The 57,671-nt window shown below is 66.2% G+C and carries 43 protein-coding genes (2 of these 43 cut by a window edge); 21 read left to right on the top strand and 22 right to left on the bottom strand.

The features are described 5' to 3' along the window. From ACZK1G_RS10415 to ACZK1G_RS10380, 8 genes are all read left to right on the top strand, one after another. On the top strand, positions 1 to 531 hold the 3' portion of the coding sequence (locus ACZK1G_RS10415) for a methyl-accepting chemotaxis protein (protein ID WP_101765399.1). 1,848 nt of this gene lie to the left of the window's left edge; only the last 531 of its 2,379 coding nucleotides appear in the window; its start codon lies off the left edge, out of view; its stop codon occupies positions 529 to 531. 827 nt (positions 532 to 1,358) lie between these two features. Next, on the top strand, positions 1,359 to 3,629 hold the full coding sequence (locus tag ACZK1G_RS10410) for a methyl-accepting chemotaxis protein (protein ID WP_101765398.1): 2,271 nt from the start codon (positions 1,359 to 1,361) through the stop codon (positions 3,627 to 3,629). 37 nt (positions 3,630 to 3,666) lie between these two features. Beyond that, on the top strand, positions 3,667 to 4,536 hold the full coding sequence (locus ACZK1G_RS10405; RefSeq protein WP_014037084.1) for a CheR family methyltransferase: 870 nt from the start codon (positions 3,667 to 3,669) through the stop codon (positions 4,534 to 4,536). Next, positions 4,533 to 5,129: a chemoreceptor glutamine deamidase CheD gene (gene cheD / locus ACZK1G_RS10400; RefSeq protein ID WP_008264676.1), complete on the top strand. Its 597-nt coding sequence runs from the start codon at positions 4,533 to 4,535 to the stop codon at positions 5,127 to 5,129. Before ACZK1G_RS10405 ends, cheD begins: the two co-directional genes overlap by 4 nt. Beyond that, positions 5,126 to 6,199 (top strand): protein-glutamate methylesterase/protein-glutamine glutaminase, encoded by a 1,074-nt coding sequence (locus ACZK1G_RS10395; RefSeq protein WP_101765397.1) that lies wholly within the window; start codon positions 5,126 to 5,128, stop codon positions 6,197 to 6,199. The genes cheD and ACZK1G_RS10395 overlap by 4 nt, the downstream gene beginning before the upstream one ends. A gap of 245 nt (positions 6,200 to 6,444) precedes the next feature. After that, on the top strand, positions 6,445 to 7,248 hold the full coding sequence (locus tag ACZK1G_RS10390; protein WP_101765396.1) for an alpha/beta fold hydrolase: 804 nt from the start codon (positions 6,445 to 6,447) through the stop codon (positions 7,246 to 7,248). 273 nt (positions 7,249 to 7,521) lie between these two features. Beyond that, positions 7,522 to 8,160: a hypothetical protein gene (locus ACZK1G_RS10385; RefSeq protein ID WP_101765395.1), complete on the top strand. Its 639-nt coding sequence runs from the start codon at positions 7,522 to 7,524 to the stop codon at positions 8,158 to 8,160. Next, the gene (locus tag ACZK1G_RS10380) at positions 8,157 to 9,644 is read left to right on the top strand and encodes an XVIPCD domain-containing protein (protein WP_101765394.1); all 1,488 of its coding nucleotides are present in this window, start codon (positions 8,157 to 8,159) and stop codon (positions 9,642 to 9,644) included. The genes ACZK1G_RS10385 and ACZK1G_RS10380 overlap by 4 nt, the downstream gene beginning before the upstream one ends. A gap of 92 nt (positions 9,645 to 9,736) precedes the next feature. On the opposite strand, the gene acnB is transcribed toward ACZK1G_RS10380, so the two are convergent. The 3 genes from acnB to ACZK1G_RS10365 are packed head-to-tail and all read right to left on the bottom strand — an operon-like array spanning position 9,737 to position 12,998. Further along, entirely contained in the window at positions 9,737 to 12,328 is a 2,592-nt protein-coding gene (gene acnB / locus ACZK1G_RS10375) for a bifunctional aconitate hydratase 2/2-methylisocitrate dehydratase (RefSeq protein ID WP_101765393.1), read from the bottom strand. 40 nt (positions 12,329 to 12,368) lie between these two features. Continuing rightward, the gene (locus ACZK1G_RS10370; RefSeq protein WP_008267153.1) at positions 12,369 to 12,767 is read right to left on the bottom strand and encodes a type II toxin-antitoxin system VapC family toxin; all 399 of its coding nucleotides are present in this window, start codon (positions 12,765 to 12,767) and stop codon (positions 12,369 to 12,371) included. A gap of 6 nt (positions 12,768 to 12,773) precedes the next feature. Then, positions 12,774 to 12,998, bottom strand: a complete 225-nt coding sequence (locus ACZK1G_RS10365) for an AbrB/MazE/SpoVT family DNA-binding domain-containing protein (protein WP_005409505.1) — start codon at positions 12,996 to 12,998, stop codon at positions 12,774 to 12,776. Positions 12,999 to 13,300: 302 nt separating this feature from the next. Between ACZK1G_RS10365 and acnA the strand changes: the two genes are divergently transcribed. Further along, a complete protein-coding gene (acnA, locus tag ACZK1G_RS10360) occupies positions 13,301 to 16,054 on the top strand; it encodes an aconitate hydratase AcnA (RefSeq protein ID WP_101765392.1) in 2,754 nt (917 codons plus the stop codon). 277 nt (positions 16,055 to 16,331) lie between these two features. Here the strand turns inward: acnA and ACZK1G_RS10355 are convergent, their stop codons facing one another. Further along, complete coding sequence (locus tag ACZK1G_RS10355; RefSeq protein WP_478448344.1) at positions 16,332 to 16,733, bottom strand: hypothetical protein; 402 nt, start codon at positions 16,731 to 16,733, stop codon at positions 16,332 to 16,334. A gap of 230 nt (positions 16,734 to 16,963) precedes the next feature. Next, a complete protein-coding gene (locus tag ACZK1G_RS10350) occupies positions 16,964 to 18,514 on the bottom strand; it encodes a BCCT family transporter (protein WP_029379823.1) in 1,551 nt (516 codons plus the stop codon). A 170-nt stretch (positions 18,515 to 18,684) separates the two neighbouring features. On the opposite strand from ACZK1G_RS10350, the gene betI reads away from it, so the two are divergent. From betI to ACZK1G_RS10320, 6 genes are all read left to right on the top strand, one after another. After that, positions 18,685 to 19,275 (top strand): transcriptional regulator BetI, encoded by a 591-nt coding sequence (gene betI / locus ACZK1G_RS10345; RefSeq protein WP_014037076.1) that lies wholly within the window; start codon positions 18,685 to 18,687, stop codon positions 19,273 to 19,275. 38 nt (positions 19,276 to 19,313) lie between these two features. Continuing rightward, complete coding sequence (betB, locus tag ACZK1G_RS10340) at positions 19,314 to 20,786, top strand: betaine-aldehyde dehydrogenase (RefSeq protein WP_101765391.1); 1,473 nt, start codon at positions 19,314 to 19,316, stop codon at positions 20,784 to 20,786. A gap of 101 nt (positions 20,787 to 20,887) precedes the next feature. Next, positions 20,888 to 22,570 (top strand): choline dehydrogenase, encoded by a 1,683-nt coding sequence (gene betA / locus ACZK1G_RS10335; RefSeq protein ID WP_049443467.1) that lies wholly within the window; start codon positions 20,888 to 20,890, stop codon positions 22,568 to 22,570. Positions 22,571 to 22,791: 221 nt separating this feature from the next. Beyond that, positions 22,792 to 24,468 carry a long-chain fatty acid--CoA ligase gene (locus ACZK1G_RS10330; RefSeq protein ID WP_049443466.1) on the top strand — a complete coding sequence of 559 codons (1,677 nt, stop codon included), beginning with the start codon at positions 22,792 to 22,794 and terminating at the stop codon, positions 24,466 to 24,468. 161 nt (positions 24,469 to 24,629) lie between these two features. Continuing rightward, positions 24,630 to 25,502 carry a crotonase/enoyl-CoA hydratase family protein gene (locus tag ACZK1G_RS10325; protein ID WP_014037072.1) on the top strand — a complete coding sequence of 291 codons (873 nt, stop codon included), beginning with the start codon at positions 24,630 to 24,632 and terminating at the stop codon, positions 25,500 to 25,502. Positions 25,503 to 25,682: 180 nt separating this feature from the next. Then, positions 25,683 to 27,437 carry a hypothetical protein gene (locus ACZK1G_RS10320; protein WP_101765390.1) on the top strand — a complete coding sequence of 585 codons (1,755 nt, stop codon included), beginning with the start codon at positions 25,683 to 25,685 and terminating at the stop codon, positions 27,435 to 27,437. On the opposite strand, the gene ACZK1G_RS10315 is transcribed toward ACZK1G_RS10320, so the two are convergent. From ACZK1G_RS10315 to ACZK1G_RS10280, 8 genes are all read right to left on the bottom strand, one after another. After that, positions 27,434 to 29,608 carry a response regulator gene (locus ACZK1G_RS10315; RefSeq protein WP_014037070.1) on the bottom strand — a complete coding sequence of 725 codons (2,175 nt, stop codon included), beginning with the start codon at positions 29,606 to 29,608 and terminating at the stop codon, positions 27,434 to 27,436. The two genes, ACZK1G_RS10320 and ACZK1G_RS10315, sit on opposite strands and share 4 nt — an antisense overlap. Further along, positions 29,605 to 30,750 (bottom strand): cyclic di-GMP phosphodiesterase response regulator RpfG, encoded by a 1,146-nt coding sequence (gene rpfG, locus ACZK1G_RS10310; protein ID WP_014037069.1) that lies wholly within the window; start codon positions 30,748 to 30,750, stop codon positions 29,605 to 29,607. The genes ACZK1G_RS10315 and rpfG overlap by 4 nt, the downstream gene beginning before the upstream one ends. Positions 30,751 to 30,955: 205 nt before the next feature. Continuing rightward, positions 30,956 to 32,467: a lysine--tRNA ligase gene (gene lysS / locus ACZK1G_RS10305; RefSeq protein WP_049443463.1), complete on the bottom strand. Its 1,512-nt coding sequence runs from the start codon at positions 32,465 to 32,467 to the stop codon at positions 30,956 to 30,958. Between the two features lie 183 nt (positions 32,468 to 32,650). Further along, the gene (locus tag ACZK1G_RS10300; RefSeq protein ID WP_101765389.1) at positions 32,651 to 34,291 is read right to left on the bottom strand and encodes an acetolactate synthase large subunit; all 1,641 of its coding nucleotides are present in this window, start codon (positions 34,289 to 34,291) and stop codon (positions 32,651 to 32,653) included. Positions 34,292 to 34,354: 63 nt separating this feature from the next. Continuing rightward, positions 34,355 to 35,740, bottom strand: coding sequence for an NAD-dependent succinate-semialdehyde dehydrogenase (locus ACZK1G_RS10295; protein WP_101765388.1), 1,386 nt, complete (start codon positions 35,738 to 35,740; stop codon positions 34,355 to 34,357). Positions 35,741 to 36,403: 663 nt separating this feature from the next. Continuing rightward, entirely contained in the window at positions 36,404 to 37,186 is a 783-nt protein-coding gene (locus ACZK1G_RS10290; protein WP_042358681.1) for a helix-turn-helix transcriptional regulator, read from the bottom strand. A gap of 45 nt (positions 37,187 to 37,231) precedes the next feature. Next, positions 37,232 to 38,357, bottom strand: a protein-coding gene (gene prfB, locus ACZK1G_RS10285; protein ID WP_014037064.1) for a peptide chain release factor 2 whose coding sequence is annotated in 2 segments (ribosomal slippage) — positions 37,232 to 38,281 and positions 38,283 to 38,357 — 1,125 coding nt in all. Because the reading frame shifts where the segments join, the coding sequence is not laid out codon by codon here. A 70-nt stretch (positions 38,358 to 38,427) separates the two neighbouring features. Further along, positions 38,428 to 39,288: a LytTR family DNA-binding domain-containing protein gene (locus ACZK1G_RS10280; RefSeq protein ID WP_049443460.1), complete on the bottom strand. Its 861-nt coding sequence runs from the start codon at positions 39,286 to 39,288 to the stop codon at positions 38,428 to 38,430. Between the two features lie 175 nt (positions 39,289 to 39,463). Here ACZK1G_RS10280 and ACZK1G_RS10275 point away from each other — a divergent pair, with 175 nt between their 5' ends. After that, positions 39,464 to 40,663: an acyltransferase family protein gene (locus ACZK1G_RS10275; protein ID WP_049443459.1), complete on the top strand. Its 1,200-nt coding sequence runs from the start codon at positions 39,464 to 39,466 to the stop codon at positions 40,661 to 40,663. A gap of 102 nt (positions 40,664 to 40,765) precedes the next feature. Here the strand turns inward: ACZK1G_RS10275 and ACZK1G_RS10270 are convergent, their stop codons facing one another. Continuing rightward, positions 40,766 to 43,678: a VIT domain-containing protein gene (locus tag ACZK1G_RS10270; protein ID WP_101765386.1), complete on the bottom strand. Its 2,913-nt coding sequence runs from the start codon at positions 43,676 to 43,678 to the stop codon at positions 40,766 to 40,768. A gap of 130 nt (positions 43,679 to 43,808) precedes the next feature. Between ACZK1G_RS10270 and ACZK1G_RS10265 the strand changes: the two genes are divergently transcribed. Continuing rightward, complete coding sequence (locus ACZK1G_RS10265) at positions 43,809 to 44,858, top strand: DUF1176 domain-containing protein (protein WP_101765385.1); 1,050 nt, start codon at positions 43,809 to 43,811, stop codon at positions 44,856 to 44,858. Positions 44,859 to 44,940: 82 nt separating this feature from the next. Here ACZK1G_RS10265 and recJ read toward each other — a convergent pair whose 3' ends face one another. From recJ to dapB, 6 genes are all read right to left on the bottom strand, one after another. Beyond that, entirely contained in the window at positions 44,941 to 46,698 is a 1,758-nt protein-coding gene (gene recJ / locus ACZK1G_RS10260; RefSeq protein WP_101765384.1) for a single-stranded-DNA-specific exonuclease RecJ, read from the bottom strand. 160 nt (positions 46,699 to 46,858) lie between these two features. Beyond that, on the bottom strand, positions 46,859 to 47,776 hold the full coding sequence (locus tag ACZK1G_RS10255; RefSeq protein ID WP_014037058.1) for a 2,3-bisphosphoglycerate-independent phosphoglycerate mutase: 918 nt from the start codon (positions 47,774 to 47,776) through the stop codon (positions 46,859 to 46,861). Positions 47,777 to 47,780: 4 nt separating this feature from the next. Further along, positions 47,781 to 48,245 (bottom strand): transcription elongation factor GreA, encoded by a 465-nt coding sequence (greA, locus tag ACZK1G_RS10250; protein ID WP_026347191.1) that lies wholly within the window; start codon positions 48,243 to 48,245, stop codon positions 47,781 to 47,783. Between the two features lie 8 nt (positions 48,246 to 48,253). Then, positions 48,254 to 51,496, bottom strand: coding sequence for a carbamoyl-phosphate synthase large subunit (carB, locus tag ACZK1G_RS10245; RefSeq protein WP_049444856.1), 3,243 nt, complete (start codon positions 51,494 to 51,496; stop codon positions 48,254 to 48,256). Positions 51,497 to 51,644: 148 nt separating this feature from the next. Continuing rightward, on the bottom strand, positions 51,645 to 52,772 hold the full coding sequence (gene carA, locus ACZK1G_RS10240; RefSeq protein WP_042358678.1) for a glutamine-hydrolyzing carbamoyl-phosphate synthase small subunit: 1,128 nt from the start codon (positions 52,770 to 52,772) through the stop codon (positions 51,645 to 51,647). Between the two features lie 335 nt (positions 52,773 to 53,107). Beyond that, positions 53,108 to 53,827: a 4-hydroxy-tetrahydrodipicolinate reductase gene (gene dapB, locus ACZK1G_RS10235; RefSeq protein ID WP_101765383.1), complete on the bottom strand. Its 720-nt coding sequence runs from the start codon at positions 53,825 to 53,827 to the stop codon at positions 53,108 to 53,110. 90 nt (positions 53,828 to 53,917) lie between these two features. Between dapB and ACZK1G_RS10230 the strand changes: the two genes are divergently transcribed. The 4 genes from ACZK1G_RS10230 to ACZK1G_RS10215 all read left to right on the top strand — a co-directional run bounded on the left by ACZK1G_RS10230 (position 53,918) and on the right by ACZK1G_RS10215 (position 56,293). Next, positions 53,918 to 54,679, top strand: coding sequence for a 3-oxoacyl-ACP reductase (locus ACZK1G_RS10230; RefSeq protein ID WP_424143774.1), 762 nt, complete (start codon positions 53,918 to 53,920; stop codon positions 54,677 to 54,679). A 4-nt stretch (positions 54,680 to 54,683) separates the two neighbouring features. Next, positions 54,684 to 55,079, top strand: coding sequence for a MerR family transcriptional regulator (locus ACZK1G_RS10225; RefSeq protein ID WP_197622217.1), 396 nt, complete (start codon positions 54,684 to 54,686; stop codon positions 55,077 to 55,079). Between the two features lie 55 nt (positions 55,080 to 55,134). Continuing rightward, positions 55,135 to 55,716, top strand: coding sequence for an NAD(P)H-dependent oxidoreductase (locus ACZK1G_RS10220; RefSeq protein WP_049444870.1), 582 nt, complete (start codon positions 55,135 to 55,137; stop codon positions 55,714 to 55,716). A 115-nt stretch (positions 55,717 to 55,831) separates the two neighbouring features. Next, entirely contained in the window at positions 55,832 to 56,293 is a 462-nt protein-coding gene (locus ACZK1G_RS10215) for a DUF4304 domain-containing protein (protein WP_049444848.1), read from the top strand. A 64-nt stretch (positions 56,294 to 56,357) separates the two neighbouring features. On the opposite strand, the gene ACZK1G_RS10210 is transcribed toward ACZK1G_RS10215, so the two are convergent. Beyond that, positions 56,358 to 56,612 carry a DUF6587 family protein gene (locus tag ACZK1G_RS10210; protein ID WP_101765381.1) on the bottom strand — a complete coding sequence of 85 codons (255 nt, stop codon included), beginning with the start codon at positions 56,610 to 56,612 and terminating at the stop codon, positions 56,358 to 56,360. Beyond that, positions 56,612 to 57,671, bottom strand: partial view of a ferrous iron transporter B gene (gene feoB, locus ACZK1G_RS10205; RefSeq protein WP_201016791.1) — the 3' portion only. It continues 806 nt past the right edge of the window; the window shows 1,060 of its 1,866 coding nt (coding positions 807–1,866); its start codon lies beyond the right edge, outside the window; its stop codon occupies positions 56,612 to 56,614. The genes ACZK1G_RS10210 and feoB overlap by 1 nt, the downstream gene beginning before the upstream one ends.

The raw sequence follows: 57,671 nt of genomic DNA, 5'->3' as shown, positions 1-57,671 counted from the left end.
GGCTTCGCCGTGGTCGCCAGCGAAGTACGCACCCTCGCCCAGCGCTCGGCCGCGGCCGCAAAGGAGATCAAGGGCCTGATCGACGACTCGGTCGGCAAGGTCAACGACGGCTCGGCGCTGGTGCACAAGGCCGGCGCCACCATGGGCGAGATCGTCGCCTCGGTGCAGCGCGTGACCGACATCATGGCCGAGATCTCCGCGGCCTCGCAGGAACAGTCGGCCGGCATCGAGCAGGTCAACCAGACCGTGGTGCAGATGGACGAAACCACCCAGCAGAACGCCGCGCTGGTGGAAGAAGCCACTGCCGCCGCACGTGCAATGGAAGAACAGGCCGGTCACCTCAGCGAGGCCGTGTCGATCTTCGTAGTGGACGAAGCCGAGACCGTGGTTGCCCCGCGCATCGCCGCTGCCCCGGCCCCGCGTGCTGCTGCACCTGCCGCACCGGCCCCGGTCGCCCCGCCGGCCCGCCGCACCGCCGGTGGTCGTCCGATGGCCACCGAACTGGCCGACGGAGACTGGCAGGAGTTCTGATGCCTGCCTGACCTGACGTACGAGAACGCCCTGGCCCTGCGCCGGGGCGTTTTCGTTTACGGGGTATCTGGATATCCAGCCAACGGCGATGCCCCTCGGGGTGGTCGCGGAAGGCGGCGGATTTCCTTCGCTTGGGCCGGGAGGGTGGGTTGCGCAGGGGACGCTGCAAGTACGTCCATGTAAGCTCGGTCGCCGCATCCATGCGGCTCACGCCCCTGCGCAACCCACCCTCCCGGCCACGGACACTTTCCGTGCGCGTCCACCCCGGATCGAAGAAAGAAGAGCAAGAGCAACAGCAACAGCCGCACCGCGTCCGGGGTCAGATCCGTTTTCCGCAGGAAAACGGATCTGACCCCTCTTTCCACTTGGAAACCCAACGCTCTTGCCGTCCGCCGAAGTGAAGCCCTGGCGGGCCGGGTCGGGGTGGGCAGGCAGGACCGTTGGCGCCATGGATGGCGCCATCGAGCCCCCATGGGTGAGGGCGCTTTGCTTGCGAAGCACTGCTTCGCAAGCGCCCGAACGCACAGCCGCCAGCGGCTGGGCCGGACCCCGGAGGGGGGTTCACGGCGTGTCCTGCCTGCCCACCCCGATCCGGCCAACCCGTAGCAACCCATCGCCATGACCTGCCGTTGCCGTTGCCGTTGCCGTTGCTGTTGCTCCAAAAGCCTGCCGCAGGCAGCGCCGCAGCCGCCGCTGCAAGGAAACCTGAATACGTTCGGACACCGCACCTCAATCCCCCGCCCGCGCGGCCGATAACGGGGTTGTCACCGCTTGTCCCGCTGTGACCGGCACGGCGCCGCCCGCCCGCTTCGACCTGGTCCTGCTCGATGAATCTCCTGCATCGCTGGCAACACTACTTCAGCAATCTTTCCGTCCGGCGCAAGCTCAACCTGCTGACGCTGCTCATCGCGCTCGGCGTGATCGCGCTCTCGGTGATCGCCGCCCGCATGCAGTACCTGGACCTGACCGAGACCCGCAAGACCGCGCTGAAGACCCAGGTTGAACTGAGCTACGGCATCCTGCAGCACTACCACCGCCTGGCCGGTACCGGCGAACTCAGCGAAGAGGCTGCCAAGAGCGCCGCGCTGCAGGCGCTGGAAGTGATGCGTGCCGAGAACGATACCTACTACTTCAACGTCTACGACACCGGCTACCAGCTGCTGATGCACCCGTTCCGCAAGGACCTGGTCGGCAAGGACATGAAGGACTTCCGCACCGACGACGGCGTGCGGATCTACTACGACCAGGTCGAAGCGGCCCGCGCCGGCGGCGGCTTCGTCAACTACCGCTGGGCCAAGCCAGGCAGCAAGGGCGACGTCGAGAAGGTCGCCTATGCCGGCCTGTTCGCGCCCTGGAACTGGGTGGTCAGCAGCGGCGTCTACATGGACGACGTGCAGAAGCAGGCGCTGGTGTTCACCGCCATCATGGCGATCTCCGGTGGCGTGCTGGTACTGATCGTGCTGGCCCTGAGCTGGGTCATCGGCAACCGCATCGCCGTGCCGCTGAAACAGGCCACTGCTGTCGCCGAAGGCATCGCCGGCGGCAAGCTGGACAGCCACATCGGCCCGCAGCCGCATGACGAAACCGGCCGCCTGCTGGACGCCATGGCCGGCATGCAGCAGCAGCTGCATGCGGTCATCACCGGCCAGCGTGAGATGGCCCGCCGCCACGACGGTGGCGAACTCAGCTACCGCATCGACGCCAGCGCCTTCCCCGGCGAGTACGGGCTGATGGTGCAGGAAACCAACGCGCTGGTCGGCGGCCACGTACAGACCCTGCACGATGTGCTGGACGTGGTGCAGCAGTACGCAATCGGTGATCTCAGCCGCGACATCGCGCGCTATCCCGGCGAAAAGGCCGCGATGACCACCACCGTCGACACGGTCAAGGCCAACCTCGGCCGCATCAACGCCGAGATCAAGCAGCTGGCCAGCGCCGCCGCTGCGGGTGACTTCAGCCGCCGTGGCGACGCCCAGCGTTTCGATCACGATTTCCGCCTGATGCTGGAAAACCTCAACGCGATGATGGCGGTCAGCGATGACAACCTCGGCAAGCTCTCGCAGCTGCTGTCGGCCATCGCCGAGGGTGACCTGACTGCACGCATGCACGGCGACTACCAGGGCGTGTTCGCACGCATGCGTGACGATGCCAACACCACCGTTGCACAGCTGACCCAGATCGTCGGCCAGATCCAGGCCAGTGCCTCCAGCATCACCCTGGCCGCCGGCGAGATCGCCTCCGGCAACAGCGACCTGTCGCGCCGCACCGAGCAGCAGGCCGCCAACCTGGAAGAAACCGCTGCTTCGATGGAGGAACTGACCTCCACCGTGCGCCAGAACGCCGAGCATGCCCGCCAGGCCAACCAGCTCGCCATCGGCGCGCACGGCGTTGCCTCGCAGGGCGGCAGCGTGGTCGGCCAGGTGGTCACCACCATGTCCGCCATTGAAGCCTCGTCGAAGAAGATCGCCGAGATCATCTCCGTCATCGACGGCATCGCGTTCCAGACCAACATCCTGGCGCTGAACGCCGCCGTGGAAGCCGCCCGTGCCGGTGAACAGGGCCGTGGCTTCGCCGTGGTCGCCAGCGAAGTACGCACCCTCGCCCAGCGCTCGGCCGCGGCCGCCAAGGAGATCAAGGGCCTGATCGACGACTCGGTCGGTAAGGTCGCCGAAGGTTCCAGCCTGGTCCACCGGGCCGGCAGCACCATGGGCGAGATCGTCGCCTCGGTGCAGCGCGTGACCGACATCATGGCCGAGATTTCCGCTGCCTCGCAGGAACAGTCGGCGGGCATCGAGCAGGTCAACCAGACCGTGGTGCAGATGGACGAAACCACCCAGCAGAATGCCGCGCTGGTGGAAGAAGCCACCGCCGCCGCACGCGCGATGGAAGACCAGGCCGGCCAGCTGGCCGACGCCGTGGCGATCTTCCGCCTCGACAACCAGGTGTCCGCCGCAGTGAAGGCCGTGGCCGCGCGTGTCGAGCCGGCCCGTGTCACCACCGTGGCACGTCCGCAGCCGGCCAGCACGCCCGCTCCGGTCCGCCGCAGCAGCAACGCCAGCACCTTCGTCGCCAGCGACAGCGACTGGCAGGAATTCTGAGACCCACCCGCGGCGGCTGCGGCCGCCGCCTCTGCCGATGGACACGTCCCCCGTGCAAAGTCCTACTCCCATCGTTACCGGCCCGCGCGAATTCGAGTTCGCCGACCGTGATTTCCGCCGCGTCTGCGACCTGATCTACCAGCGCGTGGGCATCGCCCTCGCCCCGGCAAAGCGCGACATGGTCTATGGCCGCTTGTCGCGCCGCCTGCGCACGCTGGGCATGCGCAGCTTCCAGCAGTACCTGGACCATCTGGAACAGGAGGACGGTGACGAGTGGCAGGCGTTCACCAACGCCCTGACCACCAACCTGACCTCCTTCTTCCGCGAACCGCACCACTTCGACAAGCTGCGCGAGGAGCTGCAGCAGCGCTCCAGCCGCACGCCGCTGCTGCTGTGGTCGTGCGCGGCATCCACCGGCGAAGAGCCGTACTCGATGGCGATCACTGCCTGCGAGGCCTTCGGCACGCTGAAGCCTCCGGTGCGCATCATCGCCACCGACGTCGATACCCAGGTGCTGGCCACCGCCGGCCGCGGCGTCTACAACATCGATCGCGTCACCAGCCTCGATCCGGACCTGCGCCGCCGCTACTTCCAGCGCGGCAGCGGCCCCAACGAGGGCCAGTGCCGCGTGTTGCCGGCGTTGCGCGAGTTGATCGAGTTCCGCCCGCTGAACCTGCTCGCCCCGCGCTACGACGTCGGCGGCCCGTTCGACGCGCTGTTCTGCCGCAACGTGATGATCTACTTCGACAAGCCGACCCAGCGCGCCATCCTCGGTCGCCTGGTGCAGCACCTGGCCGACGACGGCCTGCTCTACACCGGCCACTCGGAGAACTATCTGCACGCCGCCGACCTGATCCAGCCCTGCGGCCGCACCCTGTACCGCCGTGCGGCAAAGGCCGGCGCATGAACGCCTCGCTGCGTACCGACGATGTGATGCGCTATCAGGACGCACGCTTCAAGACCATCGCCGCCAAGCTGTTGCCGACCCAATACCTGGTGGTCGATGACACTACGGCCCTGACCACCACGCTGGGCTCCTGCGTGGCGGCCTGCCTGCGCGACCCGGTGCTGAAGATCGGCGGCATGAACCATTTCCTGCTGCCCGAGGGCAACGCCGGTGACGGCGCGCCTGCGCGCTATGGCAGCTATGCGATGGAACTGCTGATCAACGACATGCTCAAGCGCGGCGCACATCGCAAGCGCATCGAGGCCAAGGTGTTCGGTGGTGCCAACGTGCTGAAGGGCTTCACCAGCAATCCGGTCGGCACCCGCAACGCCGAATTCGTGCGCCAGTACCTGCAGGCCGAGCACATCCCGATCATTGCCGAGGACCTGTGCGGCATCCATCCGCGCAAGATCTGGTTCTTCGCCGATACCGGCCGCGTGGTGGTGCAGCGCCTGCCGCATGCCCATGAGGCCGAAGTGGCCGCGACCGAATCGGCAGTGCGTGCGCGCCTGTCCAAGGCCCCGGTCACCGGCGGCGTGGAGCTGTTCGAATGACCCTGACCGGCAACGCCCCCTGCCGGGTCCTGATCGTCGACGACTCCGCCGTCGTGCGCCAGATGCTCACCGAAATCCTGTCCAGCGATCCGTCCATCGACGTGGTCGGCACCGCCGCCGACCCGCTGCTGGCGCGCGAGAAGATCAAGCGTCTGGCCCCGGACGTGATCACCCTGGACGTGGAAATGCCGCGCATGGACGGGCTGGCGTTCCTGGAAAACCTGATGCGCCTGCACCCGCTGCCGGTGGTGATGATCTCCTCGCTGACCGAACGCGGCGCCGACACCACCCTGCAGGCGCTGGCGCTGGGCGCGGTGGACTTCGTGTCCAAGCCGAAGCTGGACGTGGCGCGCGGCCTGCAGGCCTACGCCGACGAGATCATCGCCAAGGTCAAGATGGCGGCGCGCTCACGCGTCCGCCCGCTGGTACGTGCCGCCGCACCGAAACTCCTGCTGGACGCCGCGCCTGCGATGCGCCCCGCCGCTCCGCAGTTCCGCACCACCGACCGCCTGATCGCGATCGGCTCGTCGGCCGGCGGCACCGAAGCGTTGCGCGTGGTGCTGGAAGGCATGCCGGCCGACGCGCCCGCCGTGGTGATGACCCAGCACCTGCCCGCCAGCTTCAGCAGTGCCTTCGCCGAGCGCCTGGACCGCCACTCGGCCATGGCCGTGCGCGAGGCCAGCGACGGCGAAGCGGTACTGCCCGGCCATGCCTACCTGCCACCAGGCGGCAAGCACCTGCGGATCATCCGTGACGGTGCGCGCTGGCGCTGCCGTGTCGATGATGGCCCGGCAGTGAACCGGCACAAGCCAGCGGTCGATGTGCTGTTCCGCTCGGTTGCGCAGAACGCCGGCGGCAATGCCATCGGCGCCATCCTCACCGGCATGGGCGACGACGGCGCACGCGGCCTGCTGGAAATGCGCCAGGCCGGCGCGCCGACACTGGTGCAGGACGAGGCCACCAGCGTGGTCTGGGGCATGCCGGGTGCAGCGTTCAAGCTCGGCGCCGCCGAAGAGCAGGTGCCGCTGGAGCGAATTGCCGAGCGGTTGCTGGCCCTGGCCCGCGGCTGATGGGGCGCTGTAGAGCCTAGCCGATGCTCGGCTCCGCATCGGCCAGACACACCGGCCAGACGTCGCATTCAACCCGTTTGCGCTTGCAGCAACGTCGGACAGCGGTGTTCAACCAGTGCGACTTACGCACACTGGCGTCGCAATCACCTCACTTGCCTCCAGGGATGGTGCCTCGTCGATCCGCCGCATTGGACGTGCATCCCCTACCCCACGCAGCGTGAGGCTCCCTTCCATTGAGCCTCCCCTTGCCCCTTCTCACCCATCACGATATCGGCACCGGCTTTCCCATCGTTCTTGGCGGCAGCTATCTCTGGGGCCGCGACATGTGGGCGCCACAGATCGAGGTGTTGTCGCGGCACTACCGCCTGATCCTTCCGGAGCTGCCCGGCCACGACAACGATCTGCCCCTGTCCGCCGCCTTCACCACACCGGCCTGCCTCGCACGCGAAGTCGGCCGTTTGCTGGATGCGCTGGACATCCGCCAGTACGCGGTGGCTGGCTTGTCGGTCGGCGGCATGTGGGCAGCGGAACTGGCGCTGCAGCGCCCCGAGCAGGTCCGCTCGCTGATCCTGATGGACACCTACCTCGGTGCGGAACCGGAGGCCTCACGGCAGCGCTACTTCGGCATGCTCGACAGGATCGAACAGCTGGGCTGCATCCCCGAAGCCATGGCCGAACAGATCGTGCCGCTGTTCTTCCGCCCAGGCATCGCCATCGACGATCCGATCCGGTTGCTGTTCCGGCAACGGCTGCTGTCCTGGCCTCGCGAGCGCCTGCTGAACGCGGTGGTTCCACTGGGTCGCCTGATATTCGGTCGCCCGGACCGGCTGGGCGCCTTGAAGGATCTGGAGCGGGAAACGACGCTGATCCTGAACGGCGAACAGGACCTGCCACGGCCCCTGAGCGAAGCGCAGCAGATGGCCAGGGTGATCGGTTGCCGCCTGCAATCGATACCCGGCTCGGGGCATATCTCGACCCTGGAGAATCCCGCCTTCACCAGCGTGCAGCTCGATGCATGGTTGCGGCAGTCGCTGCACGTCGCCTGCTAGCAAGCGGCCCGATGCTGGGCGGCGTCCCACGGGACGCCTCCGGCGCTGCACCTCGGTCTTGGAGCACAGCTGCACCGGGTCGTATAGTCAGACGTCGCAGAGCAATGGAACGCCGATGAACGATACGCCGCAACGCCCCGAGGCACCGGCATACAAGGATGAAGTGCCGGCGTGCCCCCAGCATGAAATGCGCAATCCGTCGCATTTGCCCCGAGGTGCCCTTCATGGTGTCGCCGCACCCCGCAAAACCTTGATCAGCGACGTGGACCGCTCATGCTGAAATCCGTCTCCTGCCTTGCTCATGTTGCGTTGATCGCATTGATCACACTGGCCATTCCAGGCTGCAACAAGGAACGCTCATATCCGGTCTACCGCGAGAATCCTGCGCCCAAGGATGCGCTGCCGATTGTGATTCGGGTCCACGATGCACCCGTGGATGTCCCCGTTCCTTCGGTCTTCGTCACGTATGAGATAGACCCACTCTGTCTCCCTCCGGTCAACAATTGGGAGGGGGTGCAGTACGAGCCGAATCAGCACAAGGTTGAGCTTCAGGCACAGCGCCTCAGTGCTACTGAATTCAGCAGTGCTGTTTTCAACGACGGTATGGACGTTGCCGACTATTACGGTCGTGGCCCATGCACTTGGACACCCGTGCTCGTGGAAGCTTCATTCGCCTTCATCATCGATGATCGCCCAATCCAAGCAACCGCATGGACTTCATTCACAAAGCTTGAAACCGAGAAACTCTCTACTACCTACGTACATCGCGCCTTACGCCCCATGACTTCAGGGGGATCGCCAGAGTGGACGCCTACCGAGCCTTCGACTTGGTACGAGAAGATGTCTCCAGATAAGCGAAAGAATTACTTCCCAATCGAAATCTCCACGCGGACTGAAGGAACAGCCCAATGAATCCTGGAGCAAATGCAGCCCTCTCAGATCATGTCTACAAGGATCCGCTCCCTGAGCCCAAGGCCATTGTTACCATTGCCGGGACGGAATATCGTGTACTGGCCAGCTTAAACTCCGCCACCGGCTACCAAGGCGTCATTTACCATAATCTCGAATCCAAAGAAGTAATCGTCACCCATCGCGGTACCGAGTTTGATCGCCAGCCTCTGATTGACGGCGGCATCGACGCCGCGATGGTCACCGCCAGGGTCAACGCACAACTCGGTGATGCCCTTGCCCTGACCAAGCAGGCCATCAAGCTGGCTGAAGAAAATGGGTATGGTCCGGTACACGTCACCGGCCACTCCCTCGGCGGCGCGCTCGCGCAGATCACCGCCCATCACTACAACCTCCCCGGCGACGCCTTCAATCCTTACGGTGCCGCCGGGCTGGCGTATCGCCTCCCTGAAGGCCAGCCGGCCAATGCGGCGCCCTTCACCAACCATGTGATGGCAGGCGACCTGGTCAGTGCGGGCGGCCCTCATTACGGCAAGGTCGAGATGTATGCGCTGCCCAGGGAACTGGAGGTTCTGCGCAACGCCGAGCAGGGCCAGCGCATCGCCTCGCTCGGAACGCTCGGGATGAAAAGCGGCCATGTCATGTCCGCCGCCGTCGCGGTCCAGTTGGGTGACTCTCATCGATTGGTTCATTTCCTTGATCGCATGACCGACAAGGGTCCCGTGCAGTCTGTACTGGACAATCCCCAGGCCCGGATCACGGATCCTGAAGACCTGCGCCGGATTGCCGATTACCGCAGTGATGTTCATCAGCTGCGCGCCGGAGCGACCGTGCTGGTCGGCGGCGGACCTGGCCTGCTGCGCGACGGGGTCAATTACCTGCGTGGTATTGAGGAGGCCGGTGCGTACGCCCGCCACGAAGCAGAAGCGGAGCAGCGGGCCCGCACTGCGCTCAAGCCTGGGAAGCACCTGATCCAGGATGCAACCGACCAGGGCTCGCCCTCTCTCGGCAATCCCGGCTTCTCTCCCAGGAACCCAGTGCAGGAGAGCATCGAATCCACCCTGGACAAGGCAGGCCTGGATCCCAGGAAGGAAGGCCACCCAGATCAACCTCTCTACCGGCAGATTCGCGACGGTGTATCCGCTGTGGATGCCAGGCACGGGCGCAGTTTCGATGAAACCAGCGAGCGGATGACGGCCAGCCTGCTTGCCGCGGCCAAGAGCAGCGGCCTGGAACGCGTCGATCATGTGGTCCTGGGCAACCCACCCAGCGATGGCACCGGCCCTCGCATGTTCGTTGTGCAGGGAGCGCTCGACAATCCGGCACACCTGCGGTCGTCGGTCGCGATCAGCGACGCCGTCAATACGCCCGTGGAGCAGTCGCTCGCGAAGGTTGAACAGATGTCGCAGGTACAGCAGGTTGCCCAGCAAGACCACGCCGTGGAGCAGACCCAGGAGCAGACCCGGACGGCGATGCGCATGGGCTAGGCCACCTGGCCCGGCGCACACAAAAAACCCCCGGCTTTCACCGGGGGTTCTTCGTTTCAACGGGCTACCGACCAGTGGCCGGCGTTACCGCATCAGGCAGCAACCGTCTTGGCCACGTCCTGGTATTCCTCGATCTGGTCGAAGTTCATGTAGCGGTAGATCTCCGCACCATTGGCGTTGATCACGCCGATGTCCGCCATGTACTCCTCCTTGGTCGGGATGCGGCCCAGGCGCGAGCAGATCGCGGCCAGTTCGGCCGAACCCAGGTACACGTTGGTGTTGCGGCCCAGGCGGTTCGGGAAGTTGCGGGTCGAGGTCGACATCGCGGTGGAGCCTTCGCGGATCTGCGCCTGGTTGCCCATGCACAGCGAGCAGCCCGGCATTTCCATGCGGGCGCCGGTGGCGCCGAAGGTGCCGTACACGCCTTCCTTGGTCAGCTCCGAGGCGTCCATCTTGGTCGGCGGGGCCACCCACAGACGGGTCGGCAGGTCACGCTTGCCTTCCAGCAGCTTGGCAGCCGCACGGAAGTGACCGATGTTGGTCATGCACGAACCGATGAACACTTCGTCGATCTTGGCGCCGGCGACTTCGGACAGGGTCTTCACGTCGTCCGGGTCGTTCGGGCAGGCCACGATCGGTTCGTGGATATCGGCCAGGTCGATCTCGATGACAGCCGCGTACTCGGCGTCGGCATCCGGCTCCAGCAGCTCCGGGTTGGCCAGCCACGCTTCCATCTTCTCGATACGGCGCTGCAGCGAGCGCGGATCCTGGTAACCCTCGGCAATCATCCACTTCAGCAGAGTGATGTTGCTGTTGAGGTACTCGATGATCGGCTCCTTGTTCAGGCGCACCGAGCAGCCGGCCGCCGAACGCTCGGCCGAGGCGTCGGACAGTTCGAACGCCTGTTCGACCTTCAGTTCCGGCAGGCCTTCGATTTCCAGGATGCGACCGGAGAAGATGTTCTTCTTGCCAGCCTTGGCCACGGTCAGCAGGCCCGACTTGATCGCGTACAGCGGGATCGCGTTGACCAGGTCACGCAGGGTCACGCCCGGCTGCATCTTGCCCTTGAAGCGCACCAGCACCGACTCCGGCATGTCCAGCGGCATGACGCCGGTGGCAGCAGCGAAGGCGACCAGGCCCGAACCGGCCGGGAACGAAATGCCCACCGGGAAACGGGTGTGCGAGTCACCACCGGTACCGACGGTGTCTGGCAGCAGCATGCGGTTGAGCCAGCTGTGGATCACGCCGTCGCCCGGGCGCAGCGAGACGCCGCCACGGGTGGAGATGAACTCCGGCAGGGTGTGGTGGGTCTTCACGTCCACCGGCTTCGGGTAGGCGGCGGTGTGGCAGAACGACTGCATCACCAGGTCGGCCGAGAAGCCCAGGCAGGCCAGGTCCTTCAGCTCGTCACGGGTCATCGGGCCGGTGGTGTCCTGCGAGCCGACCGAGGTCATCTTCGGTTCGCAGTAGGTGCCCGGGCGCATGCCCTGGCCTTCCGGCAGGCCACAGGCGCGGCCAACCATCTTCTGCGCCAGCGAGAAGCCCTTGCCGGTATCGACCGGCTGCACCGGCAGGCGGAACAGATCGGTCGGAGCCAGGCCCAGCGCTTCGCGCGCCTTGCCGGTCAGGCCACGGCCGATGATCAGCGGAATGCGGCCACCGGCGCGCACTTCGTCGAACAGCACTTCGGACTTGACCTGGAACTCGGCGATCACTTCACCGTTCTTCAGCGCCTTGCCTTCGTACGGACGCAGCTCGACCACATCGCCGTGCTCCATCTTCGACACGTCCAGCTCGATCGGCAGTGCGCCGGCATCTTCCATGGTGTTGTAGAAGATCGGGGCGATCTTCGAACCCAGGCAGACGCCACCGGCGCGCTTGTTCGGGATGAACGGAATGTCATCGCCGGTCCACCACAGCACGCTGTTGGTGGCCGACTTGCGCGAGGAACCGGTGCCGACCACGTCGCCGACGTAGGCGACCAGGTGGCCCTTGTCCTTCAGGTCGAGGATCTGCTGGATCGGGCCGCGCTTGCCGTCTTCTTCCGGGGTGAACGGCGCGTCGTCGCGCTTGTTCTTCAGCATCGCCAGCGCGTGCATCGGGATGTCCGGGCGGGTGGTCGCGTCCGGCGCCGGCGACAGGTCGTCGGTGTTGGTCTCGCCCGGCACCTTGAACACGGTGACGGTCAGGCTCTGCGGCACTTCCGGGTTGGTGGTGAACCACTCGGCGTCGGCCCAGCTCTGCAGCACGGCCTGGGCGTTGGCGTTGCCCGCCTTGGCCTTTTCCTGCACATCGTGGAAGGCATCGAACACCAGCAGGGTCTTCTTCAGACCGTTGGCGGCGATGGTGCCAACGCTGGCGTCGTCCAGCAGCTGCACCAGCGGAGCGACGTTGTAGCCGCCGAGCATGGTGCCCAGCAGTTCGGTGGCGCGCTCACGGCTGATCAGCGGGTTCTGCTCGCTGCCCAGGGCGATCGCCGCCAGGTACGAGGCCTTGACCTTGGCTGCGTCATCGACGCCGGCCGGCACGCGGTGGGTCAGCAGGTCGAGCAGGAACTCGGCCTCGCCCTGCGGCGGGTTCTTCAGCAGTTCGATGACATCGGCCGTCTGCTGCGCGCTCAGCGGCAGCGGCGGGATGCCAAGCGCAGCGCGCTCGGCGACGTGGTGGCGGTAGGCTTCCAACATGACAACTCCCGGGTAATGCGTAGGTTGAAAAAAAGTGGGCTCAGGCTTGCGGCACGATCAGCTTCAGGCCCTTGAAGTAGTCGCGGTAAAACGTGTCGTTCCAGGTGATCAGGCCGTCGCACTGCAACAGTGCGTGGGCGCCGACCATGAATTCGTCCAGGCTGCGGCGACTGCCGCTGCGCTGGCGGTGGCGGCGGTGCATCTCGCCGGCGCGCAGCGCCGACTTGGCTTCCATCGGGTTGAAGTGCACGCCCATTTCTTCCAGCGCTTCGAGCACCTCGGCGCCGCCGCGCAGCGATGCGCAGACCTCGGCCAGGGTCGCGCCGCAGACCACTACGCGGCCACCGACCAGGCTCTGCCGGAGGATGGCTTCCACGGCATCGGCCTGCGGACCATTGCTGAGCAGCTCGACCAGCACCGGTGAATCGACGGCGATCATCACGGCTTATTCCTCGTCACGCACCGCGCGTACGGCCGCGTCGGACGATTCGAAGCCGTCCAGCGCGAACTTGCCGCGCGCCCGTGAAATGGCATCGTCAACACTCTTGCGCAGGATGATGCGGCTGCCGTCCAGCTCGACCTTCAGCAGCGTGCCCTTGGTCAGGCCGAGGGCATCACGCACCGCTTTGGGCAGGGTGATCTGTCCGCGTTCTGCAACAGTGGCTTCCATCAGTAGGCCCTCCAGAGTATGCACAAATTATACATACTTCCCCGGGCATACTTCCACCCTGAGCAGGACCGGCAACCCGCCAGCCCTTGCCTCGCAAAGGATCGGCCACAAACGTGACATACGCCATACACCTTCCCCTGTAGTCTGGAACCGATGCCGCAGGCCGGAACCCGGCCCGGATGAATCCATTCAGTCTGGGGTTCATACTGGGACCACCGGGGCCGCCAGGCCCGCGGCGACCGCAAGCAGGCCCGCCCATGCGCGAGCCACTGCAAGCCATCCGCAAGAAGGAGTTACCCCGCATGAGCGATTCGTTCTCCACCCGCAGCCAGCTGAACGTCGGCGGCAAGACCTACGACTACTTCAGCCTGCCCACGCTGGGCCAGCGCTTCGATATCTCCCACCTGCCCTACTCGATGAAGATCCTGCTGGAGAACCTGCTCCGGCACGAGGATGGCGGCGTCACCGTCGGCAAGGACCACATCGAAGCCGTGGCCCGCTGGAACCCGGCGGCCGAGCCGGACACCGAGATCGCCTTCATGCCGGCGCGCGTGGTCCTGCAGGACTTCACCGGCGTGCCCTGCGTGGTCGACCTGGCCGCGATGCGCGACGCCGTGGTCAAGCTCGGCGGTTCGCCGGAGCAGATCAATCCGCAGATTCCCTCCGAACTGGTCATCGACCACTCGGTGCAGGTCGATGTGTTCGGCAAGCCGGACGCGCTGGACCTCAACGGCAAGATCGAATTCCAGCGCAACCAGGAACGCTACGGCTTCCTGCGCTGGGGCCAGAAGGCCTTCGACAACTTCAAGGTGGTGCCGCCGAACACCGGCATCGTCCACCAGGTGAACCTGGAGAACCTGGCCCGCGTGGTGATGACCGCGGACAAGGACGGCAAGCCCGTTGCCTACCCCGATACCGTGTTCGGTACCGACAGCCACACCACCATGATCAACGGCATCGGTGTGCTCGGCTGGGGCGTGGGTGGCATCGAAGCGGAGGCGGCCATGCTCGGCCAGCCGTCCTCGATGCTGATCCCGCAGGTGGTCGGCTTCAAGCTGACCGGCAAGCTGCCCGAGGGTGCCACCGCCACCGACCTGGTGCTGACCGTCACCCAGATGCTGCGCAAGCTGGGCGTGGTCGGCAAGTTCGTCGAGTTCTACGGTGACGGCCTGCAGCACCTGCCGCTGGCCGACCGTGCCACCATCGGCAACATGGCCCCGGAATACGGCGCCACCTGCGGCATCTTCCCGATCGACGCCGAGTCGCTGAACTACCTGCGCCTGTCCGGCCGCAGCGAAGAGCAGATCGACCTGGTCGAAGCCTATGCCAAGGCACAGGGCCTGTGGCACGAACCGGGCAGCCCGCATGCCCAGTACAGCACCACGCTGGAACTGGACATGGGCACAGTGAAGCCCTCGCTGGCCGGTCCGAAGCGTCCGCAGGACCGCGTGCTGCTGGAAGACGTGCAGAAGAACTACCGCGAAGCGTTGGTCGGCATGACCGCCAACCGTGACAAGCGCAGCGACGACGTCTCCTCGTTCGTCAATGAGGGCGGCGGTGCCGCAGTCGGCAACGAACAGCTGGCCAAGGGCTTCGCCGACATCGAGATCGAGAACCGCAAGGTGCGGCTGAAGGACGGTGCGGTAGTCATCGCCGCCATCACCTCGTGCACCAACACCTCCAACCCGGCGGTGATGATCGGCGCCGGCCTGCTGGCCCGCAACGCGGCCGCCAAGGGCCTGAACCGCCAGCCGTGGGTGAAGACCTCGCTTGGCCCAGGCTCGCGCGTGGTCACCGACTACCTTGAAAAGGCCGGCGTGCTGAAGGAGCTGGAGAAGATCGGCTTCTACGTGGTCGGCTACGGCTGCACCACCTGCATCGGCAACTCCGGTCCACTGCCGACCGAAGTCAGCGCCGGCATCGCCACCGGCGACCTGGTCGTCACCTCGGTACTGTCGGGCAACCGCAACTTCGAGGGCCGCGTGCACCCCGAAGTGAAAATGAACTACCTGGCCAGCCCGCCGCTGGTGGTGGCCTACGCCATCGCCGGCACCACCGACATCGACCTGACCACCCAGCCGCTGGGCACCGGCAGCGATGGCCAGCCGGTGTTCCTGCGCGACATCTGGCCGAGCAACAAGGAAATCGGCGATGTCATCGCCGCGACCATCGGCCCGGAGATGTTCAAGCAGAACTACGCCGACGTGTTCAAGGGTGATACCCGCTGGAACACCATCGCCTCGCCGGACGGCAACCTGTACGAATGGAGCGATGCCTCCACGTACATCAAGAACCCGCCGTACTTCGATGGCATGACCATGCAGACCGGCAGCATAGACGACGTGCACGGCGCACGCGTGATGGGCCTGTTCGGCGATTCGATCACCACCGACCACATCTCCCCGGCCGGCAACATCAAGAAGGACTCGCCGGCAGGCCGCTTCCTGCAGGAGCGCGGCGTGCAGCCGGCCGACTTCAACAGCTACGGCAGCCGCCGCGGCAATGATGACGTCATGGTCCGCGGCACCTTCGCCAACATCCGCATCAAGAACCTGATGTTCGGTGGGGAGGAAGGCGGCAACACCCTGTACTACCCGGCCGGCGGTGGCCAGCCGGAGAAACTGGCGATCTACGATGCGGCCATGAAGTACAAGGCCGACAAGGTGCCGCTGGTGGTGCTGGCCGGCAAGGAATACGGCACTGGCTCGTCGCGTGACTGGGCGGCCAAGGGCACCCTGCTGCTGGGGGTGAAGGCCGTCATCGCCGAAAGCTTCGAGCGCATCCACCGCTCCAACCTGGTTGGCATGGGCGTGCTGCCGCTGCAGTTCCGCAACGGCGAGAACGCGCAGAGCCTGGGCCTGGACGGTTCGGAAACGATCGACATCACCGGCCTGCAGGACGGTGCCAGCAAGCGTGCCACGGTCACCGCGACCAAAGCCGATGGCACGAAGAAGACCTTCGAGGTGTCGGTGATGCTGCTGACCCCGAAGGAAGTCGAGTACTTCCGCCACGGCGGCCTGCTGCAGTACGTGCTGCGCCAGCTGGCAGGTCGCTGAACCGTCCTGCGGTACCAACGAGCGGAAGCCCGGCCCCCGCGCCAGCGCGGGGGCGCTACGGAGACGCGCGAACCAGTGGTTCGCAAGCGCGCCTCCTCGCCCACCACGGTGGCCTGCTGCAGTACGTGCTGCGCCAGCTGGCAGGCAAGTAATGCGCCACCTGTAGAGCCGAGCCCGCGCTCGGCTCTACAAGAAAAAGGGCCGGGTCCTCATGGATCCGGCCTTTTTTGTCTGCAAGCCTGCCCGCTCGCATCAGGTCGCACATCGACCCTCAAGATCAGGGCCGCACGCCAAACAGATGCCACGACGTTTTCACTGCAGGGCCACTGGTATCCAACGACCATAGCCCTTCCTCCCACTCAAGATGCCCATCCGGCGCATCCTCGTTGAACACTGTCACCGACATCTCGCCGGCCGGATGCGGCGTGTCCTCGATGCGATAGCACACCGCACCGGCGTTTCCCTGGTAGACGTTTGAGAGGAAGCCCGGCGGGCAGCGCACATCCAATACCCGGTAGCCACTGCTCTCCTCGCTGGCATAGACATTGGTGTGGATCGAATAGGTCACCAGCCCACCAGGATGCGGTGCCAGCTGCAGGTTCAGTTCTGCCGTTTCACCCAGCGCGATCACTGGAAAGTTCGATTGCACCATCGCGTTCGGCACCGCATGGGCACTCATCGAAAGCGAGACCATCAACGCACAGCTCAGGATTCGGACCATGGCTCAACTCCGGAAAAGGAACGTTGAACGATGATTGCCGCGAACGGCCCTGCATGTCTTTCAGAGCACTACGAAATTGAGTAGGGCCGGATCCCTCGCGGATCCGGCCCTTCTGGTTTCTTCGCAGCCAGGCATGGCCTGGCTCTACTGCGTTACCGACGGCATCGGGATAGATGCCGGGTGCCCGATCACCGGCGCGGTGCGTCCGGGTCGGTGCGCAGCGCCTTCAGCAGGCCCCACATGTAGAACGCCAGGGTGAACGAGAACGGCAGGCCGCACAGCACCACCGCCGTCTGCATCGCGCTGAAATTACCAGCCAGCAACAGGCCGACGCTGGCCACGGTGATGCCGGCCGCCCAGAACACGCGCAGCCAGATCGGCGCGTCATGGCCATCTTCCACGCCATCGTCAACGCGACGAGTGCACAGGTTGGCGATCATCAGCGTGCCCGAATCGACCGGGGTCAGGAACAGCACGAAGCCGATCACCACCGCGGCACCGGCCACGTACGGCGCGCCGGGCAGGTATTCCAGCAGCTTGAACAGCGTCATCGCCGCATCGTGCTGGGCCACGTCACCCAGGATCGCCTGGCCATGGTTGAGCACCAGGTCGATGGCGGTGTTGCCGAAGATCGACAACCACGCCAGGGTGAAGCCGAGCGGGATCAGCAGCACGCCCATGATCACTTCGCGGATGGTGCGGCCACGCGAGATGCGCGCCACGAAAAGACCGACGAACGGCGCCCAGGCGATCCACCAGGCCCAGTAGAACAGCGTCCACGAGCCCATCCACTCACGGCCCTTCGGGTCGTTGAGGTACATGTCGAAGCTCTTGCGCACGAACGCGCCGAGGTAATCGCCAGTGTTCTGGATCAGGCCGTCGAACAGGTGCAGCGTCGGGCCGGTGACCAGCACGAACAGCAGCAGGCCACACAACAGGCGCACATTGAGGTTGGACAGCCAGGCAATGCCCTTCTCGACACCGGCGACCACGCCGATGGTGGCCACCACCATCATCACCAGCACGATCGCCACCAGCACCTGCGGCGTATCCGGGATGTGGAACAGGTAGACCAGGCCGGACTGCACAACCAGCGCGCCGATGCCGAGGTTGGTCACCATCGAGATCAGCGTGGCCAGGATGCCGAAGCCATCCACCATGTCGCCGATGCGGCCGTGGATGCGCTCACCGAAGATCGGGTACAGCGCCGAGCGCAGCGCCAGCGGCAGGTCGCGGCGGTAGGCGAAGTAGCCCAGGGCCACGCCGACCAGCGCGTACAGCGCCCAGCCGTGCAGGCCCCAGTGCAGGAAGGTCAGCACCATCGCTTCGCGGCCGGCGGCCACGGTCCCGCCGGGCTGCCCGGGCGGATTGAGGAAGTGATCCAGCGGCTCGTAGGCGCCGTAGTACAGCAGCGCGATGCCGATGCCGGCCGAGAACAGCATCGAGACCCAGGCGACGTAGCCGAAGGCCGGTGATTCCTCGTTGTGGCCAAGGCGGATGCGGCCATACGGCGAGAACGCCAGCCACAGCACGAAGCCCAGGCACAGCACGATCAGCAGCATGTACCACCAGCCGAACGCAGCCGACACCTCGGCCTGCGCCCATTGCAGCCAGTGCTCGCTGCCTTCGGGATAGAGAACGGTGAGCAGCCCGAGGATGCCGATCGACACCGAGGAGCTGAAGAAGACAAAACGGTTCAAGCGCAGGGGCGAACGCTTGGGATGAGCCAGGGAAGACATGGGGTCGTCTCATCAAGTCCGAGGGAGCACATGGGCGGGGCCGGACCGGTAAACCGGGCCCATGGCGTGGGGCGCGAGCGCATCCTAGGGTTTATTGATTGAACGTTCAATCAATAAAAAGCATAATGGCCGGCAGCCCGATCCTTCGGGTCGCAATCCGTGGAGAGACAATGCCGAAGAAAGGCGTGGAACCGGTACGGCGCGAACAGCTGATCCGGGCCACTTTCCAGACCATCGACGAGATCGGCATGGCCGATGCGACCGTCGCCACCATCGCGAAGAAGGCAGGGCTGTCCAGCGGCATCGTCGCCCACTACTTCGGCGACAAGGACGGCCTGCTCAATGCTGCAATGCGGCAGATCCTGCGCGAGTTGAAGGACGCCGTTGCCCGCTACCGCGCCGAGGTCGGCGACGACCCGCGCGACCAATTGCGCGCCATCGTCGATGGCAACTTCGACGACAGCCAGATCAACGGCACCGCGATGCGCGTCTGGCTCACCTTCTGGGCCGCGAGCATGCACCAGCCGGAACTGGCCCGGCTGCAGCGCGCCAACGACCAGCGCCTGTTCTCCAACCTGTGCCACCAGTTCAACCGCCTGCTGCCCCATCCGCAGGCCCGCCTGGCCGCCCGCGGCCTGGCCGCGATGATCGACGGCCTGTGGCTGCGCGGCAGCCTGGTTGGCGGCCAGTTCAACGCCGAGAAGTCCCGGCGCATCGCTTACGGCTACATCGACTTCCAGTTGCAGGCTGTCGCGCTATAAGCGCTTCAGCACCCGCCCCCTTCCAAGGAGTACGCCCCATGACCACCCTGCCCGTCCAACAGCTCTACATCCACGGCCAGCGGGTCGATGCCACAAGCGGCAAGACCTTCAAATCCGTCAACCCGGCCACCGGTGAAGTGATCGCTGAAGTGCAGGTCGCCAGCCAGGCCGACGTCGAACGCGCCGTGCAGAGCGCGGCCGAAGGCCAGAAGGTGTGGGCCGCGATGACCGCCATGGAGCGTTCGCGCATCCTGCGCCGCGCCGTCGAGATCCTGCGCGAGCGCAACGACGAACTGGCACAACTGGAAACGCTGGACACCGGCAAGGCACTGGCCGAAACCACCACCGTGGACATCGTCACCGGTGCCGACGTGGTCGAGTACTACGCCGGCCTGGCCACCGCCATTGAAGGCATCCAGCTGCCACTGCGCGAATCGAGCTTCTTCTACACCCGCCGCGAGCCGCTGGGCGTGGTCGCCGGCATCGGCGCCTGGAACTACCCGATCCAGATCGCCATGTGGAAGTCGGCCCCGGCCCTGGCCGCCGGCAACGCGATGGTGTTCAAGCCGTCCGAAGTGACCCCGCTGACCGCGATCCGGCTGGCCGAGATCTACACCGAAGCGGGCGTGCCGGCCGGCGTGTTCAACGTCGTGCAGGGCCCGGGCCGCGAGATCGGCCAGTGGCTGACCGAGCACCCGGTGATCGAGAAGATCTCCTTCACCGGCGGCGTCGCCACCGGCAAGAAGGTGATGGCCAGCGCCGCGTCCTCGTCGCTGAAGGAAGTGACCATGGAGCTGGGCGGCAAGTCGCCGCTGGTGATCTGCGATGACGCCGACCTCGACCGTGCCGCCGACATCGCGGTGATGGCCAACTTCTTCAGCTCCGGCCAGGTCTGCACCAACGGCACCCGCGTGTTCGTGCCGCGCAGCATGCTGGCCGCGTTCGAAGCCGCCGTTGTCGAGCGCGTCAAGCGCATCCGCATCGGCGACCCCATGGCCGCCGAGACCAACTTCGGCCCGCTGACCAGCTTCCCGCACATGGAAAACGTGCTGCGCTACATCGAAAGCGGCAAGGCCGAAGGCGCCCGCCTGCTGACCGGCGGCGGCCGTGCCACCGAAGGCGCGCTGGCCAACGGCGCCTACGTGCTGCCGACCGTGTTCTCCGACTGCCGCGATGACATGACCATCGTCAAGGAAGAGATCTTCGGGCCGGTGATGAGCATCCTCGCCTACGACGACGAAGACGAAGTGGTGCGCCGCGCCAACGACACCACCTTCGGCCTCGCCGCCGGTGTGGTCAGCAAGGACGTCAGCCGCGCCCATCGCATCATCCACCGCCTGGAAGCCGGCATCTGCTGGATCAACACCTGGGGTGAATCGCCGGCCGAAATGCCGGTCGGTGGCTACAAGGAATCCGGCGTTGGCCGCGAGAACGGTATCTCCACCCTCGGCCACTACACCCGCATCAAGTCGGTGCAGGTCGAGCTGGGCGACTACGCCAGCGTGTTCTGACCGGCGCGCCGCGAGCACGCCCCATCGTCCGGCCACCGCGCCGATCCGACATCCCGCCGGGACGCCTGCATGCAGCGCGCCCCGGCCTGCAGGAGACACCCATGAGCACCCATAACGAGTACGACTACATCATCATCGGCGCCGGTTCGGCCGGCAACGTGCTGGCCACCCGCCTCACCGAAGATGCCGATGTCAGCGTGCTGCTGCTGGAAGCCGGTGGCCCGGACTACCGGCTCGACTTCCGTACCCAGATGCCGGCGGCACTGGCCTTCCCGCTGCAGGGCAAGCGCTACAACTGGGCGTACAAGACCGATCCCGAGCCCTTCATGAACAACCGCCGCATGGACTGCGGCCGCGGCAAGGGCCTGGGCGGCTCGTCGCTGATCAACGGCATGTGCTACATCCGCGGCAACGCGATGGACTATGACAACTGGGCCAGCATGCCGGGCCTGGAAGACTGGACCTACCTGGACTGCCTGCCGTACTTCCGCAAAGCCGAAACCCGCGACATCGGCCCCAATGACTACCACGGTGGCGACGGCCCTCTGCGCGTGACCACGCCGAAGGCCGGCAACAACGAGCTGTTCGCTGCAATGGTCGAAGCCGGCGTGCAGGCCGGCTACCCGCGCACCGACGACCTCAACGGCTACCAGCAGGAAGGTTTCGGCCCGATGGACCGCACGGTGACCCCCAAGGGCCGTCGCTCCAGCACCGCCCGCGGCTACCTGGACCTGGCCAAGCCGCGCCCGAACCTGACCATCGTCACCCACGCGCTGACCGACCGCATCCTGTTCTCGGGCAAGCGCGCGGTGGGCGTGCAGTGGCTGCACAACGAGCAGCCGCAGCGTGCCACCGCCCGCCGCGAAGTGCTGCTGTGCGGCGGCGCCATCGCCTCGCCGCAGATCCTGCAGCGCTCGGGCGTCGGCCCGGCCGACCTGCTGCGCAGCCTGGACATCGACCTGGTGCACCACCTGCCCGGCGTCGGCGCCAACCTGCAGGATCACCTCGAAATGTACCTGCAGTACGAATGCAAGAAGCCGGTGTCGCTGGCACCGGCACTGAAGCTGTACAACCAGCCGGCAATCGGTGCCGAGTGGCTGTTCCTGGGCACCGGCATCGGCGCCAGCAACCAGTTCGAGGCCGGTGGCTTCATCCGCAGCGACGCCGAGTTCGACTGGCCGAACCTGCAGTACCACTTCCTGCCGGTGGCGATCAATTACAACGGCTCCAACCCGATCAAGGCGCACAGCTTCCAGATGCACGTCGGTTCCATGCGCTCGCCCAGCCGCGGCCGCATCCATGTGCGTTCGAAGGACCCGCGCGAACATCCGAGCATCCTGTTCAACTACATGTCGCACGACCAGGACTGGCGCGAGTTCCGTGCGGCGATCCGCATCACCCGCGAGATCTTCGCGCAGCCGGCACTGGCGCCGTACAGCGGCCGCGAGATCTCGCCGGGCAGCGCGCTGCAGACCGATGCGCAGATCGATGCGTTCGTCCGCGAGCACGCCGAGACCGCCTACCATCCGTCGTGCTCGAACAAGATGGGCCATGCCGATGACCCGATGGCCGTGGTCGACGGCCAGGGCCGCGTGCACGGGCTGGAAGGCCTGCGCATCGTCGATGCCTCGATCATGCCGCAGGTGGTGACCGGCAACCTCAACGCGCCGACCATCATGATGGCCGAGAAGCTGGCCGACGTGATCCGCGGTCGCACCCCGCTGGCCCGCAGCACCGCGGCGTACTACAAGGCCAACGGCGCACCGGTGCGCAAGCAGGGCTGACGCAGGCGGCCTGCTTGGCGCCACGGTAGTGCCGGCCGCTGGCCGGCATCGCCCGACATCGCGGTTGCTGCAGATGCCGGCCAGCGGCCGGCACTACCAGGCAAAGAGGCCCTTCGGGGCCTCTTCGCGTTTTCCCTACGGCGGGGTATGCTGCAATGACCGGCCATTGTCGATACGCTCAGGGCCGGAACCTAATACATCACGATTCCTGGAGGGGGAATATGAGTCTGGATCGTCCCTGGCTGCAGAGCTATCCGAAAGGCGTTCCCGCCGAGATCGACGTCAACGAGTTCCATTCGGTAGCTTCGGTCTTCGACGCTTCCGTCGCGAAATTCCGCGACCGTCCCGCCTACTCCAGCTTCGGCAAGGTGCTCACCTATGGCGAGACCGACGCGCTGGTCGAACAGTTCGCGGCCTACCTGCTCGGTGAGCTCAAGCTCAAGAAGGGTGACCGCGTCGCCCTGATGATGCCCAACTGCCTGCAGTACCCGGTGGCCACCTTCGGCGTGCTGCGCGCCGGCCTGACCGTGGTCAACGTCAACCCGCTGTACACCGCCCGCGAGCTCAAGCACCAGCTGGTCGATGCCGGCGTGACCGCGCTGGTGGTGGTCGACAACTTCGGCGACACCGTCGAACAGGTCATCGCCGATACGCCGGTCAAGCATGTGATCACCACCGGCCTGGGCGACCTGCTCGGCGGCAAGGGCGTGATCGTCAACTTCGTGCTGAAGTACATCAAGAAGATGGTGCCCAACTACCATCTCAAGGGCGCGGTGCGCTTCCGCCAGGCGCTCAAGCTCGGCAGCCGCCACAGCCTGCCCAAGGTCGAGATCGACCACGACGACATTGCGTTCCTGCAGTACACCGGCGGCACCACCGGCGTGGCCAAGGGCGCGATGCTGACCAACCGCAACCTGATCGCCAACATGCAGCAGGCCTCGGCCTGGATCAGTGCGTCGGGCATCGAGATGGGCAAGGAGTGGATCATCACCGCCCTGCCGCTGTACCACATCTTCGCGCTGACGGCGAACGGGCTGGTCTTCATGAAGTTCGGTGGCTGCAACCACCTGATCACCAACCCGCGCGACATGAAGGGCTTCGTCAAGGAGCTCAAGTCGGTGCGCTTCACCGCCATCACCGGCGTCAACACGCTGTTCAACGGCCTGCTCAACACCCCCGGTTTCGACACGGTCGACTTCTCGTCGCTGAAGGTCACCCTGGGCGGCGGCATGGCCGTGCAGCGCGCCGTGGCCGAGCGCTGGAAGAAGGTCACCGGCGTGACCCTGGTCGAGGCCTACGGCCTGACCGAAACCTCGCCGGCAGCCTGCATCAACCCGCTCACCCTGACCGAGTACAACGGCTCGATCGGCCTGCCGATCCCCTCCACCGATGCCTGCATCAAGGACGACAACAGCGCCATCCTGCCGCTGGGCGAGGTCGGCGAACTCTGCATCAAGGGCCCGCAGGTGATGAAGGGCTATTGGCAGCGCCCGGAGGAAACCGCCAAGACCATCGACACCGACGGCTGGCTGCACACCGGCGACATGGCGAAGATGGACGAACAGGGCTTCTTCTACATCGTCGACCGCAAGAAGGACATGATCCTGGTGTCCGGCTTCAACGTGTACCCGAATGAAGTCGAGGACGTGATCGCGATGATGCCGGGCGTGCTGGAAGTGGCCGCGGTCGGCGTGCCGGACGAGAAGTCCGGTGAGGTGGTCAAGGTGGTCATCGTGAAGAAGGACCCGAACCTGACCGCCGAAATGGTCAAGGAGCACGCCCGGGCCAACCTGACCGGCTACAAGCACCCCAAAATCGTTGAATTCCGAAAGGAACTGCCGAAGACCAATGTCGGCAAGATCCTCCGTCGCGAACTCCGCGATACGCCCGCCCAGTAAGGGTTTTCGGCAATTTGAACGGCACAGGGCCCGGGGCGGAAACGTCCCGGGCCCTTTCGCATGCGACGCCCCTGAGGCGGTGTAGCATCGCCGCGTGTGTGGACCGTTCGGCCCGCCGGCCACCCACCTGACACTGCGGGCCGCATGCCGAGGACCCTTCCATGAGTACCATCGAAAAGCTGCCCTCAAGCGGCTCGCCTTTTGCCACCATCCGTACCGAAGACAGTGCCGACGGCGCTGCCCACTGGCTGTTCATGCATGCCGATGCCGCCACCGGCATCCGTCCCTGCTGCCGCAAGGACATGCTCGACGAGATGTGGAGCTATATGGCCGCCATCACCCGCAGCCCTGCCGAGCGCCACAGCGGCACCCTGCGGCATTTCGTGCTGGCCTCGGACGCCGTCGCCTACAACCTGGGCGGTGACCTGGACCTGTTCACCCGCCTGATCCGCGAAGGCAACCGCGACCTCCTGTTGAACTACGCCCAGCGCTGCGTGGAGGGCGTGCACCACCTGCATACCGGGTTCGGCGGCGATGTCCGTTCGATCGCCCTGATCCAGGGCGACGCCCTTGGTGGTGGCCTGGAAATGGCCCTGGCCTGCCACACCATCGTCGCCGAGGAAGGCAGCGGCCTCGGCCTGCCCGAGGTTCTGTTCGGCCTGTTCCCGGGCATGGGCGCCTACTCCTTCCTGTGCCGCCGGGTGTCACCGCACCTGGCCGAGAAGATCATTCTCGACGGCCGGGTCTACAGCGCCGAGGAGATGCATGCGATGGGCGTGGTCGACGTGCTGGTGAAGAAAGGCGAAGGCCGCGCGGCCGTTGAAGAACTGATCCGCCAGCAGCAGCGCACCCCACAGTCCTATCTGGCAATGAACGCCGCACGCAGCATTGCCCAGCCTGTCAGCTATGACGAACTGCTGGAGATCACCAAGGTATGGGTCGATTCCGCCCTGGCCCTCGGCGACCGCTCGCTGCGCACCATGGATCGCCTGATCAAGGCCCAGACCCGTCGCGCCAGTCTCGACGCGGCCTGATTCATCCCTCCCCCAGGATGGGTTCAAGCCCGGTTGGCCACCGGGCTTTTTTTAGGGGTGCAACACCTTCAGCTGGACCGGCCGGCAGTAGAACGAACCTCGGACCTATCCAGCACCCAAGATGAACACCGATAATCCCGCTGATGGCAATGGAGCCGTCGAGGCTGCAAGAAGGGATCAATGTTCAGTTGCTTGTTCGGTGCTGGAATCCAGTGGATTCATCTCAGAAGTGATGCCCCTCGCCTCTTCGGCTTCCCGGAGTTTCTCTCTGGATTGGCGTTGCTCCTTCTGGTCTGGACCATATTCGACGTGAGGTATCGATTCCGCGTCGCAACCGCGAGAATTCACGTCGAGAAGTTCGCGATGATTGCGATGATCTCGGTGGGCTGCCTTACGCTCCTCACCGACTGGTGGCGCGCCACGTCCCGACCGGTCATCGCCGGATCATTGCTCACTCCGGAGACCTGGCAGGCCGCTCTTGCCGCCGTGTTCTTCGCCACATTGATCGCCTGGACAATCGCGGCGTTCTCATCATCGAATCGATTCAGTGCCGCCAACGCAAACCGCTTTTCTGAGGCCGTCCAGAAGATCATCGATCGCGGAAGGCCAGATGAAATTTCAGTACTGGTCGAGGAACTAGGTCGCTCCATGGGAGAGATCGCTCGCCACCTGCATGCACCGGAAACAGCGCCCAGCGACGAACGATCCGCGCACGCATGCGCAGAGCGAATCGCCAATCGATTCAAGGATCGGAACGTCTGTCGCACCATCGTAGTTGAGTGCCCGACCGCCATTCCCGCATTCTTCAGGGAAATCCCATCCACTGATCGGCCACATCCCGCCGCTATCCGTTTTGCAGAGAATCTGGTTGCTGAAGCAATCAGACTCGATGGGTCGTTCCTCTACAACGAGGACTACTTCCCCGCAGATGACATCGATGATGAGGCGCCCCCCCACCCGGCATCTGCCGCACTCGTCTGCAACCGCGCGCTACTCGATAACTCCTCAGACCTGCTGGCCCCACGCGAGGGATCTGCAGTCAGACTGAGCCTCCCCCAGTGGCACGCCTATCTCGGCCTGGTATCCCTGGCGCACGCAGCATGGATGGAAAATCCGTCGCCGGAACCTCCCGACGCACTGCATTGGGCACGCTTCTTCATTGATCGCCAGACCTCCGACCTTGCACAGATCAGGGAGCCCGTAACGTTCCGGAGCGAGTCCTACAAAAGTGTCGAAAAGGAACTGCAGTTCATTGGCAGATTGATCGCCCAGCTTCCGGAGACGCCGCCTCCATCGACAGGACGATGGGAGCCGGCAATCAGCTATATCGAAGCCATGGCGTTCTCGTTGATCGAGTCAGCCGCAGAGATGAAGGCCCCGCAGGCTTCGGCCACAAAAATTCAGTTCTCGCTCATCTGGGAACACCTGTTCTCGCACTCCATTCGTGCGTCGGCAGCAGGAAGGCAGTTCCAGGAGCGCATCGCCGCACGCATGCTCGCAAGTATCCGTGAATGCCCCAGCCCGGACGCTGTCCGCCTGCTCAGCTTCTGCATCAACGCTCTGGGCCTTTCGGCAACCACTGCCGAATCACGCTATGGAGAGCCCTGGCGCGCCTTCCACATGGATCTCCTGGCGTGGATGAAGACCCACCTCGGGCCCTTGCTGGAACGCTATCCACGCATGTCCGAGGACTTCGTTGAAGGCATCGAGTACGACGCCCCAAACCACACCTTGATCCGCTGGTACGTAAAGAGGGGCCAGCGCCAGCCGCACCCGCAAACCCTCCTGCTGACGCACCGGGAATCGATACGTCAGCCGTCCGACTCCGATCAGAAGCCAAGGGGCGCATCAAACTCCCTCGCCTGGATACTGCGCGCAGCGGAATCAGCGGCACAGCGGATTCTCGAACTCGCGCGACGAACCAACAATCCCTAACGCGCCTCACCATCATCAGCAGCACCGCGCAGGCGGCGTTCGGCCCGTGCCTCCAGCGCACGCCGGCCTTCCTTGATCGCGTCCTGCAGGATGTCCAGGCGCGGACGCCATTCGGTCTTGAGCTGCCAATCGGCCATCCGCATCAGCTCGCCAGCGCGGTTGGACGCGCGCATCAGGCCAAGGTTGCTGGCCACGCCCTTGATCGCGTGGGACTGTTCGCGGAACACATCCCAGTGCGCAGCTTCGCCGGCCTGCTCGGCCTTGCCCATGCAGCTCGCCACATCCTCCAGGCACTGGCGGATGAACTCGCGCTCGAAGCCCTCGCCCATGCCCAGCGAGGCCAGTTCGTCCAGCACGCTGCTGTCGAGCACCCCATCCTGCAGCGCCGCCGGCCGTACCACCGGCGCGGCCATGGTCTTCAACTGGGCGTTGTTGGCGATCTCGGCCAGGGTATCGAGCAGGCGTACCGCCACCACGGGCTTGGCCAGGAAGGCATGCGCACCGGCCTGGGTGCAGCGCTGGATCGCCTCGGGCGTGACATCGGCGCTGAGCACCAGCACCGGTGTGCGCGGTCCGCCGCCGGCCTGCATGACCCGCAGCTCCTTGAGCATGTCCAGCCCGCTCATGCCCGGCATGTGCAGGTCGACGATGACCGCGTCGAACTCGCTGTCGGCCAGCGCATCCAGCACCGCCTCACCGCCGTCCACGCACAGCACGCGGTGCCCGGCCTTCTGCAGCAGGCGCTGCAGGACCATGCGGTTGGCCTCATGGTCGTCGGCCACCAGGATCTGCATGCTGCGCACGCGGGCGCGATGGCGCAGGAACGGATCGGCAAAGGCGATCACGTTGCCGCCCGGCCCGACGTCTTCGTCGCCGGTCAGGCTCGGCACCGCGCCCGGCACCAGCGGCTGCGGCGGCGCGAACGGCAGCTCGACCCAGAAGTGGCTGCCGCGCGGCGGGTTTTCCAGATAGCCGATGTCACCGTCCATGGCTTCGACCAGGCCCTTGGCGATGGTCGTGCCCAGGCCGGTGCCCTCGTGGCGGCGCGCCATGCTGACGTCAGCCTGCTCGAAGGCATCGAACAGCCGCGCGCGCATGGCCGGCGCCACGCCGATGCCGGTATCGAGGATGTCGAAGCGCAACCGCACCGCGCCATTGGTATCCGCCTGGACGACGCCGACACGGATCTCGACCCGGCCGTGGTCGGTGAACTTGACTGCATTGCCGGCCAGGTTCAACAGGATCTGCCGCAGATGCCCGACATCGCCGCGCACCCGTGGCGGCACACCGTCGGCGACCTTCACCCGGTAGTCCAGTCGCTTGGCCTTGGCCTGCGGCAGCAGGATCAGCCCGATCGCCTGGATCACATCGGTCACGGCGAAGTCTTCGGCCACCACGCGCAGCTTGCCGGCTTCGATGGCCGAGATGTCCAGCACTTCCTCCACCAGCGCCAGCAGGCTGCGCGATGATGCCTGGATGGTGTTGAGGCACTCGCGCTGCTCGTCGTCCAGGCGCGTGGTCGCCAGCACTTCGGTCATGCCGTTGAGACCGTTCAACGGGGTGCGGAACTCATGGCTCATGTTGGCCAGGAAACGACTCTTGGCCTCGCTGGCGCGGCGCGCCTCGGCCATCGCCTCGGTCAACTGCCGCAGCAGCGTCGAGAAGTACAGCGGCACCGCGGCCAGGCCGAGCCATAGGCCGATGGCCAGGCGGAAATTCTGCTGCCAGTACGGAGTCAGCAGCACGGTGCAACCGAAGCTCACCATCGCCATGGCCACCGCCACGTACAGATAGTGGTTGCCAAAGCGCATGCCGTTGCCGACCGTCACCCACATCACCACGATGTAGACCCAGGACAGCGGCTCGCCCATCTGCACCATGCCGGCAGCGATCAGGCCGTAGTCGGCCAGCATGCCCAGCACGCGGCGTGGATCCGAACGCGCGGGCCGCCACAGCAGCCAACCGAACAGCAGCAGCGACAGGCTCAGGCCGGTCAGCACGATCGCCAGCACGCCCACGTATTGCGTGTGCGGCAGATCGTGGCGTGGCGCAGGCAACAGCACGTAGGCCAGGATCAGGCTGATCAGGACAATGCGGACGATCTGCTGGCCGTGCTCACTGTCCTGGCGCTGGGACAGGCGCAGCCGCAGCTGCGACAACAGCCGTTTCACGCGCCCAGCCCCGGGCGCGCGGACGCCATCGAATGCTCGGCGCAGATCTGGTCCAGCTGCTCGCGGCCGCGCAGCAGTGCGTCCACGCATCGGGGATCGAACAGGCGGCCACGCTGGGCGTAGAGATAAGCCAGGGTGGCTTCCATGGTCCATGCTTCCTTGTACGGACGGGGTGATATCAGGGCGTCGAAGACATCGGCGACGGCCACGATGCGCGCTTCCAGCGGAATCGCATCGCCGACCAGCCCATCGGGATAGCCACTGCCGTCGTAACGCTCATGATGACGCAGTGCGATCAACGCGCCAACCTGGATGAAGCGATTCTGGCTACCACTCAGCAGTTCATGGCCAATGCGCGGGTGCCGGCGCATGATCGCCAGCTCCTCCTCGTTGAGCTTGCCCTGCTTGAGCAGCACCGCATCGGGGATGGCGATCTTGCCCATGTCGTGCAGCGGCGCGGCCATCTCGATCAGGCGCACTTCCTCTTCGGGCAGCCCGAGCTGGTCAGCGATCAGGCCAGCCACGCGCGCCATGCGTTCCAGGTAGGCACTGGTGCCGGCATCACGGAACTCAATCGCGCGCGCCAGCCGCGATAGTGTCTCGCGCTCCCGCTCTTCGACTTCATGCATGCTGGCCAGCAGGCGCTGCTCCAGCGACAACGCGCGCTGCTTCACGTTCTCGGTCTGCTGGCGCAGCTGCAACAGGTTGTAGCAGCGCGCACGCAGTTCGCGCGGACGGATCGGCTTGACCAGGAAGTCGATGACACCAGCTTCCAGCGCCGCCTGCCGGATCGGCTCGTCGCCGACCACGGTGATCAGGATCACCGGAATGTCGCGGTGCTTCGGCAGGCGACGGAAACGGCGGGCGAATTCCAGCCCGTCCATCTCCGGCATGCGGTAATCGAGCAGCAGCAGGTCGACCGGATGCGCTTCGCACCACGCCAATGCGGTCAGCGGATCGCCGAAGTCATACACGCTCAGTTCCGGCGCGATGTCCTCGATGACGTGACGCAGCATCGTCCGGGCGGAAGTCTGGTCGTCAACAATGACGATGTTCAACGCGTACTCTGCCTGGTTTTTCGACCATGCTGGATCATCAGCAGGCGAGGATACTCTGCCGCTGCGAACGCTCGCACCCTGCATCGGCCTGACTCCCGTGTCATGCGTCCCGGTTCATGATCGTCATCACATTGTGAAGCGGGCTCTCCACACTGTGCACTCCCCTTGGCGCCGATCAAGCCACAACAGGCGTCAAGGTAGTGCAATAACGATACGCCGAGTGCGGGAGGCGTCAATCGCGCCGTCCCGTTTCGGGACGGCGCGCACAATCAGGAGTCAAAAAGACGACTTACTGCTCCGGACGCATGTACGGGAACAGCAGCACGTCGCGGATCGAACTGCTGCCGGTCAGCAGCATCACCAGGCGATCGACGCCGATGCCAAGGCCGCCGGTCGGGGCCATGCCGTACTCCAGCGCACGGATGTAGTCGGCGTCGTAGTGCATGGCCTCGTCGTCGCCACCCTCCTTCGCGGCCACCTGGGCCTGGAAGCGCTGGGCCTGGTCTTCCGGGTCATTCAGCTCGGAGAAGCCATTGGCCAGCTCCTTGCCGTTGACGAACAGCTCGAAGCGGTCGGTGTAGCCCGGATCGTTGTCGTTGGCACGGGCCAGCGGCGAGACCTCCACCGGGTGATCGGTGATGAAGGTCGGCTGGATCAGGGTGTGCTCGACGGTGGCCTCGAAGATCTCCAGCAGCAGCTTGCCCCAGCCGTAAGACGGCTTGACGCGGATCTTCAAGCGCTCGCAATGGCGCAGCAGCGCGTCACGGTCGGTGCAGTCGGCGGCGGAGATTTCCGGGTTGTGGTGGCGGACCGCCTCGTCCATGCGCCAGCGGCGGAACGCCGGGCCCAGGTCGATCTTCGCGCCATCCCACTCCACCTCGGTGCCACCGTTGACCGTCGTGGCCACGTCACGGATCACGCCTTCGGTCAGGTCCATGATCTCGTTGTACGTGGCATAGGCCTCGTACAGTTCCATCATGGTGAATTCCGGGTTGTGGCGGGTGCTGACGCCTTCATTGCGGAAGTTGCGGTTGATCTCGTACACGCGCTCCAGGCCACCCACGGTCAGGCGCTTGAGGTACAGCTCCGGCGCCACGCGCAGGTACAGGTCCAGGTCCAGCGCATTGTGGTGGGTGGTGAACGGCTTGGCCGCCGCGCCGCCGGGGATGTAATGCATCATCGGCGTCTCGACTTCCAGGAAGTCGCGGTTGTCCAGCCACGCGCGCATGGCGCGGATGATCTTCGAGCGCTTGATGAACACCGCGCGCGACTCCGGGGTCACGATCAGGTCGACGTAACGCTGGCGGTAACGCTGCTCGACGTCGGCCAGGCCGTGCCACTTGTCCGGCAGCGGGCGCAGCGACTTGGTCAGCAGGCGGATCGATTCGGCCTTGACCGACAGCTCGCCGGTCTTGGTACGGGTCAGGCCGCCTTCGACGGCGATGATGTCGCCCACGTCCCAGCCCTTGAAGGCGGTGTAGGCATCGCCCAGCACCGCGCCCTGCAGGAACAGCTGGATGCGGCCGGACTCGTCCTGGATCTGCGCGAAGCTGGCCTTGCCCATGATGCGCTTGGCCATCAGGCGGCCCGCCATCTTCACCTGGCGGCCGTTGCCTTCCAGAGCCTCGGCGGTCCACTGTCCGGCATCGGCGAATTCTTCCTGCAGGCGGCCGGCGAAGTCCTCGCGACGGAAGTCGTTCGGGTACGCGATGCCCTGCCCACGCAGCGCTTTGAGTTTCTCACGGCGCTCGGCGATCAACTTGTTTTCGTCGACGGGGGGGGTATCGGTAGCTTCGCTCATGGATCTGCGGGAATCGTGTAGTGAGGGGGGATGCTGCGCCCGGCACAGCCGGTTGCCCAGCATACCAAAACCGCCCTGCCCCGGCCCCGGCCCGCCGCCCGGTAGCCGCCAACCCTGGTTGGCGCTCTGCGTGTCGACCAAGGTCGACACCTACCGGGCGGATCGGCCGGCCCTGCTCCGGCCTTACCTGTTTCCTGGGAACGCCTGGCGCAACTCGTCCACCAGCACCCGCTGGTTCTCCGAGTAATCGATCGGCACCGACACCAGGTGCACCCCGCCCTCGTTGAAGGCCGCTTCCAGGGTTGGGATGAACTGCTCGATGGCCGTCACCTCGTGACCCTTGCAGCCATAGGCCTCGGCATACTTCACGAAATCGGGGTTGCTGAAGGTCATGCCGTAGTCGGTGAAACCATCCACCGCCTGCTTCCAGCGGATCATCCCGTAGGCGCCGTCGTTGAGGATCAGCACCACCAGGTTCAGGCCCAGCCGGCGCGCCGTCTCCAGCTCCTGGCTGTTCATCATGAAACCGCCGTCACCGCAAACCGCCAGCACCCGCCGCTGTGGATACAGGATCGAGGCCATGATCGCCGACGGCAGGCCCGCGCCCATCGTCGCCAGCGCGTTGTCCAGCAGCAGCGTATTGGCCACCTGGGTGCGGTAGTTGCGCGCGAACCAGATCTTGTACATGCCGTTGTCCAGCGCCACGATGCCGTCCGGCGGCATTACCTGGCGCACGTCGTGCACCAGCCGCTGCGGGGTGAACCCGGCATCTTCGGCACGGTCGGCCAGGTGCTCAAGGATGGTCGGGCGCAGCGGCAGCAGCGCGGCGGCATTCGGCACCGCGCCCTCGATGCGGTCGGCCAGCTGGGTCAACGAACGGCCGATATCGCCGATCACCTCCACCTGCGGGAAGTACACCTGCTCCACCGCCGCCTGCGAGTAGCCAATGTGGATCACGGTCGGCCCACCCGGGCGCATCACGAACGGCGGCTTCTCGGTGACCTCGTGGCCGATGGTCACGATCACGTCGGCCTGGTCGATCGCCATGTGCACGTAGTCGCGCTCGGTCAGCGCCGCGGTGCCCATGTACAGGCCCGAACCGCCGGCCACCGCGCCCTTGCCCATCTGCGTGGTGAAGAACGGGATGCCGGCGCGCAGCACAAAGGCCGACAGCGCTTCGCTGGACTGCGGTCGCGACGCCGCTGAAGCGATCATCAGCAACGGCCGCTTGGCATTGCGGATGATCTCCGCCGCCCGGTCCAGCGCCTCCGGGCTGGCAATGGGACGGTCCACCGCGTGCGGCGGAATCAGCGCCACGCCCTCGACCTCATCGGCCGCGATGTCTTCGGGCAGCTCCAGCAACACCGGGCCCGGGCGCTCTTCCTGGGCGACACGGAACGCCTCGCGGACGATGGTCGGGATGGTGCGCGCCGAGACGATCTGCCGCGCCTGCTTGGTCAGCGGCTTCATCGTGCCGACGATGTCGACAATCTGGAAGCGCGCCTGCTTGCTGGCGACGATGCCCTTCTGGCCGGTGATCATGATCACCGGCCACGCACCCAGCAGCGCGTAAGCAGCGCCGGTGGTGAAGTTGAGCGCACCCGGGCCGAGCGTGGCCAGGCACACGCCGGGCTTGCCGGTCAGGCGACCATAGGTGGCCGCCATGAACACCGCCGCCTGTTCGTGGCGGGTGATGACCAGCTCGATGCTGGAATGGCGGAGCGACTCGACCACATCGAGGTTCTCTTCGCCGGGGATGCCGAAAATACGCTCGACGCCTTCGTTCTCAAGTGCGGCGACGAGCAGGTCTGAACCCTTGGACATTGGAATGCCGTCCTTTTCGCTGGACTGATGGTGGATCGTTGCAGGAAGGATGAGAGCCGCGCGTCAACGCTTGTCGAACCACACGGTCTGCGCGTTGACGAATTCACGGATGCCGAAGTGCGAGAGCTCGCGACCGAAGCCGCTCTTCCTCACGCCGCCGATCGGCACGCGTGGGTCCGAGGCGGAGAAGCCGTTGACGAACACGCTGCCGGTCTGCAACCGGCGCGCCAGCTGCATGGCCCGCGCGCGGTCGCCGGTCCACAGGTTGCCGCTGAGGCCGAATTCGCTCTGGTTGGCCAGCTCCACCGCATGGTCGGCATCGCGGGCCCGGCTGATCGAGGCCACCGGCCCGAAGGTCTCGGTATCGAAGGCCTGCATGCCCGGCTCCACGCCGGCCAGCACGGTGGGCGCATAGAACGCGCCCGGGCGATCCAGCTGGTGGCCACCGACCAGCAGCTGCGCACCGGCCTCCACCGAGGCGCGCACCTGCGCGTCGAGCTGTTCCAGCAGGTCCTGGCGCGCCATCGGGCCGATGCGGTTGCCTGCTTCACGACCATCGCCGATGGTCAGCGCCTGCACCTTCTGGCAGAACTGCGCCACGAAGCGGTCGTACACCGCGTCTTCAACGATGATGCGCTTGCCGGCGATGCAGACCTGCCCGGTGTTCTGGAAGCGCGAGGCCACCGCCGCATCGACGGCCGCATCGAGGTCGGCGTCGGCCAGCACGATGAACGGATCCGAGCCGCCCAGTTCCAGCACCACCTTCTTCAGCGCCTGCCCGGCCTGCGCGGCGATGCTGCGGCCGGCGGCCACGCTGCCGGTCAGAGTCACTGCCGCGATACGGTCATCGGCGATCGCGCGGCTGGTGCCCTCGCGGCTGATGTTGGCGGCGATGAAAGTGCCTTCCGGCAGCCCGGCATCACGCCAGGCGACATCAAGCAGCTGCGCGGTACCGACGATGTTCTCGGCCGGCTTCAGCAGGAAGCCGTTGCCGCCCATCAGGATCGGCACCGCCGCGCGCATCACCTGCCAGTACGGGAAATTCCACGGCATGATGCCCAGCACGACGCCCAGCGGCAGGTAGGACACGTAAGCCTTGTCATCAGGCACCTGGGTCGGTTCGTCGCGCAGGAACTGCGCGCCGTGGTCGGCGTACCAGTCGCACAGCACGGCACACTTCTCGATCTCGGCCAGCGATTCGGCCTGCACCTTGCCCATCTCGGCGGTGGCCAGCGCAGCCAGCTTCTCGCGGTCACGGCGCAGTACGCGCGCCATCGCACGCAACACCTGCGCTCGCTGTTCGAGGCTGCTGGCACTCCAGGCAGCGAAGCCGGCCTGGCCGCGATCGAGGATCGCATCGAGCTCGGCATCGGTGGCGAAGGGATGGCTGGCGATCTGCAGGCCGGTGGCCGGATCGCGGGAAATGGCGGTGGTGGGGGCAGCGGACATGCAGGTCTCCTGGTGTCTCGACAACGGGCGGCGGCCCGTCTCCTGCACAGGAATGTGGACCCTATGGAGGGGCACAACAAGGCGTCTGCTTATCCTGTGACCTGCACTTACCTGCCTGAATGGGGTGGGTTGTCCTGGCAGGGCTGCGCCCTGCACCCGCCGAAGCAACGGCAACAGCCGAAGCAACAGCACGAGCTGGTTTCCTATGGGATGGCGGGGTGGGTCCGGTTGCGGGGGACGGCGTGAATACATCCATGTAGCCTCGGTCGCGCCATCCATGGCGCTCACGCCCCCGCAACCGGACCCACCCCGCCTTCGGCGGTTTCCTGCGATCTGTCGGAAATACTCTTGGGGTCAGATCCGTTTTCCGTAGGAAAACGGATCTGACCCCGGAATTCCTTTCGATATCTGACAGATGTGTCGACCAAGGTCGACACCTACCAACAACCGCGCGAAATCTGTCTGAGGTGGGGTGGTGTGGGTTGGCAGGACCGTTGGCGCCATGGATGGCGCCATCGAGCCCCCATGGACGGGTTTACGGCGTGTCCTGCCAACCCACACCGCCCCGCCATCCCGCAGGAAGCCAGCATTTGGAGTTGCTGTTGCCGGCCAGCGGCCGGCACTACCGCAGGTGCAGGGCTGCAAGCCCTGCCGAACAACCCTCTACCTACGCGGCAGGTAGGTCACCAGTGACAGATCGTGCCGGCTCTCCGGCACCAGCGCCACGTACTGCAGGTCCAGCAACCCGCGCGTGGGATGGTTCAGCTTCTTCGCACCTTCATCGAACCGACGCACGTCGTGCTCCGGCCACCACTGGCGGAACTCCTCACTGTGCGCCGCGATGTCCTCGACCAGTGCCAGGAACGGGGCCTTGTCCGGCGCCTGCGCCATCGCCGCACGGAAGCCCGCCAGCAGGCCGCGGGTCATTTCTTCCCAGTTGAGGATCAGCGTGCGGTACGGCGGGTACAGGAACATCAACCGCAGCGTGTTGCGCTCATGCGGCGCCAGCTGGCTGTAGTCCACGAACAGATCGGCGATGGCCGGGTTCCAGGCCAGGATGTCGAAGCGGGTGTTGCGCACATAGGCCGGGATCGGCTGCATCGCGTCCACCAGCTGGCGCAGGCCGTCGGTCACGCTCTCGTCCGGTGATTCCAGCGGCACGCCGTAGCCGGACAGCGCGAACGCGTAGGCGCGTTCGTCGTCGCTCATGCGCAGCACCTGCGCCAGCCGCTCCAGTACCTCGGGCGAGGCGCGTACTTCACGGCCCTGCTCGATCCACGTGTACCAGCTGACGCTGACGCCGATCGCCAGCGCGACTTCCTCGCGCTTCAGGCCCGGGGTGCGCCGGCGCCCGGCCGGGAGGCCGAGCGTGGCGGGGTCGACACGGGCGCGGCAGGCCTTGAGGAAGCCGCCGAGTTCCTTGCGTTCACTTTCGCTGCGCATCATCGCCCTCCATCACGGAGGGCGATGCTATCCGCGCAGGCGCGTCGATCAGGCATCGACGCGCTTGGAGCCCACGGCCAGGCCGGCCTTCAGGCTGGCCTCGACGAACTCGTCCAGGTCGCCGTCCAGCACCTTCTGCGTGTCCGAACGTTCGATGCCGGTACGCAGGTCCTTGATGCGGCTCTGGTCCAGCACGTAGTTGCGGATCTGGCTGCCCCAGCCGATGTCGGACTTGGTGGCTTCCACGGCGTCCTTCTCGGCGTTGCGCTTCTGGATCTCCAGCTCGTACAGCTTGGCGGCCAGCATCTTCATCGCGTTGTCGCGGTTCTGGTGCTGGCTGCGGCCGGTCTGGCAGGCCACGACGATGTTGGTCGGGATGTGGGTGATACGCACCGCCGACTCGGTCTTGTTGACGTGCTGGCCACCGGCACCGGACGAACGGTACACGTCGGTTCGCAGGTCGGCCGGGTTGATGGTGATGTCGATGTTGTCATCGATTTCCGGCGACACGAACACCGAGGTGAAGCTGGTGTGGCGGCGGTTGTCCGAGTCGAACGGTGACTTGCGCACCAGGCGGTGCACGCCGGTCTCGGTCTTCAGCCAGCCATAGGCATAGTCGCCTTCCACGCGCAGCGTGGCCGACTTGATGCCGGCGACGTCGCCACCGGACACTTCCATCAGCTCGGTCTTCCAGCCGCGCGACTCGCACCAGCGCAGGTACATGCGCAGCAGGATCTCGGCCCAGTCCTGGGCCTCGGTGCCGCCGGCACCGGCCTGGATGTCGACGAACGCGGCCGCATTGTCCATCTCGCCGGAGAACATGCGCTGGAATTCCAGCTTCTCCACGTGGGCCTGGTGCTTGTCGAGGTCGGCGACCACGGCCAGTGCGGTGTCCTCATCCTGCTCGGACTCGGCCAGCTCCAGCAGTTCGGTGGCGTCGTTCAGGCCATCGAGCACCGAGGCGATGCCGCCCACGGTCTTTTCCAGGCTGGAACGCTCGCGGCCCAGGTTCTGGGCGTACTCGGCGTTGTTCCAGACGTCGGGGCTTTCCAGCTCCCGCGTTACTTCTTCAAGACGCTCTTTCTTGGCGTCGTAGTCAAAGATACCCCCGAAGCGACAGCACGCGATCGGTCAGATCGGTGATGCGCTGGCGGACAGGATTCAGTTCGATCATGTCGGCGGTTATGCATTCAAAAGATGACTGGTAATGATACCGCAGGCCGCGGGTGCCCGGAATGAGGGCCTCACCCTGCCCCCAGCGCCTGCCGCAGCAGCGGCAACTGGCGCCGGCTGCAGGGCACTTTGGCCCCGTCGGCCATGTGCAGCAGGGCCTCGCCACCGTCCAGCGGCTCGATCGAGCGCAGCTGGCCCCGATGGATCAGCCAGCTGCGGTGCGGGCGCAGGAACACCCCCGGGTCCAGCCGCTGCTCCAGTACCGCCATGGTGATCCGCAGCGGGTAGTCGTGGCCGCGTACCCGCAGGTTCACGTAGTTGCCCGCGGCCTGGGCGTACTCCACGTCCGCAGTGGCGACCAGGAATTCCTTGCCCAGCTTGCGCACCAGGAAGTGCTGGGGGCGCTCGACCGGCTCCACCGGCGGGCCGACGTCGGGCTCGGCCAGCAGGCTCGCCTCACCCTGCCGGCGCCGGCCGAACCAGCTGGCAAAGTGCTCCAGTGCCACGAACATCGCAAACGTGCGCACATCCTTCAGGTATTCGTACGCAAAACGCTCCAGCCAGCCGGCATCGTCCTGGTACCGATAGCCCAGCGCTGCATACGCCAGGTGCCGCAGCAGCATCATCCCCACCACGTGCAGCAGCGACCAGCCGACGCTGGCCAGAAGATACAGCGGCAACCGCTGCTTCCAGGTATCGGCATGCAGCGGCCAGCGCTCGCAGCCCCACCACAGCAACGGCAGGGTCAACAGGATCAGGCCGAGGCTGCTGAACTCCCAGATCATCGGTTCCCACAGGCCGAGATCGGCGCCGCGGCGTCCGGCATCCATCACTTCCACCAGCGCATTGGTCACGGCTGAAGCGGACAGGATGGCCGCCCATACCAGCAGGCGGGTTGACGTGCGCCAGCGCGGTGGTCGGCCCTGGGTCATTGCTGCATCCATGTCGTTGCGGTGCTCCAGCCTGCCTCAAGGGACCAAGGGTAGCGGCTCCATTGGTCCCACCACCCCCGCCATTGGTCACCGCGCGGGTTCCGGCGGCCCCTTGGCGGTCGCTGCACGGACCGGGCGGCGTCACCTTGGCTCGACTCTCCGGCACACCATCCCCATGACCCGACGCCACGACATCGACGCCCTGCGCGTGTTCGCCTTCGCCCTGCTGATCCTCTACCACACCGCCATGGCCTATGTGGACGACTGGGGCTTCCACCTCAAGAGCGCGCACACGGCCGAATGGCTGCAGTGGCCGATGGTGTTCGTCAATCGCTGGCGGATGTCACTGCTGTTCCTGATCTCGGGCATCGCCATCGCACTGATGCGGCCCGAAGGCAGGTTGCTGCGCTTCGCCGGCCTGCGCACCTGGAAGCTGCTGTTGCCCCTGCTGTTCGGCATGTTCGTGATCGTACCCATCCAGCCTTACTGCGAAGGCGTGGCCAACGGCCATGTAGCGCCGGGCTTCGGCCACTTCCTGCTGCGCTACTGGCAGGTGCGGCCCTGGCCGGAAGGCAGCTTCGCGGGCTGGCAGTACGGCATCACCTGGAACCACCTGTGGTACCTGGCCTATCTGTGGAACTACACCCTGGCGCTGGCCCTGCTGATGCCATTGCTGGGAACCACAGGGGTGCGCAGCGCGATGGCACGCGTTGCAGCCTCACCCACGCTGCTGATCGGCATTCCGTTCGCCCTGCTGCTGGCCTGGGTGGTCTGGCTGGAGCCGATCTATCCGTCCACCAATGCCCTGCTCGGCGACTGGAACCAGCACGCGAAGTACGCCACGGTATTCCTGGCCGGCTACCTGCTGGGTCGCGAGCCACTGTTCTGGGAACGGGTGGTCGCCCTGCGCCGCACCACCCTGTGGTTGGCGCTGGCTGCGGTCGGCTGGTACCTGGGCCTGCGCATCCTTGGCCAGGTGCTGGCGGCCGATTCCCCCCTGCGGCAATGGCCCGAACCGTTCTGGGACCTGCAGGTCCGGACCAGCCAGTCGCTGTACGTATGGACCGCGCTGCTGGCCATCCTGGGCTGGGGAAAGGTCTTCCTTGATCGCCCGTTCCGCTGGCTGCCGTACTGCACCGAGGCCATCTATCCGTGGTACATGCTGCACCAGAGCCTGATCATCGCCCTGCTGTTCTGGCTCAAGCCACTGCAGCTGGGCCCGTGGATGGAACCAGCCCTGCTGCTGGCCGGTACCGTCGGTGGCTGCCTGCTGATCCACGAGCTGCTGATCCGACGCTCGCGCTGGCTGCGGCCGCTGTTCGGCCTGCGTGCCGATCCACCAGCGTCGACGATCGCACGCGCCGTGTCCTTATAGCGCCGAGCCGATGCTCGACTACCTCTGCCATGAGCCGAGCATGGGCTCGGCTCCACCTCGAGGCAGTCGAGCAAGCTCGACGCTACATAAGCCCGGGATCGGTCATTTCACCTCGAACTCGCCCACCAGCACGGTCTCGGCACGGTCCTTCAACCGCATCGTTACCATCTGGTCCTTCTGCTTCGGCGTGCCCCAGTGCGTGGTCAGGCGCAGCATCAGGGTCGTTGCACCGGTCACCAGCTGCTGGCGGCTGCCGAAATAGTTCGCCTCCACCTTGTACTTGCCCGGCTTGGCGCTGCGCAGCGAGAACTGCTCGGGACCATAGCCGCCGGTGAAGTCCTGCGACATCCGCCCGCCCTGGTAGGTCTGGCGGTTGCCGTAGTACGCGCGCTCGCCATTCGGGTCAGTCACCCACAGGTCCATGTCGCTGTTGTCGGCGTCCCACGACAGCACCACACGCAGGTCCAGCGGCATCGCCTGCAGCAGTCGCGGGTCGATGCTGCGGGTGTCCAGACGCGGCGTACTGCGCGCCACCAGGTTGGTCAGCTCATCCAATGCGATCAGGGCGATGCCATCGAAACGACTGTCCCACGGCCGCACCACCACCTGGTACAGCGGCGCCAGTGCCTGCTGCGGCTTGCCCGCTGCTGCCAGCGCCAGGCCCAGGTCGCGGAAGCTCTGCGGCTCCTCCTGACCCATCGCCAGCACCTGCTCGAACACCGGCACCGCCAGTGCCGGTGCATCGGCCTGCATCAGCCGGTAGCCGAGCACGCGCAGCAGGTGGCGGTTGTCCAGGTCCATCTCGGCAAGGTTCGACAGCACGCGCAGTGCCAGTTCGCGCTGGCCCTGCTCCAGCAGCAGGTCGGCCACGTCGAGGAAGAACGCGCTGCTGTCGGCATGGGCATCGCGCTCGGCCAGATAGCGGTCATAGAGCTGCGACGGCGGACCCTGGCGCAGGCGACGGGCGATGGCCGAATCCGGCTGCCATGCCGCCAGCTGGATGCCGAGCTGGCCGTCGTTGGCGGCAGCGGATGCGTCGGCGGACCCGCTGGTGACTGCGATCGCATCCAGCGCCTTGTTCGATGCAGGTGCTGAACGGCGCGCGCGTGCGCTGCTGGCGTCCATGCGCTGCTCGGCAGCCGCGGCCATCGGTGAAGGCGCAGCCGGCGGGGCAGGCGCAGGGGCTGCCAGCATCGCCACGGGTGCGGATTCGGCTGCGTAGCCTGCGGATGCAACTTCCAGCGCCATTTCCTTGGCCTGCGGCGGCGCGCCCTTCGGCCAGCTCCGGTTCCACCACTGCTGGCGCTCCTTCCAGCGAGCGGCCACTTCATCCAGGCGCTGGCGATCGGCTGCGGCGCGATCACGTACCTGCACTGCAAACCTGGCGTCGTACTCGGCGCGCAGCGTGCCGGACGGACGGATCGCATAGCGCAGGTAGTCCTCCAGCGTCTCCAGCACGATCAGGGAGGTATCCGGCCCGACCAGGCCGAACTGCTGCGACAGCCGCTGCATGGCTTCGCGGTTGCCTCGACGGTCGGCGCCGAGTTGCTGCAGACGGGCCTGCGCCCACAAGCCGGCCACCAGTTCACCGTCGTCACTCTTCTGCGTTGCCGGCAGCGCTTGCCATTCACCGCCGCCCACGCGCACCCGCATCGGCACGCCGTCGGCCGCCAGTCGTGCATGCAGCCACAACCAGCCCTGGGCTTCACTGCGACGATCGATCACCACGTCCTGTACGCCGCGGCCCGCATCGGCCTGCACGTCCAAGGGCGACGACAGTAGTTCGCGAGCGGCCGCATCAACATCATTACCCAGCGCGACGAAGCGTCCGCCATGCGCTTCGCTCCAGCCACGCAGTCGCGTGCTGTCAGTACGGGCGCCGGCGCTGCTGATCGCGAACAGGCGTTGATCCGGCGCGAGTGCTGGCAGTGCTTCCGGCCCATAGGTCAGCAGACCATCGCTGAGCAGCAAGTATTCCTTCACACTCGGCTGCGGCTGCCACTGCGCCAGCGCGCTGGCACCGTCCGGGCGCACGGCCTGCAGCGCAGCACGCAGCTCGTTCCAGTTGCCGGCGCGGACGCGGAAGCGCCGCACCGGTTCGGCGCGGTCGCGCAGCACGGTCAATGCCACCGTGCCGTCACCCATCGCGGCGAAGTAGCGATCCAGCAGCGCGAACTCACGCGTGCGATTGCGCTGCCCCGCCGAACCGGAACCATCCCACAGCAGGCCGATCTCGCTGGGCAGCGTGCGGGGCGTGCTGCTGGCCGCCACCGGCAGCTGCGCCAGCAGGTAGTGCCCATCCTGCCAGAGCGCCAACTGGACCTGCGCCTGACGTGCTGCGGGCAGGCGCCACTGCAGCTGCGTCGGCAGCTGCGCGCCCTTGCCCTGCCAGTGCAGCTGGCCCGCAGTGATGCGGAACGGCGCCATGCCCGCGGTGGACGCGCCCGGTGCCTGCAGCTGCAATTCAACCGAAGCCGCACCGGCGGCAAACTGCAACGGCAATGTCCATTGCCAGCCTTGTCCGGCGAAGGCCAACGGCTCACGAATCACCAGCTGCACGCGGCGGCTGCCACCGGCCGGCAGCGGATAGATGCGCAGGCGGAACTGGTTGCCGGCAGTCTGTTCCAGCAGGCCCGGGTCTACGCCACGCCGGGCGATTTCTTCGAACACCTGACGGCCACGGTCCTTGGGCACCGGCACCGCGTCACGCAGTTCGCCGTTGATGTCCAGCGCGAAGCCGGTGATCTGCTGGCCATCGGCCAGCGGGAACTGCAGCTCGCCCTCCAGTACGCGCCGGTTCGGGTTGTGGAATTCCAGGGTGATCCGGGTCTGGGCGACGCCGGCCTGGACCTCGCCTTCGATGCGCGCACGCTGGAGCTGCACAGGCTGTTCGGCGGCGGGCGCAATCAAAAGCGGTGTGGCGGCTTGCGGCCGGGCAATGCGTGGCGACTGGGCGCCGGCGGGCCAGATTGCGAGGGCAAGCATCAACACGCTGCAGCAACGGGCGAAGACCATGACAGGGCTCCAGTGGGATCGTGGACCTTTGAACGCGCGAACAGCCGGAACGGGGTTGAACGCCGTGCAGCTTTTCATCGCCCCCACCAGCAGGCACCATGCCCCACTTTCCCGACGTGCAAGGATGCCGATGCGATCCCTCCTCCCCGCCGCCCTGCTGGCCCTGGCCTGCCCATTGAGCGCCAGTGCCGCTGCCCCGGCCAAGAGCCTGTATTTCCAGCACCACGACTGGATCGTGGCCTGCGACAACACCCTGACCTGCCGCGCCGCTGGCTATGCCACCGACGATGACAGCACCCTGAGTGTGCTGCTCACCCGCAAGGGCGGCCCGGGCCAGGCCATCCAGGGCCGCCTGTCGCTGCAGCCGGAAGAAGGCCAGCCCCAGCCCAAGGGCGCACTGCATCTGCGCATCCAGCAGCAGGATCTCGGCGTTCTGGCACCTGCAAAGGGCGAAGGCACGCACAGCCTGAATGCCTCGCAGGCCAGCGCACTGCTGTCCGCGCTGGTGCGCGACGGTGGAGTCAGCGTGACTGATGGCGCCGGCCATCGCTGGCCGTTGTCAGACAAGGGGGCGGCAGCGGTGCTGCTGAAGATCGATGAGTATCAGGGTCGCCTCGGCACACCCGGCGCCGTGATGCGCAAGGGCAGCAGCCCTGAATCCAGCGTCCCCGCCGCCCTGCCGGTGCCGGTGGTGCGCAAGGCCGCCACCGTTGACTCGACCCCGGATGATCCGGCGTTTGCGAAACTGGCCGCCTCACCCGCCCTGCGCACGGCCCTGCGTGCCACGCTGGAGGGCGACAGCTGCGAAGGCCTTCAGGAAGCCGATGCCGATACTCCGCTGAGCAACTCGCCGCTGGAGGTCCGCCGCCTGGACGCACAGCACGTGCTGGTCAACGTGCCCTGCTGGCGAGCGGCCTATAACAGCGGCGATGGCTACTGGGTGACCCGCCCACAGCCGCCGTTCCAGGCAAAGTGGGTGACCAGCGATGCCATCGACTACGACGATGGCCAGATCATTGCCGCGCAGAAGGGCCGCGGCCTGGGTGACTGCATCTCGCAGAACACCTGGACCTGGAATGGCACCGCCTTCATCGCCACCTCGGAAGTGGCAGCGGGCCTGTGCCGGGGTGTGCCCGGCGGCACCTGGGAGCTGCCGACACTGGTAACCGAAATCCGCTGACTTCCCGGAAAAGGGGACGGAGGGGATTAAGTCGCTTGTGCCTTGTTTGCCACTTGCGACTTAATCCCCTCCGTCCCCTTTTTCATGCGGGGAGGCTGTGCTCCACGATCAACTGGATGGCGCTGCCGCCGCGATAGTCGTCGCAGGCCAGCCGGTAGGCGAGATGCACACGGCGGCCCGGCGCGTTGCCGTGCCAGCCACCGAAGTGGATCGCGTTGATCGTGCCGGGTACGCCGGGCAGGCGCAGCTCCAGCTTCAGGTGGCGCTCCTTCAACACGCGCCAGTTGGCCACTTCGAAGTGGCCATCGAACAGCGGTTCGGGGAAGCCCTGGCCCCACGGTCCAGCCAGGCGCAACGCATCGGCGTGGCGATGATCCAGCTCGTCTGCGGCCAGTTCGCCGTCGCTGAGAACCTGCTGCTGCAATGCTGCGGGGTCGAGCATTTCCAGCACGACAGCCACGAAGGCCGCCTTGAAATCATCAACGTGGTCAAGCCGCAGGCTGAGGCCGGCCGCCATGGCGTGGCCACCGAAGCGTTCGATCAGCCCCGGATGCCGCGCATCGACCAGTGCCAGTGCGTCACGGATGTGCAGGCCGGGAATCGAACGCGCCGAGCCGCGCAGGGTGTCGGCACCCGGTTCAGCCGGGGCGAAGGCAATCACCGGGCGATGCAGGCGATCCTTCATCTTCGACGCGACCAGGCCGACCACGCCCGGATGCCAATCGGCATCGAACAGGCAGGCCGCCACCGGGCGCTGGCCGGCCATGTCCAGCACTACGCGGGTCAACGCCTGCTCGGCGTCATCGGTCATCGATCGCTGCACCGCGCGCCGTTCCGAATTGATCTGCTCCAGCGTCTGCGCGATCTCGCGCGCCTGGCGCGGGTCTTCGGTCAGCAGCAGCGCGATGCCCAACGCCATGTCTTCCAGCCGGCCCGCCGCGTTCAGGCGCGGGCCGAGTGCGAAGCCGATGTCGGTGGCGGTCAGGCGCGCGGCATCACGGCCACTGGCTTCGATCAGCGCACGCAGGCCGACACAACCCTGCCCTGCGCGCAGACGGCGCAGGCCTGCGCTGACCAGCGCACGGTTGTTCGGGTCCAGCGCTACCAGGTCGGCAACGGTACCGACCGCCACCAGGTCCAGCAGCGTGGTCAGGTCCGGCCCCTTGCCATCGGCAAAAACGCCGGCCTCGCGCATCTGACGGCGCAGCGCCATCAGCACGTAGAAGATCACGCCGACACCGGCCAGCGACTTGCTGGGGAAGGCGTCGCCGTCCAGATTCGGATCAACGATCACGTCGGCCGGCGGCAACTGCGGGCCCGGCAGATGGTGGTCGGTGACCAGCACCTGCCAGCCACGCGCCTTGGCCGCGCTCACACCCGCGTGGCAGGCAATGCCGTGATCGACAGTAACCAGCAGGTCCGGTTTCAGCTCGGCCAGTTCCTCCACCAGTGAAGGTGACAGGCCATAGCCGTGCACCATGCGGTTCGGCACCGCGTGGAAGACGTGCTGCGCGCCGAGCATGCGCAGGCCTCGCACACCGACCGCACAGGCGGTAGCACCATCGCAGTCGAAATCGCCGACCACCAGGATGCGCTTATCGTTGGCGACGGCCTCGACCAGCAGTCCCACCGCATCGTCGATTCCGGTCAGCAGCTCGGGCGCATGCAGATTGCCCAGCTTCGGCTGCGCCAGTTCCGGTGTACCTGCGCCACGACTGGCGTAAAGCCGCGCCAGCAGCGGCAGCGTGCCCTCTGGCCAGCTGCCGGGCACGACCGCATCGCGGCGGCGGATCATCGGCGTATCAGAGGTGGGCTGCACGGCAGCGGCGGCAAGGGACATCGGCATCGCCGGTTACGAAAGACAGAGGGATGATACCGCGCGTGGGAGAGGCTGGCGGGATTGCGCCCGGCAGCGGCGGTAGTGCCGGCCGCTGGCCGGCAACCCCGGCAAACATCTGGGGTCAGAGCCGTTTTCCGATGGAAAACGGATCCGACCCCGATCAATCGTGAAGCTGGCGCGGCTTCTTCCAGAACTGCCAGCGCTGGCCACGGTCCAGCTGGAACTGCAAGCCGTCCTCGAAATCCAGCACCAGCCGCTGCAGCTCGCCACGCTTCAACGCGGCCAGCAGCGGGCGGATCGCATCATTGCCGAGCTGCTGCAAAGAGCGCAGCTGGCGCAGGTCGACCAGTGCATCCACCGCCTGCTCACCATCCACGGCCACTCCGGCAGCCAGGGCCAGGCCCTGCAGCAGCGCATCGCGGCTGCGCACCTGTGCGTGCGGCGTACTGACCGACACCGGCATCACGCCGCCGCCCCAGAACCACAGCGAATTGATCGGCTGTTGTCCCTGCGCGGCGCGCTGCTGGTTCCAGGAATGGTTGTGCAGCAGCACCTGCGCCTCGGTCATCAGCGCCCGCCAGCGGCGGCCGCCCTCGCCTTCCGGCAGGTGCGAGAACAGGTCATCGCCCAGCACCTCGTCCGGACTGTCGAAATCCGGCAGGGCCAGGTCGATCGGAAGCCGCAGGTACCAGCGCGAAGGGTCCGGTGCGTCGAGCACGAACCCGGCATCGGCGAACAACGGCTGCAGCACCGGCAGCAGGGCCAGGCAGTCGGCCAGCGTCGGCCGCAGCGTTTCGCCGTAGGCCATCATCCGCGCGCCGTGCATGTCCGGCACCATGCAGGCCGGATCGGCACGCAGCCAACTGGCGCCCGCCGCATCGCCGACGTCGCGCTGGCGGGTCAACGCGGCCACCGGCCAGTGCGGCGCGGCGACCGTGAAATGGCGCGTCAGCTGCGCGCGTTCGCCCGGCGCGACCTGCACCGTCGTGGCGCGGCCGAGCGCACGCGCCACATCGTCCGGCAGCGCAGCCGCGGCAAAGCGGCTGCGCGCCGGCAACAGCAGGGTCGCCGTTGCCACTGGGTCAGTCCACGTAGCTGACGCTGACGATCTCGTACTCGCGCTGGCCGGCCGGGGCGTCGATCACGATCGAATCGCCTTCCAGCTTGCCGATCATCGCGCGTGCCACCGGCGAGGAAATCGCGATCAGGCCCAGCTTGATGTCCGCTTCCAGGTCACCGACGATCTGGTACTTCTTCTCTTCGTCGGTTTCCACGTCGGCCAGGGTCACGCTGGCACCGAACACCACCTTGGAGCCAGCGTTGAGCTTGCTCACGTCGATGATCTCGGCGTGTGACAGCTCGCCTTCCAGCTGCTTGATGCGGCCTTCGATGAAGCCCTGTTCCTCGCGCGCAGCGTGGTACTCGGCGTTCTCTTTCAGGTCGCCATGCTCACGCGCTTCGGCGATGGCGGCGATCACCTTCGGGCGCTTGACCGACTTCAGGTGATCCAGTTCGTCGCGCAGCTTCTGCGCGCCCTTCATCGTGATGGGGGCTCTCATGCATTCAACTCCTTGTGCAGCTCCTGCAGCGACCAGACGGGGCCGGTGCCACGGAATTCCAGTGAATCCACCAGCGCCTTGGCGCCGGCAATGGTGGTCGAGTAGGTGACGCGATGCTGCAGCGCCTCGCGACGGATCGAGAACGAGTCGTTGATCGCCGAACGACCTTCAGTCGTGTTGACGATGTAGACGATCTCACCGTTCTTGATCGAGTCGACGATGTGCGGACGGCCTTCGACCACCTTGTTGATGATCTCGCAGTCCATGCCGTGCTGCTGCAGCCATGCGGCGGTGCCACGGGTGGCGACCAGGCTGTAGCCACGCGCCAGCAGCGCCTTGGCCACCGGCAGCACGCGCTTCTTGTCCGGATCGCGGACCGAGACGAAGGCCTTGCCGACCGGCGGCGCCTTGATGCCTCCCGCTTCCTGCGCACGCGCGAAGGCAGCGTTGAAGGTGCGGCCGACGCCCATCACCTCACCGGTGGAGCGCATCTCCGGCCCGAGGATCGGGTCGACGCCCTGGAACTTGGCGAACGGGAAGATCGCTTCCTTCACCGAGTAGTAGTCCGGCACGATTTCCTTGGTCGCGCCCTGCTCGGCCAGCGTCTTGCCGGCCATGCAGCGGGCGGCGATCTTGGCCAGCGGCATGCCGGTGGCCTTGGACACGAACGGCACGGTGCGCGAGGCACGCGGGTTCACTTCCAGCAGGTAGATGGTGTCGGCACCTTCATCGCTGGTCTGGATCGCGAACTGGGTGTTCATCAGGCCGACCACGTTCAGGGCCTTGGCCAGTTCCACCACCTGGCGGCGCAGCTCGGCCTGGGTTTCAGCCGACAGCGAGTACGGCGGCAGCGAGCACGAGGAATCGCCCGAGTGCACGCCGGCTTCTTCGATGTGCTCCATTACGCCGCCGATCAGGACGTTGCCCTGCGCATCGGCAATGATGTCGACGTCGCACTCGACGGCGTTGTCGAGGAAGCGGTCCAGCAGCACCGGCGAATCGTTGGACACCTTCACCGCGTCGCGCACGTAGCGGGCCAGGTCGGCTTCGCCGTAGACGATCTCCATCGCACGGCCGCCCAGCACGTAGCTCGGGCGCACCACCAGCGGGTAGCCGATCTCGCGGGCCAGCAGCAGGGCTTCCTGGTCGTTGCGGGCGATGCGGTTCGGCGGCTGCTTCAGGCCCAGCTTGTCGACCAGCTGCTGGAAGCGCTCGCGGTCTTCGGCCAGGTCGATCGAGTCCGGGCTGGTGCCGATCACCGGCACGCCGTTGGCTTCCAGCGCGCGCGCCAGCTTCAGCGGGGTCTGCCCGCCGTACTGCACGATCACGCCCTTCGGCTGTTCCAGTTCGACGATTTCCAGCACGTCTTCCAGGGTCAGCGGTTCGAAGTACAGGCGGTCGGAGGTGTCGTAGTCGGTCGACACGGTTTCCGGGTTGCAGTTGACCATGATGGTTTCATAGCCATCCTCGCGCAGCGCCAGTGCCGCGTGCACGCAGCAGTAGTCGAACTCGATGCCCTGGCCGATGCGGTTCGGGCCACCGCCCAGGATCATGATCTTGTCGCGGTTGCTCGGCGCAGCCTCGCACTCGTCCTCGTAGGTCGAGTACAGGTAGGCGGTACCGGTGGAGAATTCACCGGCACAGGAGTCCACGCGCTTGTAGACCGGGCGCACCTTGTGCGCACGACGCAGCGCGCGGATGGCGGCTTCGTTGGTTCCGGTCAGCTGCGCCAGGCGCGCGTCGGAGAAGCCAGCGCGCTTCAGCTTGCGCAGGCGTGCGGCGTCCAGCGCGTCGATGCCACCGGCGGCGACGTCAGCTTCCGCAGCGATGATTTCCTCGATCTGGTCCAGGAACCAGTGATCGATGAACGACAGCGCGTAGATCTCTTCCACGCTCATGCCGGCGCGGAACGCATCGGCGACGAAGAACAGGCGCTCCGGGCCCGGCGCCTTCAGCTCGCGACGCAGGGTCTGCAGGTCTTCCTCGTTGCTCAGGTCCAGGCCGGTCGGGTCGAAGCCGACCTTGCCGGTTTCCAGGCCACGCAGCGCCTTCTGCACCGACTCCTGGAAGGTGCGGCCCATTGCCATCACCTCGCCCACCGACTTCATCTGGGTGGTCAGGCGCGCATCGGCGGCCGGGAACTTCTCGAAGGCGAAGCGCGGGATCTTGGTGACGACGTAGTCGATCGACGGCTCGAACGAGGCCGGGGTCAGGCCACCGGTGATTTCATTCTTCAGTTCGTCCAGGGTGTAACCCACGGCCAGCTTGGCGGCGACCTTGGCAATCGGGAAGCCGGTGGCCTTGGAGGCCAGCGCCGAGGAACGCGACACGCGCGGGTTCATCTCGATGACGACCACGCGGCCGGTCTTCGGGTTGATGCCGAACTGCACGTTCGAGCCACCGGTATCGACGCCGATCTTGCGCAGCACGGCGATGGAGGCGTCGCGCAGGCGCTGGTATTCCTTGTCGGTCAGGGTCTGCGCCGGCGCCACGGTGATCGAGTCACCGGTGTGCACGCCCATCGGGTCCAGGTTTTCGATCGAGCAGACGATGATGCAGTTGTCCGCGGTATCGCGGACCACTTCCATCTCGAACTCCTTCCAGCCCAGCACCGACTCTTCCACCAACACTTCGGTGGTCGGCGACAGTTCCAGGCCGCGGCTGACGATCTCGACCAGCTCTTCGCGGTTGTAGGCGATGCCACCACCGCTGCCGCCCAGGGTGAAGCTGGGGCGGATGATGGTCGGGTAGCCGACGCGGGTCTGGATTTCCAGCGCTTCGTCCAGCGTGTGGGCGACGGCGGCGGTCGGGCATTCCAGGCCGATCTCACCCATGGCGACGCGGAACAGCTCGCGGTCTTCGGCCATGCGGATCGCTTCGCGCTTGGCGCCGATCAGTTCGACGTTGTACTTCTCCAGCACGCCGTGGTCGGCCAGGTCCAGCGCGCAGTTCAGCGCGGTCTGGCCACCCATGGTCGGCAGCAGCGCATCGGGCTTCTCCTTGGCGATGATCTTCTCGACCGTCTGCCAGTTGATCGGCTCGATGTAGACGGCGTCGGCCATCTCCGGGTCGGTCATGATCGTGGCCGGGTTGCTGTTGACCAGCACCACGCGGTAACCCTCGTCACGCAGGGCCTTGCAGGCCTGGGCGCCGGAGTAGTCGAACTCGCAGGCCTGGCCGATGACGATCGGGCCAGCACCGATGATGAGGATGGTCTTGAGGTCAGTGCGCTTGGGCATTTTCTTCTCTAAGTCAGTACAGCGTGACAAGGGGGGTGATCGCACGCTGTCGATCAGGAATCTTGATCCGCAGCGCCGCGCCAGCGGCAGCAGCGATGCGGGGTTTACGGTCCATCGCGACGCCACCGGCGGGCCGGCGGCGTACTGATCACGCCTTGGCCTGCTCCATCAGCACCACGAAGCGGTCGAACAGCGGACCGACATCGGTCGGGCCGGGCGACGCTTCCGGATGGCCCTGGAACGAGAACGCTGGCACGTCGGTGCGGGCCACGCCCTGGTTGGTGCCGTCGAACAGCGAGCGGTGGGTCACGCGCAGGGTCGCCGGCAGGGTCGCTTCATCGATCGCGAAGCCGTGGTTCTGCGAGGTGATCATCACCCGGCCGCTGTCCAGGTCCTGCACCGGGTGGTTGGCACCGTGGTGGCCGTGGCCCATCTTCATGGTCTGTGCGCCCGAGGCCAGGCCCAGCAGCTGGTGGCCCAGGCAGATGCCGAAGGTCGGGATCTTCACGTCGATGAAGGTCTTGATCGCTTCGATCGCGTAGTCGCACGGTTCCGGGTCACCCGGGCCGTTGGACAGGAACACGCCGTCCGGCTTCAGCGCCAGCACTTCGGCGGCCGGGGTCTGCGCCGGCACCACGGTCACTTCGCAGCCGCGCTCGGCCAGCATGCGCAGGATGTTGGTCTTCACGCCGAAATCGTAGGCCACGACCTTGAACTTCGCCGGCACGCTGACAAAGGCATTGGCATCCAGGTCCAGCTGGCCCTCGGTCCAGGTGTAGGTCTTCTCGGTAGTGACGACCTTGGCCAGATCCATGCCCTTCAGCCCCGGGAACTTGCGGGCGGCTTCCAGTGCCTTTTCCACGTCGATGTCACCGGCCATCAGCGCACCGTTCTGCGCGCCCTTCTCGCGCAGGATGCGGGTCAGCTTGCGGGTGTCGATGCCAGCGATGGCGACCACGCCACGCTGGATCAGCCAGTCCTGCAGCGACACCTGGCTGCGCCAGTTGCTGGGACGGCGCGGAACGTCGCGCACGATGAGGCCGGCCGACCACACCTTGGACGCTTCATTGTCCTGGTCGGTCATGCCGGTGTTACCGATATGCGGATAGGTCAGCGTGACCATCTGCCGGGCGTAGGACGGGTCGGTCAGCACTTCCTGGTAGCCGGTCATGGCGGTGTTGAACACCACCTCACCGACGGACAGGCCGGGCGCGCCTACGGATTCGCCCTCGAATACGGTGCCGTCTTCGAGGACGAGGATTGCGGCTTGGGTCACGGGAATCTCACTTTGGCTACCGAGGGGGCTGCCGAAGTCACGCCTGCGCTTCACGGAAATCCGGTTGCAAAAAAGCGCGGACGTACGGTCTGGGACCGGTCCGGCTTTCGTGATTCGGCGAGTGCGAATTGTAGCGCTGCCGGGGCGCTCGCGCCAGCGGTTATCGCGCATTGTAAACAGGCGATTGCGCATTCATTTCAATCCGGCGGCGTATGCGGGCCGGAGGCGGGGTCGGATCCTTTCCCGGATGGGAAAGGCTCTGACCCCAGGCGCCCTCGGATGGGGTCAGAGCCCTTTCCGCTGGAAAGGGATCCGACCCCAGGAATCAGCCCGCCTTACTGCAGCAGGTCCCGCACCCGATAGCTGCCCGGGGCCCGGCCCTGCAGCTGGCGGGCGGCGAACAGGGCGCCGCGGGCGAAGATGTCGCGGTTGGTGGCCCGGTGCACCAGCTCGATGCGCTCGCCCGGGCCGGTGAACTGCACCAGATGCTCGCCGACGATGTCGCCGGCACGCAGGCTGGCGTAATGCGGCTCCGCCCCGCCCCGCTGCGCGGCCGCGCCCAGGGTCAGCGCGGTGCCCGACGGCGCGTCCTTCTTCTGCGTGTGGTGCGATTCGACGATGTCACAGTCCCAGCCGGCCAGCGCCTGCGCCGCGCGTTCCACCAGCTCGTCCAGTACCGCCACGCCCAGGCTGAAGTTCGAGGCCCAGACCAGCGGGATGGACGCCGCAGCGGCCTCCAACGCCTGCCGCTGCGCGCTGGAGATGCCGGTGGTGCCCGACACCAGCCCTGCACCCCGCTCCACGCACAACGCCAGCAGCGGGTCGAAACCCTCCGGCAGGCTGAAGTCGATCGCCACGTCGAACACCGGCGCGCCGGACAGTTCGCTGGCACCGAAGAACGGCACGCCGTCGACCACGCGCTGCGCCGGCGCACGGCCGGTCACTGCGGCCACGATCTGCAGGGTTTCGGGATGTTCGGCGGCCAGCCGCAGCAGGGCCTGGCCCATGCGCCCGGAGGCACCGTGAATAAGCAATCGCAGGGGAGTCTGGTTCATGCCTGCAGGCTAGCGGCAGCACGCCTGCTCCGGCAAGCGCCATCACTGCTACGCTGCATGCCCTTTCATGCAATGGATGGCAGCCCCCTCATGCAGATCAGCGAACAGCTGGTGCTGGTCACCGGCGCCGGCCGCGGCCTCGGCCAGCACATCGCCCGCGCGTTCGCGGCGCAGGGCGCGCGCGTCATCGTCAACTATCACCGCAGCGAAGTCGCCGCACGTGCGCTGGCCGCCGAGCTGGGCGGCCAGGCGATCGCGCTGCCGGCCGACGTCACCGACCGCGGCCAGGTCGATGCGATGCTGCAGCAGGCGCTGGGGCACTTCGGCCAGGGCGTCACCACGGTGGTCAACAACGCGCTGGCCGCCTTCTCGTTCAATGGTGATGCCCGCGACGGCGCTGCTGCCATCGGCTGGCCGGCGTTCCAGGCGCAGTTCGAGGGCAGCGTGCGTGGCGCGCTGAACACCGTGCAGGCCGCCCTGCCCGGCATGCAGGCCCGTCGCTTCGGCCGGGTCATCAACATCGGCACCAATCTGTTCCAGAACCCGGTCGTGCCCTACCACGACTACACCGCCGCCAAGGCCGCACTGCTGTCGCTGACCCGCACCCTGGCCGGCGACCTCGGCCCGCATGGCATCACCGTGAACATGCTGTCCGGTGGCCTGCTGCGCACTACCGATGCCAGCGCCGCCACGCCGGAAGCGGTGTTCGACTACATCGCCGCAAACACGCCGCTGCGCAGCGTCACCACCCCGACCGAGTTCGCCGATGCCGCGCTGTTCTTCGCCAGCCCGTGGTCGCGCGCGGTGACCGGGCAGAACCTGGTGGTCGATGGCGGTCTGGTGCGGGACTGAGGCAATGCGCATTTCCGAGGTCAGCCGCCTGACCGGTGCCGGCGCCAAGGCCATCCGCCTGTACGAGGCGCGCGGACTGCTGCCACCGGTGCCACGACTGAACCGCTATCGCGACTACAGCGAACAGGATGTGGCCTGGGTGCAGTTGATCCGCCAGGCGTTGGCGCTGGGCATCACCCTGGCCGCAGTATCCCGCCTGCAGGGCCGCGACGGACGGCTCGACTGGCCGGCGGTGCTGGCCCTGCTTGAGCAGCAGCGCAGCCGCATTGCCAGCGAGCGGGCACGGCTGGCGCAGGTCGAGCTCCACCTGCAGCAGGTCAGCGACGAACTGCGGCAGTGGCTGCACTCCGGCAATGGTGACTGCACCCTGCAACCCAGCGGCTGCACCCCTGGCGTTTGACTCTGCCCCTGGGGCATAGCCCAACCTCGCGCACATTCCATTGCCCGAGGTTGCCGTGTCCCGTTCCATCCTGATCCTGCTTGGCCATCCCGACCGCGACAGCCTGTGCGGCGCCCTCGCCCAGCGCTACGCCACGGCTGCCGAGAATGCCGGCCATCGGGTGCGCCTGATCGCATTGGGTGACCTCGAGTTCGATCCGGTGCTGCGCCATGGCTACCGCCAGATCCAGCCACTGGAAGCCGGCCTGCAGGACGCGGCGGATGCGATCGAGGCCTGCGATCATCTGGTGCTGGTCTATCCCACCTGGTGGGGTGCGATGCCGGCGCTGCTGAAGGGCTTCTTCGATCGCGTGCTGCTGCCGGGGTACGCCTTCCGCTACCGGCGCGATTCGGTGTGGTGGGACCGGTTGCTGGCTGGCCGCAGCGCGCGGGTGATCACCACGCTGGATACGCCGCCCTGGTATTACCGCTGGATCTACCGCGACCCGGGCATCACCCAGATCCGCGCCACCATCCTGGAATTCTGCGGCATCCGCCCGGTGCGGGTCAGCCGACTCGGTGCGGTACGCAGCAGCAGCCCGGCGCAGCGGGAACGATGGCTGGCGTTGGCAGCAGAGCTGGGTTCACGCGCCAGGTAGATCCACGCCATGCGTGGATGAAATACGGGCCACGTTCCAGTGTCGCGTTTGCCAATTGACCGCCAGGCACTGCGCCTCAAGGCTGTGGGCCCCGCTTCCGGCCCAGGCAAAGCCCATGAAATCCTCGACCGTCTTCAGCAAGTGCGCCCGGAAGACCGGCTTTGCCGGCACGTCGACGACCCGCTACCGCTTGCTGGATGCCGCCCTGCTTGTCGTGAATCACCAACGCGCCAGCGAAAGCCGGGGTTTCTATGTGAATGCCGGGCTCTACTTTCCAGAGCTGCTCGAGTACCCCCTCGCGCCTGACGATCTTGAAACGGCTTTCAGGTACCGCTCCAGCATCCCCACGCCCCATGTCGACTGGCGGATCGAAGAAACGCCGGGCCTGCGCCGGGCGTTCATCCAGCAGGACCTTGACGACCTGTTGGAGGCCGGAAACCGTGACGGACTGAAAGGCCTGCTGCTTGATGCCCTGGCCGACGTGGCGGGCTTCGCGGCAGCCCATGGAAACCGCGAATCGGTGCGGCGACTGAATCAGGACGGAAACTTCCGCGCGCTCATCCGCAGAGAGGTCTAGTAGATCCACGCCATGCGTGGATGCGGGAGCGTGCGAACCAAGGTTCGCACCTACCAAGGCAGAGTCAGTGCTGTTTGGGCGGCGTCGGTCCGCAGCTGTCGCAACCGCCACAGGCACCACCGCCGCCCGTGGCCGGCGGCGCGATTTTCCGCCCCAGCGCCTGCGCCCAGGCCGCGCGGCCCGGCTTCAGCAGGGCCAGCGCCAACGCCCCGCGCAGCTTGCGCACCGTGCCGGGGAACTGCTTCTTCAGCACCACCCAGGCACTGACCAGCACGGCCACCGCGATGATCAGGTACTGCAGCAGCAGGCCGGTATCCATCAGCCGCCTCCCAGCGCCCTGGTCACCTGGTAGGTGATCAGCGCAGCCACGTAGGCCGCAGCAAACAGGCAGAACGCCGAGAAGGCCATCGTCTTCCACGAATTGGTCTCGCGCTTGATGGTGGCCAGCGTCGAGATGCACATCGGGGCGTAGATGTACCAGACCAGCAGCGACAGCGCGGTGGCCAGCGACCAGCCGTCGCTGATCAGCGGAGTCAGCGCCTGGCTGGCGGCATCGTCATCGGCCGCCGACAGCGCGTACACGGTCGCCAGCGAGGACACCGCCACTTCGCGCGCAGCCAGGCCCGGAATCAGTGCAATGCAGATCTGCCAGTTGAAGCCCAGCGGCGCGAAGAACACCGCCATCGCATGACCGATCTGGCCGGCGAAGCTGTAGTCGATCGCCGGCATCGTGGCGCCAGCCGGTGCCGCCGGGAACGACAGCAGTACCCACAACAGGATGGTCAGCGCCAGGATGATGCCGCCAACGCGCTTGAGGAAGATCATGCCGCGCTCGTACAGGCCCACCGCCAGGTCGCGCACGTGCGGCAGGCGGTACGACGGCAGCTCCAGCATCAGCGGGTGCTCGCTCTTGTCGCGGCGCCACTTCTTCATGATCCACGACATCGCCAGCGCACTGAGGATGCCCGCCGCGTACAGGCCGAACAGCACCAGGCCCTGCTGGTTGAACACGCCCCACACCGTCTTCTGCGGAATGAACGCACCGATCAGCAGCGCGTACACCGGCAGGCGTGCGGAACAGGTCATCAGCGGCGCCACCAGGATCGTGGCCAGGCGGTCACGCGGGTCCTGGATGCTGCGCGTGGACATGATGCCCGGCACCGCACAGGCGAAGCTGGACAGCAGCGGGATGAACGAACGGCCGGACAGGCCGGCGGCCGCCATCATGCGGTCGAGCAGGAATGCCGCACGCGGCAGGTAGCCGGATTCCTCCAGCACCAGGATGAAGAAGAACAGGATCAGGATCTGCGGCAGGAACACCACCACGCCACCGACGCCGGCGATGATGCCGTCGGTCAGCAGGCTGGCCAGCGGGCCT

It is taken from the genome of Stenotrophomonas sp. 109824_Sma (assembly GCF_056480025.1).
This window is presented reverse-complemented; position numbering and strand designations above follow the sequence as displayed.

Excerpts from the sequence above, each read along its gene's own strand:
- ACZK1G_RS10410 (WP_101765398.1), top strand. The coding sequence starts at position 1,359 with ATGAATCTCCTGCATCGCTGGCAACACTACTTCAGCAATCTTTCCGTC.
- ACZK1G_RS10405 (WP_014037084.1), top strand. The coding sequence starts at position 3,667 with ATGGACACGTCCCCCGTGCAAAGTCCTACTCCCATCGTTACCGGCCCG.
- cheD (WP_008264676.1), top strand. The coding sequence starts at position 4,533 with ATGAACGCCTCGCTGCGTACCGACGATGTGATGCGCTATCAGGACGCA.
- ACZK1G_RS10395 (WP_101765397.1), top strand. The coding sequence starts at position 5,126 with ATGACCCTGACCGGCAACGCCCCCTGCCGGGTCCTGATCGTCGACGAC.
- ACZK1G_RS10385 (WP_101765395.1), top strand. The coding sequence starts at position 7,522 with ATGCTGAAATCCGTCTCCTGCCTTGCTCATGTTGCGTTGATCGCATTG.
- ACZK1G_RS10380 (WP_101765394.1), top strand. The coding sequence starts at position 8,157 with ATGAATCCTGGAGCAAATGCAGCCCTCTCAGATCATGTCTACAAGGAT.
- acnB (WP_101765393.1), bottom strand. The coding sequence starts at position 12,328 with ATGTTGGAAGCCTACCGCCACCACGTCGCCGAGCGCGCTGCGCTTGGC.
- ACZK1G_RS10370 (WP_008267153.1), bottom strand. The coding sequence starts at position 12,767 with ATGATCGCCGTCGATTCACCGGTGCTGGTCGAGCTGCTCAGCAATGGT.
- ACZK1G_RS10365 (WP_005409505.1), bottom strand. The coding sequence starts at position 12,998 with ATGGAAGCCACTGTTGCAGAACGCGGACAGATCACCCTGCCCAAAGCG.
- acnA (WP_101765392.1), top strand. The coding sequence starts at position 13,301 with ATGAGCGATTCGTTCTCCACCCGCAGCCAGCTGAACGTCGGCGGCAAG.
- ACZK1G_RS10355 (WP_478448344.1), bottom strand. The coding sequence starts at position 16,733 with ATGAGTGCCCATGCGGTGCCGAACGCGATGGTGCAATCGAACTTTCCA.
- ACZK1G_RS10350 (WP_029379823.1), bottom strand. The coding sequence starts at position 18,514 with ATGTCTTCCCTGGCTCATCCCAAGCGTTCGCCCCTGCGCTTGAACCGT.
- betI (WP_014037076.1), top strand. The coding sequence starts at position 18,685 with ATGCCGAAGAAAGGCGTGGAACCGGTACGGCGCGAACAGCTGATCCGG.
- betB (WP_101765391.1), top strand. The coding sequence starts at position 19,314 with ATGACCACCCTGCCCGTCCAACAGCTCTACATCCACGGCCAGCGGGTC.
- betA (WP_049443467.1), top strand. The coding sequence starts at position 20,888 with ATGAGCACCCATAACGAGTACGACTACATCATCATCGGCGCCGGTTCG.
- ACZK1G_RS10330 (WP_049443466.1), top strand. The coding sequence starts at position 22,792 with ATGAGTCTGGATCGTCCCTGGCTGCAGAGCTATCCGAAAGGCGTTCCC.
- ACZK1G_RS10325 (WP_014037072.1), top strand. The coding sequence starts at position 24,630 with ATGAGTACCATCGAAAAGCTGCCCTCAAGCGGCTCGCCTTTTGCCACC.
- ACZK1G_RS10320 (WP_101765390.1), top strand. The coding sequence starts at position 25,683 with ATGTTCAGTTGCTTGTTCGGTGCTGGAATCCAGTGGATTCATCTCAGA.
- rpfG (WP_014037069.1), bottom strand. The coding sequence starts at position 30,750 with ATGCAGGGTGCGAGCGTTCGCAGCGGCAGAGTATCCTCGCCTGCTGAT.
- lysS (WP_049443463.1), bottom strand. The coding sequence starts at position 32,467 with ATGAGCGAAGCTACCGATACCCCCCCCGTCGACGAAAACAAGTTGATC.
- ACZK1G_RS10300 (WP_101765389.1), bottom strand. The coding sequence starts at position 34,291 with ATGTCCAAGGGTTCAGACCTGCTCGTCGCCGCACTTGAGAACGAAGGC.
- ACZK1G_RS10295 (WP_101765388.1), bottom strand. The coding sequence starts at position 35,740 with ATGTCCGCTGCCCCCACCACCGCCATTTCCCGCGATCCGGCCACCGGC.
- ACZK1G_RS10290 (WP_042358681.1), bottom strand. The coding sequence starts at position 37,186 with ATGATGCGCAGCGAAAGTGAACGCAAGGAACTCGGCGGCTTCCTCAAG.
- ACZK1G_RS10280 (WP_049443460.1), bottom strand. The coding sequence starts at position 39,288 with ATGACCCAGGGCCGACCACCGCGCTGGCGCACGTCAACCCGCCTGCTG.
- ACZK1G_RS10275 (WP_049443459.1), top strand. The coding sequence starts at position 39,464 with ATGACCCGACGCCACGACATCGACGCCCTGCGCGTGTTCGCCTTCGCC.
- ACZK1G_RS10270 (WP_101765386.1), bottom strand. The coding sequence starts at position 43,678 with ATGGTCTTCGCCCGTTGCTGCAGCGTGTTGATGCTTGCCCTCGCAATC.
- ACZK1G_RS10265 (WP_101765385.1), top strand. The coding sequence starts at position 43,809 with ATGCGATCCCTCCTCCCCGCCGCCCTGCTGGCCCTGGCCTGCCCATTG.
- recJ (WP_101765384.1), bottom strand. The coding sequence starts at position 46,698 with ATGTCCCTTGCCGCCGCTGCCGTGCAGCCCACCTCTGATACGCCGATG.
- carB (WP_049444856.1), bottom strand. The coding sequence starts at position 51,496 with ATGCCCAAGCGCACTGACCTCAAGACCATCCTCATCATCGGTGCTGGC.
- dapB (WP_101765383.1), bottom strand. The coding sequence starts at position 53,827 with ATGAACCAGACTCCCCTGCGATTGCTTATTCACGGTGCCTCCGGGCGC.
- ACZK1G_RS10230 (WP_424143774.1), top strand. The coding sequence starts at position 53,918 with ATGCAGATCAGCGAACAGCTGGTGCTGGTCACCGGCGCCGGCCGCGGC.
- ACZK1G_RS10225 (WP_197622217.1), top strand. The coding sequence starts at position 54,684 with ATGCGCATTTCCGAGGTCAGCCGCCTGACCGGTGCCGGCGCCAAGGCC.
- ACZK1G_RS10215 (WP_049444848.1), top strand. The coding sequence starts at position 55,832 with ATGAAATCCTCGACCGTCTTCAGCAAGTGCGCCCGGAAGACCGGCTTT.
- ACZK1G_RS10210 (WP_101765381.1), bottom strand. The coding sequence starts at position 56,612 with ATGGATACCGGCCTGCTGCTGCAGTACCTGATCATCGCGGTGGCCGTG.